The sequence below is a fragment of the Chelatococcus composti genome, assembly GCF_014201415.1.
Classification (GTDB): Bacteria; Pseudomonadota; Alphaproteobacteria; order Rhizobiales; family Beijerinckiaceae; genus Chelatococcus_A; species Chelatococcus_A composti.
Genome location: NZ_JACHEH010000007.1, coordinates 1 through 55,214, shown reverse-complemented (window position 1 = coordinate 55,214; position 55,214 = coordinate 1). Strand labels below are relative to the sequence as shown.

52 protein-coding genes, 2 tRNA genes and 1 pseudogene (1 of these 55 running past the window's edge) are annotated in these 55,214 nt (G+C 68.3%); 33 read left to right on the top strand and 22 right to left on the bottom strand.

The window, feature by feature from the left end:
- Positions 1 to 1,989: the 5' portion of an ABC transporter ATP-binding protein/permease gene (locus HNQ73_RS14830; protein ID WP_183335665.1), read on the bottom strand. The gene continues 738 nt to the left of window position 1, outside the view; 1,989 of the gene's 2,727 nt are visible here — the first part of the coding sequence; the start codon lies at positions 1,987 to 1,989; the stop codon falls past the left edge of the window.
- A 177-nt stretch (positions 1,990 to 2,166) separates the two neighbouring features.
- Here HNQ73_RS14830 and HNQ73_RS14825 point away from each other — a divergent pair, with 177 nt between their 5' ends.
- The 8 genes from HNQ73_RS14825 (at position 2,167) to HNQ73_RS14790 (ending at position 14,049) form a co-directional block, all read left to right on the top strand.
- Complete coding sequence (locus tag HNQ73_RS14825) at positions 2,167 to 3,447, top strand: glycosyltransferase family protein (RefSeq protein ID WP_183335664.1); 1,281 nt, start codon at positions 2,167 to 2,169, stop codon at positions 3,445 to 3,447.
- Between the two features lie 5 nt (positions 3,448 to 3,452).
- Positions 3,453 to 4,769, top strand: coding sequence for a glycosyltransferase family 4 protein (locus HNQ73_RS14820; RefSeq protein WP_183335663.1), 1,317 nt, complete (start codon positions 3,453 to 3,455; stop codon positions 4,767 to 4,769).
- Positions 4,766 to 5,896: a glycosyltransferase family 4 protein gene (locus tag HNQ73_RS14815; RefSeq protein ID WP_244650235.1), complete on the top strand. Its 1,131-nt coding sequence runs from the start codon at positions 4,766 to 4,768 to the stop codon at positions 5,894 to 5,896. The genes HNQ73_RS14820 and HNQ73_RS14815 overlap by 4 nt, the downstream gene beginning before the upstream one ends.
- Positions 5,893 to 7,881, top strand: coding sequence for a glycosyltransferase (locus HNQ73_RS14810; RefSeq protein WP_183335662.1), 1,989 nt, complete (start codon positions 5,893 to 5,895; stop codon positions 7,879 to 7,881). Before HNQ73_RS14815 ends, HNQ73_RS14810 begins: the two co-directional genes overlap by 4 nt.
- A 118-nt stretch (positions 7,882 to 7,999) precedes the next feature.
- The gene (locus HNQ73_RS14805; RefSeq protein ID WP_183335661.1) at positions 8,000 to 9,895 is read left to right on the top strand and encodes an ABC transporter ATP-binding protein; all 1,896 of its coding nucleotides are present in this window, start codon (positions 8,000 to 8,002) and stop codon (positions 9,893 to 9,895) included.
- Positions 9,892 to 11,856, top strand: coding sequence for an ABC transporter substrate-binding protein (locus HNQ73_RS14800; RefSeq protein WP_183335660.1), 1,965 nt, complete (start codon positions 9,892 to 9,894; stop codon positions 11,854 to 11,856). Before HNQ73_RS14805 ends, HNQ73_RS14800 begins: the two co-directional genes overlap by 4 nt.
- Complete coding sequence (locus tag HNQ73_RS14795) at positions 11,853 to 12,869, top strand: ABC transporter permease (RefSeq protein WP_183335659.1); 1,017 nt, start codon at positions 11,853 to 11,855, stop codon at positions 12,867 to 12,869. The genes HNQ73_RS14800 and HNQ73_RS14795 overlap by 4 nt, the downstream gene beginning before the upstream one ends.
- 19 nt (positions 12,870 to 12,888) lie before the next feature.
- Positions 12,889 to 14,049 (top strand): ABC transporter permease, encoded by a 1,161-nt coding sequence (locus HNQ73_RS14790; protein WP_210305320.1) that lies wholly within the window; start codon positions 12,889 to 12,891, stop codon positions 14,047 to 14,049.
- Here HNQ73_RS14790 and ade read toward each other — a convergent pair.
- The 6 genes from ade to lipB all read right to left on the bottom strand — a co-directional run bounded on the left by ade (position 14,040) and on the right by lipB (position 20,651).
- Positions 14,040 to 15,770: an adenine deaminase gene (ade, locus tag HNQ73_RS14785; protein WP_183335657.1), complete on the bottom strand. Its 1,731-nt coding sequence runs from the start codon at positions 15,768 to 15,770 to the stop codon at positions 14,040 to 14,042. The two genes, HNQ73_RS14790 and ade, sit on opposite strands and share 10 nt — an antisense overlap.
- A gap of 153 nt (positions 15,771 to 15,923) precedes the next feature.
- Entirely contained in the window at positions 15,924 to 16,550 is a 627-nt protein-coding gene (locus HNQ73_RS14780) for a PRC-barrel domain-containing protein (RefSeq protein ID WP_183335656.1), read from the bottom strand.
- A gap of 294 nt (positions 16,551 to 16,844) precedes the next feature.
- Positions 16,845 to 17,195, bottom strand: coding sequence for a RidA family protein (locus tag HNQ73_RS14775; RefSeq protein WP_183335655.1), 351 nt, complete (start codon positions 17,193 to 17,195; stop codon positions 16,845 to 16,847).
- A 90-nt stretch (positions 17,196 to 17,285) separates the two neighbouring features.
- Entirely contained in the window at positions 17,286 to 18,044 is a 759-nt protein-coding gene (locus tag HNQ73_RS14770) for an SDR family oxidoreductase (RefSeq protein WP_183335654.1), read from the bottom strand.
- Between the two features lie 191 nt (positions 18,045 to 18,235).
- Positions 18,236 to 19,843: a carboxyl transferase domain-containing protein gene (locus tag HNQ73_RS14765; protein WP_183335653.1), complete on the bottom strand. Its 1,608-nt coding sequence runs from the start codon at positions 19,841 to 19,843 to the stop codon at positions 18,236 to 18,238.
- A 130-nt stretch (positions 19,844 to 19,973) separates the two neighbouring features.
- Positions 19,974 to 20,651, bottom strand: a complete 678-nt coding sequence (gene lipB / locus HNQ73_RS14760; protein ID WP_183335937.1) for a lipoyl(octanoyl) transferase LipB — start codon at positions 20,649 to 20,651, stop codon at positions 19,974 to 19,976.
- A 313-nt stretch (positions 20,652 to 20,964) separates the two neighbouring features.
- On the opposite strand from lipB, the gene HNQ73_RS14755 reads away from it, so the two are divergent.
- The 4 genes from HNQ73_RS14755 (at position 20,965) to HNQ73_RS14740 (ending at position 24,020) form a co-directional block, all read left to right on the top strand.
- A tRNA-Leu gene (locus tag HNQ73_RS14755) sits at positions 20,965 to 21,049 on the top strand.
- A 124-nt stretch (positions 21,050 to 21,173) separates the two neighbouring features.
- Positions 21,174 to 21,668, top strand: a complete 495-nt coding sequence (locus HNQ73_RS14750) for a CAP domain-containing protein (protein WP_183335652.1) — start codon at positions 21,174 to 21,176, stop codon at positions 21,666 to 21,668.
- Positions 21,669 to 21,797: 129 nt separating this feature from the next.
- Complete coding sequence (gene mgtE, locus HNQ73_RS14745; RefSeq protein ID WP_183335935.1) at positions 21,798 to 23,201, top strand: magnesium transporter; 1,404 nt, start codon at positions 21,798 to 21,800, stop codon at positions 23,199 to 23,201.
- A gap of 66 nt (positions 23,202 to 23,267) precedes the next feature.
- Positions 23,268 to 24,020, top strand: coding sequence for a glycoside hydrolase family 25 protein (locus HNQ73_RS14740; protein ID WP_244650233.1), 753 nt, complete (start codon positions 23,268 to 23,270; stop codon positions 24,018 to 24,020).
- Between the two features lie 48 nt (positions 24,021 to 24,068).
- Here the strand turns inward: HNQ73_RS14740 and HNQ73_RS14735 are convergent, their stop codons facing one another.
- Positions 24,069 to 25,190 (bottom strand): GNAT family N-acetyltransferase, encoded by a 1,122-nt coding sequence (locus HNQ73_RS14735; RefSeq protein ID WP_183335650.1) that lies wholly within the window; start codon positions 25,188 to 25,190, stop codon positions 24,069 to 24,071.
- A 147-nt stretch (positions 25,191 to 25,337) separates the two neighbouring features.
- The gene (locus tag HNQ73_RS14730) at positions 25,338 to 26,663 is read right to left on the bottom strand and encodes an oligosaccharide flippase family protein (RefSeq protein WP_183335649.1); all 1,326 of its coding nucleotides are present in this window, start codon (positions 26,661 to 26,663) and stop codon (positions 25,338 to 25,340) included.
- A 238-nt stretch (positions 26,664 to 26,901) separates the two neighbouring features.
- On the opposite strand from HNQ73_RS14730, the gene HNQ73_RS14725 reads away from it, so the two are divergent.
- From HNQ73_RS14725 to HNQ73_RS14705, 5 genes are all read left to right on the top strand, one after another.
- A complete protein-coding gene (locus tag HNQ73_RS14725; RefSeq protein ID WP_183335648.1) occupies positions 26,902 to 28,074 on the top strand; it encodes an isovaleryl-CoA dehydrogenase in 1,173 nt (390 codons plus the stop codon).
- Between the two features lie 303 nt (positions 28,075 to 28,377).
- Positions 28,378 to 29,214 carry an ornithine lipid ester-linked acyl 2-hydroxylase OlsC gene (gene olsC / locus HNQ73_RS14720; protein WP_183335647.1) on the top strand — a complete coding sequence of 279 codons (837 nt, stop codon included), beginning with the start codon at positions 28,378 to 28,380 and terminating at the stop codon, positions 29,212 to 29,214.
- 54 nt (positions 29,215 to 29,268) lie between these two features.
- A complete protein-coding gene (locus HNQ73_RS14715) occupies positions 29,269 to 30,105 on the top strand; it encodes an aldo/keto reductase (protein ID WP_183335646.1) in 837 nt (278 codons plus the stop codon).
- A 247-nt stretch (positions 30,106 to 30,352) separates the two neighbouring features.
- Positions 30,353 to 30,823 carry a lysozyme inhibitor LprI family protein gene (locus HNQ73_RS14710; RefSeq protein WP_183335645.1) on the top strand — a complete coding sequence of 157 codons (471 nt, stop codon included), beginning with the start codon at positions 30,353 to 30,355 and terminating at the stop codon, positions 30,821 to 30,823.
- Positions 30,824 to 30,841: 18 nt separating this feature from the next.
- Entirely contained in the window at positions 30,842 to 31,630 is a 789-nt protein-coding gene (locus HNQ73_RS14705) for a YdcF family protein (RefSeq protein WP_183335644.1), read from the top strand.
- Between the two features lie 6 nt (positions 31,631 to 31,636).
- Here HNQ73_RS14705 and HNQ73_RS14700 read toward each other — a convergent pair whose 3' ends face one another.
- Together HNQ73_RS14700 and HNQ73_RS14695 are read right to left on the bottom strand one after the other, a co-directional pair.
- On the bottom strand, positions 31,637 to 31,912 hold the full coding sequence (locus tag HNQ73_RS14700) for a DUF3253 domain-containing protein (RefSeq protein ID WP_183335643.1): 276 nt from the start codon (positions 31,910 to 31,912) through the stop codon (positions 31,637 to 31,639).
- 32 nt (positions 31,913 to 31,944) lie between these two features.
- Positions 31,945 to 32,643 (bottom strand): DUF599 domain-containing protein, encoded by a 699-nt coding sequence (locus HNQ73_RS14695; protein ID WP_183335642.1) that lies wholly within the window; start codon positions 32,641 to 32,643, stop codon positions 31,945 to 31,947.
- A 145-nt stretch (positions 32,644 to 32,788) separates the two neighbouring features.
- Between HNQ73_RS14695 and HNQ73_RS14690 the strand changes: the two genes are divergently transcribed.
- A complete protein-coding gene (locus HNQ73_RS14690; protein WP_183335641.1) occupies positions 32,789 to 33,229 on the top strand; it encodes a rhodanese-like domain-containing protein in 441 nt (146 codons plus the stop codon).
- Positions 33,230 to 33,262: 33 nt separating this feature from the next.
- Positions 33,263 to 33,604 carry a DUF6665 family protein gene (locus HNQ73_RS14685; RefSeq protein WP_244650231.1) on the top strand — a complete coding sequence of 114 codons (342 nt, stop codon included), beginning with the start codon at positions 33,263 to 33,265 and terminating at the stop codon, positions 33,602 to 33,604.
- 75 nt (positions 33,605 to 33,679) lie between these two features.
- Here the strand turns inward: HNQ73_RS14685 and rpsI are convergent, their stop codons facing one another.
- From rpsI to HNQ73_RS14670, 3 genes are all read right to left on the bottom strand, one after another.
- Positions 33,680 to 34,162, bottom strand: coding sequence for a 30S ribosomal protein S9 (gene rpsI / locus HNQ73_RS14680; protein WP_183335640.1), 483 nt, complete (start codon positions 34,160 to 34,162; stop codon positions 33,680 to 33,682).
- A gap of 2 nt (positions 34,163 to 34,164) precedes the next feature.
- Positions 34,165 to 34,629 (bottom strand): 50S ribosomal protein L13, encoded by a 465-nt coding sequence (gene rplM, locus HNQ73_RS14675; protein WP_183335639.1) that lies wholly within the window; start codon positions 34,627 to 34,629, stop codon positions 34,165 to 34,167.
- Between the two features lie 202 nt (positions 34,630 to 34,831).
- A complete protein-coding gene (locus tag HNQ73_RS14670; RefSeq protein WP_183335638.1) occupies positions 34,832 to 35,275 on the bottom strand; it encodes a PaaI family thioesterase in 444 nt (147 codons plus the stop codon).
- Positions 35,276 to 35,401: 126 nt separating this feature from the next.
- On the opposite strand from HNQ73_RS14670, the gene HNQ73_RS14665 reads away from it, so the two are divergent.
- From HNQ73_RS14665 to HNQ73_RS14645, 5 genes are all read left to right on the top strand, one after another.
- A complete protein-coding gene (locus HNQ73_RS14665) occupies positions 35,402 to 36,217 on the top strand; it encodes an enoyl-CoA hydratase (RefSeq protein ID WP_183335637.1) in 816 nt (271 codons plus the stop codon).
- Positions 36,214 to 36,795 carry a CoA-binding protein gene (locus HNQ73_RS14660; RefSeq protein ID WP_183335636.1) on the top strand — a complete coding sequence of 194 codons (582 nt, stop codon included), beginning with the start codon at positions 36,214 to 36,216 and terminating at the stop codon, positions 36,793 to 36,795. Before HNQ73_RS14665 ends, HNQ73_RS14660 begins: the two co-directional genes overlap by 4 nt.
- Before the next feature lie 221 nt (positions 36,796 to 37,016).
- Positions 37,017 to 37,466, top strand: coding sequence for a DUF1801 domain-containing protein (locus tag HNQ73_RS14655; protein ID WP_183335931.1), 450 nt, complete (start codon positions 37,017 to 37,019; stop codon positions 37,464 to 37,466).
- Between the two features lie 93 nt (positions 37,467 to 37,559).
- Complete coding sequence (locus HNQ73_RS14650) at positions 37,560 to 38,840, top strand: O-acetylhomoserine aminocarboxypropyltransferase (protein ID WP_183335635.1); 1,281 nt, start codon at positions 37,560 to 37,562, stop codon at positions 38,838 to 38,840.
- 24 nt (positions 38,841 to 38,864) lie between these two features.
- Positions 38,865 to 40,154 (top strand): O-acetylhomoserine aminocarboxypropyltransferase/cysteine synthase family protein, encoded by a 1,290-nt coding sequence (locus tag HNQ73_RS14645; RefSeq protein WP_183335634.1) that lies wholly within the window; start codon positions 38,865 to 38,867, stop codon positions 40,152 to 40,154.
- Positions 40,155 to 40,168: 14 nt separating this feature from the next.
- Here the strand turns inward: HNQ73_RS14645 and HNQ73_RS14640 are convergent, their stop codons facing one another.
- Positions 40,169 to 40,318, bottom strand: a complete 150-nt coding sequence (locus HNQ73_RS14640) for a hypothetical protein (RefSeq protein WP_183335633.1) — start codon at positions 40,316 to 40,318, stop codon at positions 40,169 to 40,171.
- Positions 40,319 to 40,584: 266 nt separating this feature from the next.
- Complete coding sequence (locus HNQ73_RS14635) at positions 40,585 to 41,679, bottom strand: COX15/CtaA family protein (RefSeq protein WP_183335632.1); 1,095 nt, start codon at positions 41,677 to 41,679, stop codon at positions 40,585 to 40,587.
- Positions 41,680 to 41,810: 131 nt separating this feature from the next.
- On the opposite strand from HNQ73_RS14635, the gene HNQ73_RS14630 reads away from it, so the two are divergent.
- On the top strand, positions 41,811 to 42,026 hold the full coding sequence (locus HNQ73_RS14630) for a DUF2842 domain-containing protein (RefSeq protein ID WP_183335631.1): 216 nt from the start codon (positions 41,811 to 41,813) through the stop codon (positions 42,024 to 42,026).
- Positions 42,027 to 42,047: 21 nt separating this feature from the next.
- Here HNQ73_RS14630 and HNQ73_RS14625 read toward each other — a convergent pair whose 3' ends face one another.
- Positions 42,048 to 43,103, bottom strand: a complete 1,056-nt coding sequence (locus HNQ73_RS14625) for a polysaccharide deacetylase family protein (RefSeq protein WP_183335630.1) — start codon at positions 43,101 to 43,103, stop codon at positions 42,048 to 42,050.
- Between the two features lie 108 nt (positions 43,104 to 43,211).
- Between HNQ73_RS14625 and HNQ73_RS14620 the strand changes: the two genes are divergently transcribed.
- Positions 43,212 to 44,399, top strand: coding sequence for a GNAT family N-acetyltransferase (locus HNQ73_RS14620; RefSeq protein ID WP_183335629.1), 1,188 nt, complete (start codon positions 43,212 to 43,214; stop codon positions 44,397 to 44,399).
- A gap of 8 nt (positions 44,400 to 44,407) precedes the next feature.
- Here HNQ73_RS14620 and HNQ73_RS14615 read toward each other — a convergent pair whose 3' ends face one another.
- Positions 44,408 to 46,591: a GumC family protein gene (locus HNQ73_RS14615; RefSeq protein ID WP_183335628.1), complete on the bottom strand. Its 2,184-nt coding sequence runs from the start codon at positions 46,589 to 46,591 to the stop codon at positions 44,408 to 44,410.
- Between the two features lie 170 nt (positions 46,592 to 46,761).
- On the opposite strand from HNQ73_RS14615, the gene HNQ73_RS14610 reads away from it, so the two are divergent.
- The 4 genes from HNQ73_RS14610 (at position 46,762) to HNQ73_RS14595 (ending at position 51,385) form a co-directional block, all read left to right on the top strand.
- Positions 46,762 to 47,325 carry a polysaccharide biosynthesis/export family protein gene (locus tag HNQ73_RS14610; RefSeq protein ID WP_183335627.1) on the top strand — a complete coding sequence of 188 codons (564 nt, stop codon included), beginning with the start codon at positions 46,762 to 46,764 and terminating at the stop codon, positions 47,323 to 47,325.
- A gap of 26 nt (positions 47,326 to 47,351) precedes the next feature.
- Complete coding sequence (locus HNQ73_RS14605) at positions 47,352 to 48,479, top strand: glycosyltransferase family 4 protein (protein WP_183335626.1); 1,128 nt, start codon at positions 47,352 to 47,354, stop codon at positions 48,477 to 48,479.
- Between the two features lie 117 nt (positions 48,480 to 48,596).
- The gene (locus HNQ73_RS14600; protein WP_183335625.1) at positions 48,597 to 50,144 is read left to right on the top strand and encodes an undecaprenyl-phosphate glucose phosphotransferase; all 1,548 of its coding nucleotides are present in this window, start codon (positions 48,597 to 48,599) and stop codon (positions 50,142 to 50,144) included.
- Positions 50,141 to 51,385 carry an O-antigen ligase family protein gene (locus tag HNQ73_RS14595; RefSeq protein WP_183335624.1) on the top strand — a complete coding sequence of 415 codons (1,245 nt, stop codon included), beginning with the start codon at positions 50,141 to 50,143 and terminating at the stop codon, positions 51,383 to 51,385. Before HNQ73_RS14600 ends, HNQ73_RS14595 begins: the two co-directional genes overlap by 4 nt.
- A gap of 45 nt (positions 51,386 to 51,430) precedes the next feature.
- Here HNQ73_RS14595 and HNQ73_RS14590 read toward each other — a convergent pair whose 3' ends face one another.
- Complete coding sequence (locus tag HNQ73_RS14590) at positions 51,431 to 51,700, bottom strand: hypothetical protein (protein ID WP_183335623.1); 270 nt, start codon at positions 51,698 to 51,700, stop codon at positions 51,431 to 51,433.
- A 102-nt stretch (positions 51,701 to 51,802) separates the two neighbouring features.
- Positions 51,803 to 53,245, bottom strand: a complete 1,443-nt coding sequence (locus tag HNQ73_RS14585; protein WP_183335622.1) for a phospholipase D-like domain-containing protein — start codon at positions 53,243 to 53,245, stop codon at positions 51,803 to 51,805.
- 157 nt (positions 53,246 to 53,402) lie between these two features.
- Between HNQ73_RS14585 and HNQ73_RS14580 the strand changes: the two genes are divergently transcribed.
- Entirely contained in the window at positions 53,403 to 54,062 is a 660-nt protein-coding gene (locus HNQ73_RS14580) for a BA14K family protein (protein ID WP_246719514.1), read from the top strand.
- Between the two features lie 65 nt (positions 54,063 to 54,127).
- Here the strand turns inward: HNQ73_RS14580 and HNQ73_RS14575 are convergent, their stop codons facing one another.
- Both HNQ73_RS14575 and HNQ73_RS18100 read right to left on the bottom strand, forming a co-directional pair.
- Entirely contained in the window at positions 54,128 to 54,397 is a 270-nt protein-coding gene (locus tag HNQ73_RS14575; protein ID WP_338077645.1) for an RcnB family protein, read from the bottom strand.
- A 42-nt stretch (positions 54,398 to 54,439) separates the two neighbouring features.
- Positions 54,440 to 54,493 (bottom strand): annotated as a pseudogene (locus HNQ73_RS18100) (lipoprotein); the annotation flags it as partial.
- Positions 54,494 to 54,845: 352 nt separating this feature from the next.
- On the opposite strand from HNQ73_RS18100, the gene HNQ73_RS14570 reads away from it, so the two are divergent.
- Both HNQ73_RS14570 and HNQ73_RS14565 read left to right on the top strand, forming a co-directional pair.
- Positions 54,846 to 54,923: transfer RNA gene (locus tag HNQ73_RS14570), tRNA-Pro, on the top strand.
- A gap of 25 nt (positions 54,924 to 54,948) precedes the next feature.
- Positions 54,949 to 55,206 carry a hypothetical protein gene (locus HNQ73_RS14565; protein WP_183335621.1) on the top strand — a complete coding sequence of 86 codons (258 nt, stop codon included), beginning with the start codon at positions 54,949 to 54,951 and terminating at the stop codon, positions 55,204 to 55,206.
- Positions 55,207 to 55,214 lie beyond the last annotated feature (8 nt).

Genomic DNA, 55,214 nt, shown 5'->3' with positions numbered 1-55,214 from the left:
ATCGATGAAGGAGAACTGCTCGAAGAGCGGATGGCCCGGCGGCAGGTCGCGGAAGATCTCCGTCATCGTCTCGGTGATGCGTGCGCCGATGACGACGAGGTCGTCCGTCAGCCCGCCGCGGCTGAGCGCCTTGCGCACCACCGGGTTCACCGCCCGCCCCCGCCCCGTGAAGGCGGGCCCGACAGCGACGCCGAACAACAGGTTCTCGCCGATGCTGGCCTGGGCGTTGTAGCGCGCGGGATCGAAGGGCTCGACGAGGTTCTCGATGCCCTGTTCGGCCAGCATCGTGCGCAGGCGGCGGCGCGCCTCAACGACCTTTCCGGCAAGGTCGGGCATGCGCTGGCTGGACACGCGGCCGAGCAGGCCGAAGCGGTAGACGTCCTCGCGCATGCCGATCCTGCCGAGTGCCGCGAGCAGGACGCCGTCGAGCCCGTCGGCATCCTTCACGCCGAGGCGCTCGTAGTCGATCCACTCGTCATCGAGCCGGTCGACGGGATTGCCCGTGCGCTCGGCCTCCATGCGCCGGCGGCGCGCCTGCGGCCCGTCGTCCGGAATGCGCCGGACGGGCCGGTTGCGCAGGCCGTAGATGAGGTTTTCCCTGAGCGATCCGGGGAAGAGGGCGGGCTCCGACCCTGCATAGGCGAGATAGCGGCCGAGCTGGCTCTCGGGAATGCGTCCGAGATCGCGCCCCGCGATCGTGATGCGCCCGGCATATTCGTCGTGCCGGCGGGCAAGCGCCCGCGCCAGCGTGCTCGGCCCCGGGCCGCCGTTGCCGACAATTGCGAGCCGCACCGGAAACGGCAGCTCGAAGGAAAAATCCTCGACGAGGACGGAGCCGTGCGGGTCGGAGATGCGCAGGCGGTCGACGACGATGGGGCCCGCGAGCGGCCCGTCGTCCGTCTCCGGCGCGGCAAGGACATCGAGCGGGACGAGCTTGTCCGGCAGGAACTGCTGGATGATCTGATCATACTTGATCTGCACGTCGAGGCGCTGCTGGTCCCAGTCGATCAGCTCCTTCAGCGGCGGCGGCAGGTCCCGGTAGGCGCCGATGACGGCGACGAGCTGGCCGATGTCGAGCTGGCCCTTGAGTGCGAGATAGCCGCCGATGGCATAGAAAAGGAAGGGCGTGATCTGCGCGAGAAGGTTGTTGATGAACTTGACCATGAACTTCCACTTGTAGATGCGGAAGCGCAGGTCGAAGAGGTGGTGCAGCCGTTCGCCGATCTCCGCCTTTTCCCAGGCAGTGGCGTCATGGACGTGCACGGCCTCCATGCAATCGACGATCTCGGCGATGCGCCCGGCGAGCTTGCGGGAGGCGATCTGCCGCTCCTTGCCGAGGCGCAGCTGGACGCGCCGCATGCGCGGGATGACGACGAACTGCACCCCCACCACCGCTGCGGCGAGAAGGCCGAGCCACACGTTCTGGATGAGGATGAAGGCCATGGCCGTCGCGGCCTGGGTGCCGAGAAACAGGGGCTGGACAAAGGCATCGCCGATGAAGCCGCCGATGGGCTCGACCTCGTCCTTGATGATGGTCGCCGTCTCGGACGACTTCACGGTGCGCAGCGTCGAGGGGGTGAAGCGCAGCGTCGTCGAGAAGAGGTCGAATCGCAGCCGGCGCAGCATCCGCTCGCCGAGCGCCCCCTTGGCAACGTTGATCACATACTTGAACGCGCCGTTGATGAGGACGAGGGCGAGGAACAGCATCGACAGGCCGAAGAGCAGGCCCAGCTGGTCGACACGGAAGCCCTCGAACAGCTCAACCGCGCCCCCGCCCATGAAGGCGGGCAGGTCGAAGGCGATGATGAAAAACCGGGCTTCAGCGGCACCCTCGGCGAAGGCACCGCCCTGAATCGCGTCGTTGACGATGCGCTTCGGCAGGTCGAGCGACCAGAAATAGAATGGCAAGGAGGCGATCACGACCGCGAAGATCGCGAGCTGTTCGCGCTTGGAAAATCGCCAAATGTAGCGAAACAGGCTCTTGTCCAAGCCTTTCTCCTTGATTCAAGCTGCAGGCGTTGCCACTGTCCGTGACATACGCCCAGGAGGGAGTCTTGCTCGAGGACAGGGATGCGCGCCCGGCTGCATGCTAGAAGAATTAGATAAGGGCGCAAACGACCCTTGCCCCCTAGGCTACACCAACCGCGACTGACCAGGAGGCTGCCGATGAAGGCAGCAGAGATGGGCCCCCTGTTGCTGAACCCCGGGCAAGATGGGTACAGCCCGCATGCCGATCAAGACCAGCATGCGCGTGTCCTCATCTACAGCCACGATACGTTCGGCCTTGGGCATCTGAGGCGTTCGCGCGCCATCGCCAACGCGCTTGTGGCCGAGCGGCCCGGCGTTTCGGTGGTCATCATCTCGGGCTCTCCCGTCATCGGCAATTTCGAGTTCGGCTCGGGGGTCGACTACGTGCGGGTGCCCGGCGTCGTGAAGCAGCCGGACGGGGACTACCGCAGCCTCAATCTCCAGGTGCATCTCGAGGAAGCCATCGGCCTGCGCAGCGCCATCATCGAGCAGACGGCCCGCACCTTCCGGCCGGACCTCGTCATCGTGGACAAGGAGCCGACGGGTTTCCGCGGCGAGATCGTGCCCGCGCTCGAGCGTCTGCAGGGCACGGGGGCGCGCATCGTGCTCGGCGTGCGCGACGTGATGGACGAACCGGCCCTGCTAGTGCCCGAGTGGGAGCGCAAGGGCGCTGCCGAGGTGCTGGAGCGCTACTATGATGAGGTGTGGGTCTACGGCCTGCGCGAGATCTACGAGCCGCTCGCTGCCCTGCCGCTCGGCGAAGACATCACGAGGCGCATCACCTACACCGGCTACCTGCGCCGCAGCCTGCCGCAGGAGCCCGGCCTGACGCGCTATCCCAGGATCACGAAAGGGCCGTTCGTGCTCGTCACCACGGGCGGGGGCGGCGACGGAGACGACCTCATCGACTGGACGATCTCCGCCTACGAGACCTCCAGGCCGCCGGAACTTCCGGCGGTCATCGTCTTCGGCCCCTTTATCAACCGCGACACGCGACGCGGCTTCATGGAACGCATCGCACGCAACCCCAAGCTCGACGCCATTGCATTCGACACCAAGCTTGAAGTGCTGATGAGCCGCGCCACGGCCGTCGTCGCCATGGGCGGCTACAACACGTTCTGCGAGGTGCTGTCGCTCGACAAGCCCACGCTCATCGTGCCGCGCACCAGCCCGCGGCGCGAGCAGTATATCCGCGCCGTGCAGGCCGAGCGGCTCGGACTCGTCAACATGCTTGTGCATGAGAACGGCCGGCGCGACCCCGAGCGGATGGCGCGCGCCATCGACCGGCTGCCGGAACAGAAACGCCCGTCGGAAGTAACCGTGCCAGGCCTCCTCGACGGGCTCGACGTCATCCAGCAGCGCTTTTCCTCGTGGCTCGCGCAGCGCGGCACGGGGGCGATGAGCCAGGCCGCCGAATAAGCGATATGACGAAGCAGGGTTCCCCTCGCGGCGCTTCGCCGCCGTCGCGCGTCGCCATCGTGGTGAAGGGCTACCCGCGCCTGTCCGAGACCTTCATCGCCCAGGAAATTCTCGGGCTGGAGCGCAACGGCCTCGACCTCGCCATCTGGTCCCTGCGCCACCCGACAGAGCGCGTCAGCCACCCCATGCACCGGCAGATCGCGGCGCCCGTCACCTATCTGCCCGAATATCTCTACCAGGAGCCGCTGCGGGTGCTGCGCGGCGCCCTCGCTGCCCTGCGCAATCCGCGGCTCGGCAAGCTCCTGTCGGCCTTTTGGCGCGACCTGAAACGCGATTTCACGCCCAACCGCGGCCGGCGCCTCGGGCAGGCACTGGTCATGGCCCGCGAGCTGCCGCCGGACATCCGCCACCTCCATGTCCACTACCTGCACACGCCCGCCTCGGTCGTGCGCTATACGAGCCTGCTGACGGGTCTCTCCTTCAGCTTCTCGGCCCACGCCAAGGACATCTGGACGACGCCGGAGTGGGAGAAGCGCGAGAAGATCGCCGAGAGCGCCTGGGGCGTCACCTGCACCGAGACGGGGCACCGCCACCTCGCCGCCCTGGCGCCGGACGCCGGGCATGTGCGCCTCGTCTACCACGGGCTTGATCTCTCGCGCTTTCCAGCCCCGCCAAAAGGGCGCCCGCCGCGAGACGGCAGCGATCCTGCCGATCCTGTCCGCATCATCTCCGTGGGACGGGCGGTGGCGAAGAAGGGTTACGACGACCTGCTCAGCGCCCTCGCCGCGCTGCCGGAGGGGCTGCACTGGCGCTTCGCACACATCGGCAGCGGCGAGCTGCTGGCCAGCCTCAAGCAGCAGGCCGCGGCCAAGGGCATCGGCCACAAGGTCATCTTCCTCGGCGCCAAGGCGCAACCGGACGTCATCAGCCTCATGCGCGAGGCGGATATTTTCGTGCTGCCGGCCAAGGAAGCCAAAAGCGGCGACCGTGACGGGCTGCCCAACGTTGTCATGGAGGCGGCGAGCCAGGGCCTCGCCATCATCGCCACCGACTTCTCCGGCATTCCCGAGTTCATCCGCCACGACCGCGAGGGCTGGCTGACGCCGCCGGGTGACTGGGAGAGCCTCGCCAACGCCCTCAACCTGCTCGCCCGAGACCCGCAGGTGCGCCACCGGCTCGGCATGGCCGCCTATGAGCGGTTGCGGAACGACTTCTCCGCCGACGGCGGCATCGCGCGCATCGCAGCGCTCCTGCGCGCCAGCCTCAGCGTGGCGACCGACCAGGGCGCCGCCAAGACCGAGAAGGAGGAGGCACGGCCGTGAGCGGCGGCCCCCTGGCCTTCTACGCACCGCTCAAGGCCCCGGACGACGCGACGCCGTCCGGCGATCGGCGCATGGCTCGGCTGTTCCTCGCGGCGCTGGAACGGGCCGGCTATCGACCGGAAATCGCCAGCAGGATCAGGACGTTCGACGGATCCGGCGACAAAACGATTCAAGCACGGCTGCGCGCCGAGGGAGAGCGCGAGGCGGAAAGGCTCGTAGCAGCCTACGGCGCCCTCGCCCCGGCGCAACGGCCGCGGGCGTGGTTCACCTACCACGTCTACTACAAGGCCCCCGACTGGACGGGGCCGCGCGTCGCCGCAGCGCTCGGCATCCCCTATGTCGTTGCGGAGGGCTCGCGCGCACCCAAACGCGCCGGCGGACCGTGGGCCGTGGGCCACGAGGGCGCCGAGCGGGCGCTGGACGCCGCACGCCTCGTCTTCGTCATGACGCACAACGACCGCCCGGCGCTGGAGGCAGCCCGCCAGCCGGGGCAGGATCTCGTCGATCTTCCACCCTTTCTCGACGTAAGCGGGCGCAAAGGAGGCAATGCTGCGGGCCCGGCGGACAAGGCCGCCCGACCCGCCCGCCTGCTCACCGTGGCAATGATGCGGCCGGGCGACAAGCTGGCCAGCTACCGCCTGCTGGCGGAGGCGCTCGGCAGGCTCGCCGGGCTGCCGTGGCAGCTCACCATCGTCGGCGATGGCCCGGCACGGACCGAGGTCGAGGCGCTGTTCGCTCCCTTCGGCGAGCGGGTGCGCCTTGCCGGGCGCGTGGACGACAGGAACATCCTCTCCCATTTCTATGCCGAGGCCGATCTCTTCGTCTGGCCAGCAGTCAACGAGGCCTATGGCATGGTGTTTCTCGAGGCGCAGGCCGAGGGTTGTCCAGTCGTCGCAGGCGACGAAGGCGGCGTTGCGAGCGTTGTTCGCCACGGGGAGACGGGCGTCCTCACCCCGGCGCGCGACGCGGCGGCCTTCGCGACGGCCATCGTCGGCCTCCTCGGGGATGACGTGCGGCGGCGGCACATGGCAGCCGCGGCAAGCCGCTTCGTCCACGGCGAGCGCTCGCTCGAACGCGCCGCCACCGTCCTCGCAGACGCCCTGTCCGCCATCGGAGTTCGGCCTTGAAGCGTCACATTCTCATCGCCGTCACCCACCTGCTCGGCGCCGGGCATCTCACGCGCATGGCAGCGCTCGCCCGTGGCCTCGCGCGCGCCGGCCATCGCGTCACCCTCGCCTCCGGCGGCATGCCCGCGCCGCTGGTGCGGCTCGACGGCGTGGAGCTGCTGCAACTGCCGCCGCTGCGCTCGAACGGCGTCGACTTCCGCACCCTTCTCGACGCCGACGGCAAGCAGGCCTCGCCCGCACTGCTCCAGGAGCGGGCAGATCTCCTCGCCCGCGCCGTGAGGGAGGGCCGACCCGATGCGGTGATCACCGAGCTTTTTCCCTTCGGCCGCAGGATGTTGGCTGCGGAATTCATCACATTGATTCAAGCCGCCCGCGCGCTGAAGCCTGCCTCGATCCTGCTCGCCTCGGTGCGCGACGTGCTGGTGGCGCCCGCGCGCGCCGAGCGGGTTGCAGAGGCGGAGGCGCGGCTTCTGTCGGCCTATGACGGCATCCTCGTACACGGAGACGAAGCGGTGCTGCCGCTGTCGGCTTCATGGCCGGTGAGCACTGCACTGCAATCGCTCCTCCACTACACCGGTTATGTGGACGAAGGGGCCGACCGCCCGCAGCAGGCCGAGCCGGACGACGCGCCGCGGGGCGACTTCGTCCTCGTCTCAGGCGGCGCCAGCGCAGCCGCCATGCCGCTCTACCGGGCGGCCATCGCGGCTGCCGGTCTCATGCCAGAACGTCCCTTTCACCTGCTCGTCGGCCAGGGAGTGGATGCAGAATTGTTCAACGAGCTCGCGGCGGCCGCCCCGGTCAACTGCACCGTCGAGCGGGCGCGCCCTGACTTCCGGGCCCTGCTCGCGCGCTGCGCCGTCTCGGTAAGCCTCGCGGGCTACAACACCGTGACGGATCTCATCCGCACGCGGGCACGGGCTGTGCTCGTGCCCTTCGAGGAAGGCAACGAGACCGAGCAGCGCCAGCGTGCCGAGCATCTCGCCGCCTCCGGTCTCGCAGAGGTGGTGCCCCAGGCGGCGCTCGACGGCCCGCTGCTGGCCGAGGCCATTGGCCGCGCGTTGTCGCGGCCGCGGCCGGAAGCGTTCGCCGTCGCGCTCGACGGTGTGGAACGGACGACGGCGATCATCGAGGAGCTCTGCGCGCGTCCCCGGCCGGCAGCAGCGCCACTCGCGCCCCTCCGCGCCGGCACCGATGGTGAGGCGCGCGGCTGGGCCGCGCTCGAGGAGGCGCTCGACATGCTCGCCCGCAGCGGCCGGCGGCTCGGCCTGTGGTGGCGCGACGACGACGCGACACATACGACGCCGGCCCTCGACAGGCTGCTCGCACTCTCCGAACGCACCGGCGTGCCGGTGGCGATCGCCGCCATCCCGTCGCGGACGGGTAACGACCTTGCGGTGCGGCTCGCCACAGTGCCGCACGCGCAGGTGCTGGTACACGGCTTCGCCCACGCCAATCACGCCCCGGCTGACGAGAAGAAGGCCGAGTTTGGGCCCCACCGCGACCCGACGGAGCTGACGCGCGACCTGCGCAGCGGCCTGATGCTGGGCCAGGCGCTCTTCGGCGACAAGCTGGTGCCCGCCTTCGTGCCACCCTGGAACCGGTGCACCCCGGATATCGCCCCTGCCCTAGCCCGTGCAGGCTATAGTGGGCTTTCACTCTTCGGCGACCGGACGGCGGCCGACATGGCCGGCCTGCCGCTCGTCAACACCCACGTCGACCCAATCGACTGGCGTGGCACCCGCAGCCTCGTCGATCCGGCTCGCCTGCTCGCAGGGCTCGCACAGGCCATCCTGCGGCGCGTAGGCGGTCTCGCCGACGCGGACGAGCCGATCGGCCTCCTCACCCATCACCTCGTGCACGACGAGGCCGTCTGGCAGTATTGCGAACGGCTCCTCACCGTTCTGGGGAGCAGCGGCGCCCTCACCCCGCTTTCGGCCCGCGAGATCTTCGCCGGCACGCGGGAGGGCCGCGCCCTCCGGCCATGAGTGGCCTGCCGGCACTTTCGTTTGCCATCAGCCGAGGGGTGACCGAAGAAAGTCATTTTAACTTTTGGGCGTAGCGCTTTAGTGTTGGAACTTCCCAGGGGGCATCGGGAGAGTGGCGTTGACGCCGGCACAAGAGCGCGCCAACCACATATTGCTCAGCATCCGCGACCTCGCTGTCGAGTTTGCTGGCGACGGGGGCGGTGTTTTCCGAGCGCTCGGCGGCGTCTCGTTCGACATTCCCTCCGGAAGCACGGTCGCCCTCGTCGGGGAATCGGGCTCGGGCAAGTCGGTCACTGCCCAGGCGATCATGCGCATCCTGCCCAAGAAGGGGCGGATTGCGGCTGGCAGCATCCTCTTTGACGAAGCCGGCGGTGTCCCTGTCGACATCGCGCAGCTTCCCCCCGGCAGCGAGGCGATGCGCGCCCTGCGCGGCGGGCGCATCGCCATGATCTTCCAGGAGCCGATGACATCGCTGTCGCCCCTGCACACGGTGGGTGACCAGGTGACGGAGGCCCTGCAGCTGCACTGCAAGGTCACCCCGCAGGAGGCGCGCGCCGAAGCGGAACGCGTCTTCGCCCGCGTTGGCTTCCCCGATCCCAAGCGCACCTTCGTCACCTACCCCTTCGAGCTGTCCGGCGGCATGCGCCAGCGGGCGATGATCGCCATGGCGCTCATCTGCAAGCCCGCCCTGCTCATCGCCGACGAGCCGACGACGGCGCTCGACGTGACGACCCAGGCGCAGATCCTCGACCTCATCCGTGAGCTGCAGGCCGAGACGGGCATGGCCGTGCTGATGATCACCCACGATCTTGGCGTAGTCGCCAACGTGGCTGACGAGGTGGTGGTCATGTACCGCGGCCGCATCGTCGAATCCGGGCCGCGCGACGAGCTCTTTCGCAACCCGCAGCACCCCTATCTCAAGGCGCTGATGCGCGCGGTGCCACGCTTCAACATGGCGCCCGGCGAGCGGCTGACGCCGCTGCGCGAGGTGGCGAGCGGCGAGATCATCGCCGCCGCAGCCGCTGCCTGCCCCGTGCGCCCGGTGCCGCGGGGGCCGGTGCTCTCGGTCGAGGACGTGTCGAAGACCTACACCATGCGCGCCGGCTGGTTCTCGGGCGAGACGCGCAAGGTGCACGCCGTCAACCGCGTCAGCCTCAAGCTGACGCCCGGCACGACGCTGGGCCTCGTCGGCGAATCCGGCTGCGGCAAGACGACCCTCTCGAAGATGATCATGCGCGCCCTCGCGCCCGACGAGGGGCGCGTCCTCTTCGACGACGGGGACGGCCCGCGCGACGTGCACGCGCTGTCGGGCGACGATCTCTTCGCCTATCGCCGGGCGGTGCAGTTCGTCTTCCAGGATCCGTTCTCCTCGCTCAACCCGCGCATGACGGTGTACGAGATCCTGACCGAGCCGCTCGTCATCCACGGCATCGGCACGCCCGACGAACATTTCGCCAAGGCGAAGATGCTGATCTCGCTCGTGGGCCTGGAAAAGCACCACCTGCGCCGCTATCCGCACTCCTTCTCCGGCGGCCAGCGCCAGCGCCTCGGCATCGCGCGGGCACTGGCGCTGTCGCCGCGCGTGCTGCTGTGCGACGAGCCAGTGTCGGCGCTCGACGTGTCGGTGCAGGCGCAGATCCTCAACCTGCTCAAGGACCTGCAGGCGGCGCTCGGCCTCTCCTACCTCTTCGTCTCGCACAATCTCGCGGTCGTCGACTACATCGCCGACGACATCGCCGTGATGTGCCGCGGCCGCATCGTGGAGCAGGCGCCCAAGCAGCTGCTCTTCAGGCGGCCGCTACATCCCTACACGCAGGCGCTGCTGGCGGCGGTGCCGAGCCCGGACCTCGACCGTCCGCTCGACTTCGCCAAGCTGCGCAGCGACCGCTTCTCCAATCCCGCCGACTGGCCTGTGCCCTACCGGCTGACGGCGGACACCCCCGGCGAGATGGTGGAGGTCGAGCCCGGCCACCTCGTGCGCGTGACCGACGCCGGCGCGAGGATCGCAGCATGACGGCGCGTTGCCTTCCGACCGTCTCCCTGCGCCGTGCGACGGCGGGTCTCCTGTTCTGCCTCGCGGCCCTCGTTGCCGGCCCCGGAGCCGCGGAAGCGATGCCGGCCCTCAAGGAGACACCGTTCTTTGCCGAGGTGGTCGGCAGCGGCCAGCTGCCTCCGATTGCCGAGCGGGTGCCACAGGAGCCGCTGGTGGTCGATCTCGAGGCACACGGCCGCGTCACGGGACGGCAGGGCGGCTCGATCAGGACGCTGGCCGCCAGAGCGCGTGACATCCGCTACCTGTCCGTCATGGCCTATGCCCGGCTCGTCGGCTACGATGAGAACCTCAATCTCGTGCCGGACATCCTTGCCTCCTACGACGTGGAGGAAGGGCGCCGCTTCACGCTGCACCTGCGCAAGGGGCACCGCTGGTCGGACGGGCACCCCTTCACCGCCGAGGACTTCCGCTACTGGTGGGAGGATGTCGCGCTCAACCGCCACCTCATGCCGGCGGGGCCGCCCGATTTCATGCTCGTCGACAACGAGCTGCCGACCTTCGAGGTACTGGACGAGACCACCGTGCGCTATACGTGGTCGAAGCCAAACCCCCTCTTCCTGCCCACGCTGGCCAAGCCGCTCGCCCCGCACATCTACCGGCCGGCGCATTTCCTGAAGCGCTTTCACGCGCGCTACACCGACCCCCAGTCGCTGGCGCAGGCCGCCGCGCGGCAGAAGCTCAAATCCTGGGCCGCGCTGCACAACCGCGTCGACGCGATGCCGGACTTCTCCAACCCCGAGCTGCCGACCCTCGACCCCTGGCGCGTCGTCACCGCAGGCCCGTCGAGCCGCTTCGTCTTCGTTCGCAATCCCTACTACCACCGCATCGACACCGCCGGGCAGCAGCTCCCCTACATCGACAAGGTCTACGTCGACATCGCCTCGAGCGGGCTGCTCGCCGCCAAGGCGAATGCCGGCGAGGCCGACCTCCTGGCGCGCGGCCTGACCATGGCCGACATCCCCGTGCTCAAGCAGGGCGAGAAGGCGAAGGGCTACCGCACCCTGCTGTGGCCCATCGCCCGCGGCTCGGAGGTGACGCTCTATCCCAACCTCACCACGACCGACGCGGAGTGGCGCAAGCTCAACCGCGACGAGCGCTTTCGCCGGGCGCTCTCCCTCGGCATCGACCGACGCACCATCAACAACGCCCTGTTCTTCGGCCTCGGCATGGAGGGCAACAACACCGTCCGCGAGGGCTCGCGCCTGTTTGAGGAGCCGTTCCGGAAGCTCTACGGCACCTATGATCCCGGCGAGGCCAACCGGCTGCTGGACGAGATCGGGCTCGACCGGCGCGACAGCTCCGGCGTGCGGCTGCTGCCGGATGGGCGCCAGCTCGAGATCGTCGTCGAGGTGGAGGGCGACATGACGATGCTCGTCGACACCCTCCAGCTCATCGGCGAGTTCTGGCGCGAGATCGGCATCAAGCTCTTCATCAAGCCGCAGGACAGGACGGTGCTGCGCAACCGCGCCTATTCCGGCCTGCCGGTGATGACTGCCGGCCCAGGCCTCGACAATGCCATCCCCACGGCGGCGATGCCGCCCGGCGAGCTCGCCCCCATCAGCCAGTATCACCTCTCCTGGCCCAAGTGGGGCCAGTATGTGGAAACGCACGGCAAGGTCGGCGAAGCCTGCGACATGGAGAAGCCGAAGGAGCTGCTCGCCCTCTACCGGCAGTGGCTGGGCACGACGGACGAGGCCGAGCAGGAGCGCATCTGGAAGCGAATGCTCATGCTGCACGCCGAGAACCAGTGGACGATCGGCACGGTGGCCGGTGCGCTGCAGCCCATCGTGCTGCGTGACGGCCTCGCCAACTTCCCGGACAAGGCGCTCTACAGCTGGGAGCCGACCGCCCTCCTCGGCATCTACCGCATCGACGAAATGTTCTGGGACCGCGCCGACCGGCGCGTGGCGGCTGCGCAATGATCGGTTTCGTCGCTCGACGGCTCGTCACCATGGCGCTGACGCTCGCCGTCATCAGCCTTCTCGTCTTCCTCATCATCAAGCTGCCACCCGGCGACTTCCTGACCAACCAGATCGCCGAGCTGCGTGCCCAGGGCGACGCAGCGGCAACGGCCAAGGCCGAGTTCCTCATCAAGCAATACGGCCTCGACCGGCCGGTCCTCGAGCAGTACCTCGTCTGGATCGGCGTATGGCCGGGCCCCAACGGCTTCTCCGGCCTGCTGCAGGGCGACTGGGGCTGGTCGTTTGAGTACGACCGGCCGGTCAACGAGGTCGTCGGCGACGCGCTGTGGCTGACGCTGCTCGTCAACCTCACCACGGTCGTCTTCCTGCACGTCGTGGCCATTCCCATCGCCATCTATTCGGCGACGCGCCAATACTCGATCGGTGACTACCTCGCCACCTTCGTCGGCTACATCGGCCTTGCGACGCCCAACTTCCTCCTGGCGCTCGTGTTGCTCTACTACATGAACCACTGGTTCGGCATTTCCATCGGCGGCCTGTTCGATCCCGAATATGCGAACGAGCCGTGGAGCCTCGCCAAGGTGGGCTCCCTGCTGCAGCACCTTATCGTGCCGACCATCGTCATCGGCCTGTCGGGCACGGCGGCGATGATCCGGCGCATGCGCGCCAATCTGCTCGACGAGCTGTCGAAGCAGTACTACGTCACGGCCAAGGCCAAGGGCATGCCGCAGACGCGGGCGCTGCTCAAATATCCGTTCCGCATGGCCCTCAACCCCTTCATCGCCGACATCGGCAACCTGCTGCCCAACCTCGTCTCGGGCTCGGTGCTGGTGTCGCTCGTGCTCAGCCTGCCGACCGTGGGCCCCATCCTCCTTGCGGCTCTCAAGTCGCAGGACCAGTTCCTCGCCGGCTTCATTCTCATGTTCGTCGCGGTGCTCACGGTCGTCGGCATGCTGATCTCCGACCTGCTGCTGGCGTGGCTCGACCCGCGCATCCGGCTGGGGCAACGCTGAGATGACGAACGTGAGCCAGATGCCCTCCCGGCGCCGCAGCGCACACTTCGTCGACAAGGCGCCCTTCGACCCTGGCGCAAGCGAGCCCGGCGGCCGTGAGGACGAGCGCTTCTTCCGCGCCTCCTCGCTCACGCTCATCTGGTGGAAGTTCCGCCGCAACAAACTGGCCGTCGTTTCGGCCTTCATCCTCGTCGTGCTCTATGCGGCCATTCCCTTCGTCGAGGTGATCGCGCCCTACGGGCAGGCCCAGCGCAACGGCGATTTCCTCTACGCGCCTCCGCAGCCAGTGCATCTGTTCCACGAAGGCTCGTTCGTCGGCCCCTTCGTCTATCCCTACAGCTTCCGCTTCAACCTCGAGACCTTCACGCGCGACTACGAGGTCGACACCAGCCGCCCGCAGCCGCTGCGCTTCTTCTGCGCCGGCGAGCCCTATCGTTTCTGGGGGCTGTTCGAGACGCGCTTCCACCTCGTGTGCCCGCCCGAGGGCGGCACGTTCTTCCTGCTCGGCACCGACCGGCTGGGGCGAGACATCTTCTCGCGCATCGTCTACGGGGCGCGTATCTCGCTCACCATCGGCATCGTGGGCATTGCCGTGTCCTTCGCGCTCGGCCTGTTCTTCGGCGGCATCGCCGGCTATCTGGGCGGATGGGTGGACAACGCCATCCAGCGTCTCATCGAGATCCTTCGCTCGCTGCCGGAGCTGCCCCTGTGGCTGGCCCTGTCGGCCGCCCTGCCGCCGAACTGGAGCCCCGTGCTCGTCTTCTTCGGCATCACCATCATCCTCGGCCTGCTCGACTGGCCGGGCCTGGCGCGGGCGGTGCGCTCCAAGCTGCTCGCCCTCCGGGAGGAGGATTTCGTCAAGGCGGCGGAGCTCATGGGCGCCTCGCGGGCGCGCATCATTGGCCGGCACCTCATCCCGAACTTCATGAGCCACCTCATCGCCTCGGCGACGCTGTCGATTCCCTCAATGATCCTCGGCGAGACGGCCCTGTCCTTCCTCGGGCTCGGCCTGAGGCCGCCGATCACGAGCTGGGGCGTGCTGCTCAACGAGGCGCAGAACCTGGCGGCAGTGAACCTCTATCCCTGGCTGCTGTGGCCCATCGCCCCCGTCATCGTCGTCGTCCTCGCCTTCAACTTCATGGGCGACGGGCTACGCGACGCGGCCGATCCCTACCACTGAACCACCGGCTGCTCGACCTGGTGCGCGACGAGTTGCATGCGGTCAACGTCCACGAGGCCGAAGTCGCTGATCTTGAGATGCGGGATCACCGGCAGCGGCAGAAACGCCACCTGCAGGAAGGGCTCGGGCAACGTCACGCCAAGCCCACGGGCCGCCGTGTGCAGCGGGCCGAGGCCGGCATGGACCTCCTCATAGGGCCTGTCGCTCATCAGGCCCGCGACCGGCAGGGGCAGTTCCGCCCGGACCACCCCGCCCTCGACGACGACGAAGCCGCCACCGATGGCGCCGAGGCGGTTGACGGCGAGCGCCATGTCCGCGTCGTCGACTCCGACGACGCAGATATTGTGGCTGTCGTGCCCGACGGACGAGGCGATGGCCCCGCGCTGCATGCCGAAGCCCGAGACGAAGCCGCGCCCGATGTTGTCATTGTGCCCGTGGCGGGCGACGACCGCGACCTTGGCGATATCCGACGCCGGATCGGCGACGAGGGCGCCGTCGCGCGCAGGCACGGGACGGCTCAGCTTTTCCGTGATGATCTTGCCGGGGATGACACCGATGACGGGCTGCTCGCCCGCCGCGCCGGGGATGGCGAAATCAGCTGCCGAGACCTCGCGCGCCTTCATGCTGGCGAGGCCGATGAGCGCCACGGGCTCACGCTGCGCAAACAGATCTGGCCGCAGCAGCCGCCCGCCGACGATGACGTCCGACACCTGGCATTCCTCCAGATGGTCGAGGAGGACGATGTCGGCCCGCTTGCCGGGCGCGATCATGCCGCGGTCGAACAGACCGAACGCGGTTGCAGCCGTCAGCGAGGCGGAGCGATAGGCGGCGAGCGGCGGCGCGCCGAGGGCGATGGCGGTGCGGATGAGGAAGTCGATGTGCCCTTCCTCCGCAATGTCGAGCGGGTTGCGGTCGTCGGTGCAAAAGGCAAGGAAGGGCGAGGTTGTGAGCGTGAGCAGCGGCGCGAGGGCGTGCAGGTCCTTCGACACCGAGCCCTCGCGGATGAGCACCGTCATGCCCTTGCGGATCTTCTCGAGCGCCTCCTCCGCGCTCGTCGCCTCGTGCTCGGTACGGATGCCGGCGGCGCAATAGCCGTTGAGATCCTTGCCCCTCAGCAGCGGGGCGTGGCCGTCGATATGGCTGTTGGCGAAGGCCTGCAGCTTCGCGACGCAGGCGGCATCGAGCGCGAGGACGCCGGGAAAGTTCATGAACTCGGCGAGCCCGATGACCTTGTGATGGGCCAGGTAGGGCAGAAGGTCGTCGGCATCGAGCCTCGCGCCGGACGTCTCGAGCGCCGTCGCCGGCACGCAGCTCGACAGCTGCACGAAGAGGTCCATCACCATGCGCTCGGACGAGGCGAGGAAGAAGTCGAAGGCTGCGGCCCCGAGCACGTTCGCCATCTCGTGCGGATCGCAGATCGCGGTCGTCACGCCATGGGGCAGGACGCAGCGTTCGAACTCCTGCGGCGTCACCAGCGACGATTCGACATGGCAATGGGTGTCGATGAAACCCGGCACAGCGATACGCCCGCCGCCATCGATGGTCTCGCGCCCCTCGTAGCGGTCATACGTGCCAACGATGGTGTCGCCGCATAGCGCGATGTCCGTCGCGACGAGATCGCCCGTCACAAAATCGAGCAGCCGGACGTCGCGCACGACGACATCCGCCGCGGCCGCGCCCCTGCCCTGCGTCACACGCTCGCTCAAGCTCGCCCGCGCCATCGCTCGTCCCCGCCAGCGGCAAGCTGCCCACATCCTAGACGCGATCCTAGACGCGCACCGTCGGGAGGCAAACACCGGACGCGAAAAGGCGGCCCGCCGGGGCGGGCCGCCTGGTGCGGCGCGCGACACGTCACGCGCCCACCTTTGCTACCGTCACTGGTTCGGCGCGGCAGCCGGCGGCGTGGCCGGAGCCGGCGGCGCGGTCTGATCCGCCGGCCGCGTCGAACCCGTACTCATCTTGTCCTGTTCGGAGCGGATGTCGGCGAGCGTCTTGAAGGCCGGGGCCTGCTCAAGCTGCTCGCGGGTGGCCGACAGCGTGATCTTCTCGATCTCGCCTTCGGCGTTCTTCGACACCTGCAGCTCGGAGAACGGGATGGCGACATCCTTCTGGCCGATGCCGAGGAAGCCACCGACGCCGATCACGGCCGCATCGGCCTGGCCTTCCTGGCCGAGCACAACGTCGCTGATCTCGCCGATGGTCTTGTCGTCCATGCCGACCACCGTCTTGCCCATCAGGTTCGAGACCATCCACTGTGATTCGCCTTGGGCGGTCACGAAACCGGCCGGCGCGCCCATGGCCGGGGCCGCGGCCGAGCTGTCGGGAGCCTTCATCTCGGTGGCGCCGGGCGTGCTCGGCACGGCGGGCGCGGCGCCGGGCGCCTGCGGCTGTACAGCCGGCGGGGTCTGCTCGGGGGTCGACGGAGCAGTGGTCTGCGCCATGGCCGGCACGGCCAACAGCAGCGCAGCAGTTGCAACGGTGACACCAAACTTGGTTCGCATGACGGAATCCTCTCTTCTGCTGACCTTCGCGGGACGCGCGGTCCCCTTGCGTCACGCCCCCTTCGGGCGCGCGCTCAGGTCGGCCTGGTTCGCGTGCTTTTCGATCGAACCGTGGATGCAGTTCACGCCTCGCCATCCACGTTCGTCAGACCAACACGCGAAAGGAGCGGATGGTTCCGACAGGCGACGAAAACCTGTCCTTTTCCGGCAGATGCCGCCGCAACGCTGCGCACGGCAAGGAAAAGGGCGCGGCACCGGTGTGCCGCGCCCTTCCCGGTCGGATGGCCGCTGGCGTCAGCGCGCCGCGACGACCATGATCTCGACCTTGTATTCCGGAGCAGCGAGCTTGGCCTCGACGGTGGCGCGGGCCGGCGTGTGGCCCTGCGGCACCCACGCGTCCCACACCTCGTTCATCTTGGCGAAGTCGGCCATGTCCGCCAGCCAGATGTTGGCCTTGAGGATCTTGGTCTTGTCGGTGCCGGCCTTCTTCAGCGTCTCGTCGATCTGGGCGAGGATCTGGCGGGTCTGGCCAGCCGCGTCCTGCGTCGTGTCCTCGGCGACCTCACCGGAGAGGAAGACGAGATTGCCGAAGACCACCGCCTCGCTCATGCGCGGGCCGACGCCGATGCGTTCGATCGAAGACATGTTCACTCCTGAAGCTCAGAGAAGGGATGCAACGGCTTACCCTGCCCCGCCCGCCACGGGAAGCCCCCGGCGGGCACGCCACCATTGCCCTCACCCGCGGCCGACGAAGGGCATCTTCGTCGCCATCACGGTCATGAAGAGCACATTGGCGTCGAGCGGCAGGCTCGCCATGTGCAGCACGGCGTTCGCCACATGGGTCACGTCCATCAGCGGCTCCTTCCTGATGGAGCCGTCCGCCTGCGGCACGCCCTCGGCCATCTTGGCGGCCATGTCGGTCGCCGCATTGCCGATGTCGATCTGCCCGCAGGCGATGTCGTACTTGCGCCCGTCGAGCGAGGTGGAGCGCGTGAGACCCGAGATCGCGTGCTTGGTGGCCGTATAGGGTGCCGAGTTTGGCCGCGGCGCATAGGCCGAGACGGAACCGTTGTTGATGATGCGGCCGCCGCGCGGGTTCTGGTCCTTCATGATCCTGAAGGCTTCCTGCGTGCACAGGAACGGCCCCGTGAGATTGGTGTCGACCACCTTCTGCCACTGCTCGTAGGTGAGCTCCTCGAGCGGCACGCCCGGCGCCGAGACGCCGGCATTGTTGAAGAGCACGTCGAGCCGCCCGAAGCGCTCCTCGCAGGCGGCGAACAGGGCCTTGACCGACTGCGGGTCGGTGACGTCCGTCGGCACGGCGAGCGCCTGGTCGGCCCCGGCGCCGGCGAGGCGAATCGTCTCCTCCAGCGCGTCCTTGCGACGGCCTGCGAGGACGACGTTGTAGCCGTCCTTGAGGAAGGCGATCGCCACCGCCCGTCCGACGCCGGATCCCGCGCCCGTGATGATTGCCACCTTGCCCTTCGATGCCATGCGACGTCTCCCTGTCCCCGGCCGCTCGTGCGGCGCTTGTCGGCTCTGAAACGGTTTAATAGCCGGACAGTAGCGGCTCTCGGCGGCAATGTGGAGGCCGACGGGCGGAATGCCGGGGATGTGGACAGGGAATGCGCGGCCGGCGGCCTGCGAAGGCCCGATGTCGCGGGAGGCGGCCTCGCGCCGGTCCGTCACATCCTGAAGACGCCGAATCTCGTCTCCTCGATCGGCGCGTTGAGGCAGACGGAGAAGGCAAGGCCGAGCACGCGGCGCGTCTCGGAGGGCAGGATGATGCCGTCGTCCCACAGGCGGGCGGTGGCGTAATAGGGGTTGCCCTCCTCCTCGTAGCGCGCGCGGATGGGGGCCTTGAAGGCCTCCTCCTCCTGCGCGCTCCAGGCCTTGCCCTCGGCCTCGAGGTTGTCGCGCCTGATGGTGGCGAGCACGCTCGCCGCCTGCTCGCCGCCCATCACCGAGATGCGGCTGTTCGGCCAGGTGAAGAGGAAGCGCGGCGAATAGGCCCGCCCGCACATGCCGTAGTTGCCGGCACCGAAGGAGCCGCCGACAAGCACCGTGATCTTCGGCACACGGGCGCAGGCGACGGCAGTGACGAGCTTCGCCCCGTCCTTGGCGATGCCGCCGGCCTCGTACTGCCGGCCCACCATGAAACCCGAGATGTTCTGCAGGAAGAGGAGCGGGATGCGCCGCTGGCAGCACAGCTCGATGAAATGCGCGCCCTTGAGCGCCGATTCGGAAAAAAGGATGCCATTGTTGGCGATGATGCCGACGGGGATGCCCCAGATGCGGGCGAAGCCGGTGACGAGCGTGGTACCGTAGAGGCGCTTGAACTCGTCAAACTCAGACCCGTCGACGAGCCGGGCGATCACCTCGCGGATGTCGTACTGCTTCTTGAGGTCGGTGGGCACGAGGCCCTCCAGCTCGGCCGGGTCGTAGAGGGGCTCGACCGGCGTGGTCAGGGCGATGTCGCTTTTCTTGACGGTGTTGAGGTTGGCGACGATCCGCCGGGCGAGCGCGAGGGCATGCACGTCGTCCACCGCGTAATGGTCGGCGACGCCCGACTGGCGGGCATGCACGTCCGCGCCGCCGAGATCCTCCGCCGAGACGACCTCGCCCGTGGCCGCCTTCACCAACGGCGGACCGCCGAGGAAGATGGTGCCCTGCCGGCGCACGATGATGGTCTCGTCCGACATGGCCGGCACATAGGCGCCGCCGGCCGTGCATGATCCCATGACCACGGCGATCTGCGGAATGCCGAGGGAGGACAGGGTCGCCTGGTTATAGAAGATGCGGCCGAAGTGATCCCTGTCGGGGAAGACCTCGGTCTGGTGCGGCAGGTTGGCCCCGCCCGAATCGACGAGGTAGATGCACGGCAGCCTGTTATCGCGCGCGATCTCCTGCGCGCGCAGGTGCTTCTTCACCGTCATCGGGTAGTAGGTGCCGCCCTTGATGGTCGAATCGTTGCACACGATCATGACCTCGCGGCCCTCGACGCGGCCGATGCCGGCGATCAGCCCGGCACCGTGGATCGCTTCGCCGTACATGCCGAAGGCCGCGAGCGGCGCGATCTCGAGAAACGGCGAGCCCGGATCGATGAGGCGCATGACGCGTTCGCGCGGCAGCAGCTTGCCGCGGGCCAGGTGTCTCTCCCGCGCGCGGGGCGGGCCGCCTTGCGCCACCTCGGCCCGCCGCGCCTCGAGTTCCGCCCTGAGCTCGGCCCAGGCGGCGGCGTTGGCGCGGAAATCGGCGGATGACGAATCGATCGCGCTCTCGATGGCCGGCACGCGTCCCTCCCCAAGGCTTGCCCCGCACGGCGGGTCGTCGGCCGGACTATGGCGCCCTGCCCGCCGTCCGGCAACGTGCGCCGATGCCAAGGCGCGTTTGGAGAGGGCCGTCGCTGCCCCGGCGGCGCGCTCAGGCCGGCACAGAAACGGTGGGGCCGAAGATGTCCTCGAAGCGCGCCCTCAGCGTGGCATCGATCTCCGGCATGGTAACTGGAATGCCAAGGTCAACGAGGCTGGTGACGCCGTGCTCGCGCACGCCGCAGGGCACGATACCGGAGAAGTGCGAAAGGTCCGGCTCCACGTTGAGGCTGATGCCGTGGAAAGTGACCCACCGGCGCACGCGGATGCCGATGGCGGCGATCTTGTCCTCCGCTGCCGGCCCCTTCTCGGGCCGGCGCACCCAGACGCCGACGCGGTCCTCCCGCCGCTCGCCGCGCACGTTGAAGCTGTCGAGCGTGGCGATGAGCCAGGCCTCGAGCGCAGCGACGAAGGCCCTCAGGTCCTGCGTGCGCCGCGACAGGTCCAGCATGACATAGGCCACCCGCTGGCCCGGCCCGTGATAGGTGAACTGGCCGCCGCGACCGGAGCGGAAGACGGGAAAGCGGCCCGGATCGACGAGATCGGCATCGTTGGCCGAGGTGCCGGCCGTGTAGAGCGGCGGATGCTCCAGCAGCCAGACGCATTCGGCCGCCTCGCCCGCCGCAATCGCCGCGACGCGGGCCTCCATGGCGGCCACCGCCTCCTCGTAGCCCACATAGCCCTCGCTGATGCGCCACTCGACGGGCGGCGCGCCCGCCTGCGGCAGCATCACGCCACTCAACTCGTCTCTCGCCCTCAGCACCGCACCGCCATCCTGTCCCGTGACACGCCGACGCATCCCGCGCGGCCCGCCGCAGAAAGTGGGGCGCCTTCCCGCATTCGACAAGTTCGAAAGTCGCAGCGCAGCCCCCGCAGCGGCGGCGCAAGCCGTGGCAGCCCCCGGAAAACGCCGGCGCAGGGTCTTTTTTCATGCCCGCGGCGTGGGGGTTTTGCACAGGCCGCAAGGGGGCTCTTGTGGAGCCGACTCCGATCTGTTACATCCCAGCCCGCTTCCGGAAACGGACGTTTCCAACGAAGCGGTTGCGGTCGTGGCGGAACTGGTAGACGCGCTACCTTGAGGTGGTAGTTCCGAGAGGAGTGGAGGTTCGAGTCCTCTCGACCGCACCATGAATTCGAGCCGACGGCTCCAGACGGCGGTCCCGCGAGGGATCGCCGCTTTGTTTTCGCCCGGCCTTACTTCTGCCGGGTGCGCCATCGAGAAGCGTTGTTCCCTCAGCTGTCAATGACGCTCATGAAGGCTCCCGTTCTCGTCGTTTCGCTCGCCCTGGCGCTCGCGGCCTGCACCACGGCGGGCTCCAAACGCCAGACCGTCGATTCCGTATCGTCGCAGGCCGCGCCGGCCGCGGCCGCTGCCGTCTCGCGCTTCCGTGCGGCGAACGGGCTCGGTCCGGTGACGCCGGACGAGGCGCTCAATGCGGCAGCGCGGCAACAGGCCCGCGCCATGGCGGAGAAGAACCTGCTCTCGCACGACGCCGCCGGCTCGTTCTGGAACCGCATGAACGCCACCGGGCGGCGCTTCACGCACGGGGCGGAAAACATCGCCATGGGGCAGCGCTCGCTGGAGGAGGTGGTGGAGGACTGGCGTCGCTCGCCGGAGCACCGCCGCAACATGCTCCAGTCCCCCGCCTCCCACATCGGCTTCGCCCACGCCCGGGCGGGCGGACGCAACTACTGGGTGCTCGTCATCGGAGGCACCGCCCCGCGCGGGCCGCAGCCCGGCATGTGAGGCGATTCGCCCGCGGGTCGGGCGCGAAGGCCGTCCGCGTGCAACAAAGCCGGCCGTGGGCGGTTGTCTTCCTCAAACAGCCCCCCTAGAAGGGCGTCGAACTCCACACACATCAGCGGGCGGATGAGCATGGTGAACGTCGAGCATGAGACGGCGCCCGAGGCGCTCGCGTTCCGGGACGAAGAAGGCAACGTCAACCCGTCCTTTCTGGAGAGTGCGTCCAGGGCCATCGCCGAGGGTGATGCCGAGGGTCTGCGGCGCCTCGTCGACCCGCTGCACGAGGCCGACCTCGGCGCCCTCATCGAGGCGCTCGACCACGACGACCGCACGCGCCTGCTCGCGCTGCTGGGCAGCGATTTCGACTTCGCCGCGCTCACCGAGGTCGACGACACGATCCGCAAGGAGCTGCTCGAGAGCATCCCGAACGCCAACATCGCCGAGGGCGTGCGCGAGCTCGATGTCGACGACGCTGTCTACATCCTCGAAGACCTCGACGAGGACGACAAGGCCGAGGTGCTCGAGCAGCTGCCGCCGCCCGAGCGCGTGGCCCTGCAGCGCTCGCTGGACTATCCGGAGGATTCGGCCGGCCGGCGCATGCAGACGGAGTTCATCGCCGTCCCGCCGTTCTGGACCGTCGGGCAGACCATCGACTACATGCGCGAGACGGAGGATCTGCCCGACACCTTCTACGAGATCTTCGTCGTTGACCCGACCTTCCAGCTGATCGGCACGGTGCCGCTCGACCGCCTGTTGCGCACCAAGCGCCCGGCGAAGATCAGCGATATCATGAGCGAGGACCAGCACCTCATCCAGGCCACGGACGACCAGGAGAAGGCGGCGCGGCTCTTCCAGCGCTACAACCTCGTCTCGTGCGCCGTCGTCGACGAGTCGAAGCGCCTCGTGGGCGTGATGATGATCGACGACATCGTCGACGTCATCGAGGAGGAGGCCGACGAGGACCTCAAGGCCCTCGGCGGCGTCAAGGGCGACGAGGAGCTGTCGGACACCGTCTGGCACACGGTGCGCAGCCGCTTTCCCTGGCTCTTCGCCAATCTCGTCACGGCCATCGTGGCGGCCAACGTCATCCACCTGTTCGAGGGCTCTATCCAGCAGATGGTGGTGCTGGCCGTGCTCATGCCCATCGTTGCCTCGATCGGCGGCAATGCCGGCACGCAGACCATGACGGTGACGGTGCGCGCGCTTGCCACGCAGGAGCTGCGCCGCTCGAACACCTGGCGCATCATCCGCCGCGAGGTCGCCGTCGGCGTCTGCAACGGCATCGGCTTCGCCATCATCCTCGGCTCGGTGGCGGTGTTGTGGTTCGGCATCCGAGACCTCGGCTTCGTCATCGGTCTCGCCATGCTCACCGTCCTGTCGGTGGCGGCGCTGGGCGGCATCCTCATCCCGCTGACGCTGCACAGGCTCGGGGTCGATCCCGCCGTCTCCTCCGGCCCCTTCGTGACGACGACCACGGACGTGATCGGCTTCTTCGCCTTTCTCGGGATTGCGACGCTCTGGTTCGGGCTGTCGTAAAGGGTTCGTCAACACATTGAAACGAATCGTCGCGGCATGTTTCTCTCAAAGAGCGCACGCCGCCCGATGCTCCGTCGCCTTGTCGTCACCTCCCTCGCCGCCCTCGCCCTGGTGGCCTGCTCCTCGATGGATTCGTTCTATCCGGAGAAGGGCGATCGAAAGCCGCATCCGGGGGTCGCCAAGGCGCACCGCTATCCCATCCACGGCATAGACGTCTCCCGCTGGCAGGGCGACATCGACTGGACGGCCGTGCGCCGCGCCGGCACGCAGTTCGTCTTCATCAAGGCGACCGAGGGCGGCGACCACATCGACCCCAATTTCTACAAGAACTGGGAGGGCGCGCGTGCTGCCGGCATCCCGCGCGGTGCGTATCACTTCGTCTACTGGTGCCGCCCCGCGCACGAGCAGGCCGAGTGGTTCCGCCAGCACATCCCCAACGACCCGGATGCGCTGCCGCCAGTCCTCGACGTGGAATGGAACGGCCATTCCAGGACCTGCCCGCAGAAGGTGCCGCGCGAGGTAGCGCTCGAGAAGATCCGCCTGATGCTGGCCGAGCTCGAGGCGCACACGGGCAAGCGGCCGATCATCTATACCGACATCACCTTCCATCAGGAGGTGCTGGAGAACGAGCTGCCCGGATACCACTTCTGGGTGCGCTCCGTCGCCGCCGAGCCGGAGGAGCGCTACAACAACCGGCGCTGGACCTTCTGGCAGTTCACCACCACGGGCCGCGTGCCGGGCGTCAAGGGCGACGTCGACCGCAACGCCTTTTTCGGTACGGCCGACATGTGGGAAAAGTTCAAGAAGGGCCAGCTCTGAGCGGCCCCGGTCGCAGCGGGTGGCCAGCACCGCCGGCCCGCTCTCGCCTTACCTGAGGCGCGCGATCAGCTCCTTCGCCTGCTCGCGCAGGCGGCGCGTCTGGCGGATGGTGAGAAGCATTGCCTCGAAGTACCAGCGCGGCGTGCTCGCCGTCGTGGCGAGGAACAGGGCTCCGACCTCCTGCTCCTCCAGCCAGTAGGCCGCCAGCGGATGGTTCGGCTGCGCGCAGGAATCGAGCCGCTTGTAGACCTTCCCGTCGAGCGTGCGACGCAGGAGATAGAGATCGAGCAGCGTGCCGGGGCTCGCCTGCGAGAAGTGCTCGTCATAGGCGCTCTTGGCGGCGAAGACGACGCCGTCGCGCACGAGGTTGACGTTGACCGCCACGGCCCGGCCGGACACGGCCAGGATGTCGAAGGTCACCCCGTCGGCGACGCGCTGGGGGCCGAACAGATGCCCGCCGAAATTCCGGGTGGTCTCGCTCTTGGCGAGGGCCGTGCCCGCCGCCCCCTTCCAGCCCGCGGCCTCGATGGCGAGGAAATCCGCATAGGCGCGCGCGGCCTCGGGCCCCGGCCCCTCGACGGTGTGGTAGGTCACGTCGCCGTGCGTCGCCAGAAGCTGCTCGGCGCGGCGCAGGTTGCGCCGGCGCTTGGACGAATAGCGCGCCACATAGGCGTCATACGACAGGTCGCTCTCGACGGCCGGACGCGCATATCCGCCAAGCCATGTGTGTCTGATGCCCTGCCGTGCCATGACGTTCTCGAGCGCGATCGACGCGCCGCGCCCGCGCGGCATACGCGGACACTTGAGGACTGCGCCCCCCCGGCACAGCCGGCCGAGGTCGCGCAGGAAGGCCTCCCACACGCCCTCCGGATCGCTCGCGCAGATCAGGGGCGCGGACGTGGATGAGAACATGCGGCTGACGTAGAGGCTCGGCAGCGGCCAGAGGAGTCCGTGTCTCAGATCCCCGAACTGCAGCGGAAAGAGGCCGGCGAGCTCGCGCGGTCCGCCCTGCTCGCGCCAGACGGCGACGACCCAGATGGTGCCCTTCTCGATGAACCGCGCAGCAGCGGACAGCGCATCCGGCTCGAAGAACGGGTTGGGCTCGACGGCAGACCTGGCCAGTCGCTCCCAGGCCTCACGCTGGGGCAGCAGGTCCGCCACCGTCGTCATCTCGCTCCGATACGCGGCACCGGAAGAGTGTGTCTTTTCCTGAACTTCGCTCCTCACAGCCGCGGCTCCCTCCCGCTTCAAGCTTACCCCGTATTGTCCCCGTTCCGATTTTTCTCGCGCGCAGCATTCAATGGCCGCATCGTTCGATCAAGGCGACGCTGCGTCCTGCGGTTGCGGCCTTCCGCCGCCCATGCCCCCGCTGCGCAGGTGGCTGCCGAGGAGCAGCCATGCACCCGTGCCGAGGATGACAGTCGTCGCCGCCATCGCCGCGAGCGAGGCGAGCCCCGCCCCGACGATGCCGAGCACCGGCACAAGCAGGAGCCCCGTCGCGACATTGACGAGGAGCCCCGCAAGCTGGCTCATGAAGGTCCAGCGCTCGCGCCCCAGCACGTTGAGCAGGTCGTCTGCCGGCCCGACGGCAGCACGGAGCACCTGGGCGGCGATGAGCAGCGGCAGCACCGTCGTGCCCGCGATGAAGGCCTGTCCGAACAGGCCGAGCACGAAGCCGCCGAGCAGCCACAACGCGACGCCGCCGACGAGCACCGGCACCAGCGTGACAACCACCGCCTGGGCGGCGCGGCGCGCAAGCGCCCGGCGGTCGCCGCTCGCTGCCATGGCGGCGAAGCGGTAGCCCATGGCGGCGCTGACGGAATATTCGACGAAGCCCAGCACCGAGGCGACGCGCGTCGCGGCGAAGTAGATGCCGACCGCCGCCGGCGGCAGAAAGGCGCTGAGCACGATCGTGTCGCCATAGGTGCGCAGCAGCCGCGCCCCGTCGGCGAGAAACAGAAGCCCGCCCGAACGCAGCCACAGCGGCAGCACGCGGCGCAGGCTCCTCTTGGGCGTATCGGCCGCGGGCATCCGGCGCATGATGAGCACGTGCTGGACCGTTGCAGCAATGACGAGAGCGGCAAAGCTCGCGACCATGGCCGTCACGGCCGTCCCCGGCCAGCCAAGGCTGTAGGCGCCGGCGACGAAACCGAGGACGAGCAGTTGGCGCAGGATGTAGGGCGGGATGAAGGCGAGGCTCAGCCACCCGCGCGAGCGCGCCATGCCTTCGAGCAGGTCGGCATAGGCGAAGACGGGCACGCAGGCGGCAGCGATGAGGAAAGGTGCGATGGCGCCCGCCCAGCCTCCCGCCAGAAGCGTGGCGGCGGCGCCCCCGAGCGCGAGAACGCCCGAGACGAGGGCGACGACGCGCCGGCCAACTGTGAGGAAGGCATCGTGCAGGGCCAGGTCGCCCTTCTGCAGGTAGCGCGGCAGGAAGCGCACCACCGTCTGGCTGAAGCCGAAGCAGCCGGCGAAACCGCCGATCGTCACCCACAGCCATGCCAGGGCGAAGACGCCGTACTCGGTCGCGCCAAGGACGCGCGCCAGCGCGAATTGCACGACGTAGCCGATGCCGGCGGAGGCGACACGGATGGTGAGCGTGGTGGCCGCCGACAGCACCTGGCGCGAAGCGAGCTTTTTCACCGCGCGGCGCCAACCCGCGGGTGCCTCTTCCAGATGCTGCGGCGACGGTTGCAAGGGCTCTCCAAGGCAATCGGACAATGGAACAGGCGGGGACGCTAGCAACCCGCGCTTAATGACGGGCTAATGGGTGTGCGCGTGGCCGAGGCGCCGGCTTGGCATCGGCGCACGGCCGCGCGCGCTGACAGTCTTCCGCCCAAGCGCGTATAACGAACCACAAGACAAGAGGAGGAACCCCGCCATGCCCAGCAACCGTCCGCAGGACTTCAACTTCGACCTCGGCGAGACGGCCGATGCCATCCGCGAGACGGTACGCGCCTTCGCGCAGGACAAGATCGCCCCGCGCGCCGACGAGATCGACCGCACCAACACCTTCCCGCGCGACCTGTGGCCGCAGATGGGCGCCCTGGGCCTGCACGGCATCACGGTGGAGGAGGAGTTTGGCGGCGCCGGCCTTGGCTATCTGGAGCATTGCGTGGCGATGGAGGAAATCTCGCGCGCCTCCGCCTCGGTCGGTCTCAGCTACGGCGCCCATTCCAACCTGTGCATCAACCAGATCCGTCGCAACGGTACGGCGGAGCAGAAGCGCCGCTACCTGCCCAAGCTCATCTCGGGCGAACATGTCGGCGCGCTGGCGATGTCGGAGCCGGGAGCGGGCTCTGACGTCGTCTCGATGAAGACGCGGGCGCAGAAGCGCGGCGACCGCTACGTGCTGAACGGCAGCAAGATGTGGATCACCAACGGTCCCGTGGCCGAGACGCTGGTGGTCTACGCCAAGACCGACCCCGATGCCGGCCCGCGCGGCATCACCGCCTTCATCGTCGAGAAGGGCATGAAGGGCTTTTCCACCGCCCAGAAGCTCGACAAGCTTGGCATGCGCGGCTCGGACACGTGCGAGCTCGTCTTCGAGGACTGCGAGGTGCCGGAGGAGAACGTCCTCGGCACTGTCGGCAAGGGCGTCAATGTGCTGATGTCGGGCCTCGACTACGAGCGCGTGGTGCTGGCCGCCGGACCGCTCGGCATTATGCAGGCCTGCCTCGATGTGGTGATTCCCTATGTGCACGAGCGCAAGCAGTTCGGCCAGCCGATCGGCACCTTCCAGCTTGTGCAGGGCAAGCTCGCCGACATGTACGTGACGATGAACGCCTGCAAAGCCTATGTCTATGCCGTGGCGAAGGCCTGCGACCGGGGCGAGACGACGCGCGAGGATGCGGCCGGCGCCATCCTCTACGCCGCCGAGAAGGCGACGCAGTGCGCCCTCGATGCCATCCAGCTCCTCGGCGGCAACGGCTACATCAATGACTATCCGACGGGCCGCCTGCTGCGCGATGCCAAGCTCTACGAGATCGGCGCCGGCACCAGCGAGATCCGCCGTATGCTCATCGGCCGCGAGCTCTTTGAGAAGACGAGCTAGCTGGCGGCGCGCGCGGACAGCGAGCGGCGCGAGGCCTCGCGCCGCTCGCTGTCCGTCATAAAATCGCCATCGCAGGCGCCCGAACTGCTCCGGTCGCATGCTGCGGCATGGACCGTCCCGGCCGTTTCGAACACGTCCAATCTGCTGCCGGTCCACTTCTATTGCATGCAGTCGGCAGTAGAATGGCACACGGGCCGTTGCGGCCGGCGGCGGCTGTCATTAGCTATCTGCAGCTGACTACGGTTGCGTGCGATCCAGACCGCAAGACCCATTGCGCGGGGCACGAGGAGCGGGAGCAGAACCTTGAAGCACGAAGCCCACACCACGACGGCCACGACCGATGGCGCGACGCAGACCTTCAGCACCGAGGGCATTGCCCCGATGGAGCGGCCGAGCCTCATCACGCGCGTGCTGATGGGCATTGTCGCCTGGGCCGAGAAGCTGAACCTCAAGTACTCCAAGGTTGGGAATCCGCCGGTTTACGACAACGCCACCTTCCCCTGGGTGGCCGAGATCGAGCGCGAGTGGCATCTCATTCGCGCCGAACTGGACAAGGTGCTGCAGCGCCAGGAGGAGCTGCCCTCCTTCCACGAGATCTCCACCGACGTGCAGACCATCAGCAAGGATACGCGGTGGAAGACCTTCTTCCTCGCCGGCTATGGCCTTACCTCCGAGCAGAACATCAAGCAGTGCCCGGAGACCTGGCGCATCGTGCAGAAGATCCCGGGCCTCAAGACGGCAATGTTCTCCATCTTCGAGCCAGGCAAGCACCTGCCGCCGCACCGCGGCCCTTACAACGGCGTGCTGCGCCTGCATCTCGGCCTCATCGTGCCGGAGCCGCGCGACAAGCTCGGCATCCGCGTCGACAAGCAGATTTGCCACTGGGAGGAGGGCAAGGCGCTCGTCTTTGATGACGCCTACAACCACGAGGCCTGGAACCACACGGACAAGACGCGCGTCGTGCTCTTCGTGGATTTCGTCAAGCCGCTGCGCTTCCCGGCCAACCTCATCAACTGGCTGCTGCTGAATATCGCCGTCTTCACGCCCTTCATCCGCGAGGGCCTCGACAACCACAAGGAGTGGGAGAAGCGCTTCTATGCCCAGGCCGAAGCGCTGCGCAACAGCAGGGCCGCCAGCTGACGCACGCCTGCGGCCAGGCTCGCAACCAACTTCCGAACGAACGAGGACACCTGCATGACCGCTCCGCTCGTCGAAGCAAACGGTGCCGCCATACCCGCTCTCGGGCTCGGCACGTGGGAAGCAACGGACGATTCCTGCATCGCCGCCGTCCAGTGGGCCATCGAGGCGGGCTATCGTCACATTGACACCGCCGCCCGCTACGGCAACGAGGAGGCGGTGGGCCAGGGCATCCGTGCCTCCGGCATCCGCCGTGACGAACTCTTCGTGACGACGAAGGTCTGGTACGAGGATCTGTCCGAGAGCAACGTGCTGCGCTCGGCCGAGGCGAGCCTGCGTCGCCTCGGCCTCGACAATGTCGACCTGCTGCTCATCCACTGGCCGAACGCCAACATCCCGCTGAAGGAAACCATCAAGGCCCTCGGCCGGGCGAAGCGCGACGGCCTCACACGCCACATCGGTGTCTCCAACTTCCCCGTCGCGCTGCTGGACGAGGCGGTGGCGCGCTCCGACGAGCCGCTGGTGGCCAACCAGTGCGAATATCACCCCTATCTCGACCAGTCGAAGGTGCTCGAGGCGTGCCGCCGCCACGGCCTCGCCTTCACCTCCTACTGCCCGCTTGGGCGCGGCCAGCTGCTCAGCGAGCGCACGGTGCTCGAAATTGCCGAGCGGCACGGCAAGACTCCCGCCCAGGTGGTGCTGCGCTGGCACGTGCAGCAGCCGGGTGTGGTCGCCATTCCGAAGTCAACCAACCGCGAGCGCATCGCCGAGAACATCGCCATCTTCGACTTCACGCTCGACGAGGACGAGATGGCGCGCATCCATGCCCTCGCGCGCCCCGACGGGCGGATGATCGACCCCTCCTGGGCTCCCGCCTGGGACAAGGCCGCGTGAGAGGGAACGCGCGTTTGCCGTTCCCTTGCCACGCTGGTCACTGTCGGGGCGGCTGGGAGGGGCCGTGATCTTGGCGACGACACAAGACCCGACTGGCACCGCGAGCCTCGTAAACAGGGCTGCCGGGTGCCGCTTCCGGCCAGAGGGTCGCTCTTGCGGTGCCTTCGGTGTGCGCTGGAACCGTCCGATGCCGTTGCCCCTTCGCTCAAAGCCGTGCCCTGCCCTGCTCCGGCTGGCCTGCCTGCTAATGTCCCTCATCACCGCGCTGACGGCCACCCCGCCGGCGACATGGGCCGCAACTGCCGAGACTGTCTCCGCCGCGGATCGGGACGCGATGGCGAAATGCCTCGGCGAAAGCGACCGTGCGCCGTCGGCGTGCATCGGCTCCATCGCGCTCGTCTGTGCGCGGCTCGACGGCGGCGACCGCCGCGAGGCCGAGATCGCGTGCTCGCGGCGCGAGGTGGCCGTCTGGCGCGAACGCATGGCCGAGGCCATCGCTGCCCTCGACGAGAAGCTCGACGAAGCGGCGCGCGCCCGTTTCACCGCCGTGCAGCAGGCGTGGGAGCACTATGCGCAGCTCAACTGCCGCTTCATCTCGCAGGCATTTCCGGACTCTCCGCGCGCGGCAATGTTCGAGGCGGGCTGCGAGCTGAGGGAAGTGGCCGAACGCACGATCCATGTGGAGCGGCTGTTGCGGCGGCTGAACTCGGGGCGTTGAGCAGGAACACGGGCGGCGATGTTCTTCTATCTCTCGAAAATCTTCTGGTTCTTTGCCACACCGAGCAACCTGCTGGCGGTGATCTCGCTCGCGGGGCTGGCGCTCCTGGTCTCGGGCCGGCACCGCCTCGGCCGCGCCATCGCCGCCGTCGGCATCCTCGGGATCCTGATCGTCGGCACCACGCCGCTCTCCCGCTTCTCGATGCGGCTGCTCGAGGACCGCTTTGCGCCCGTGCAGAGTCTTGATGACGGGTCCATCGCCGGTGTCATCGTGCTCGGCGGCGCCGTGGGCATGAAGCACGGCCAGGTCAAGTTCACCGATGCGGCCGCGCGCATGACGGCGGCGATGGAGCTCGCGCGCCGCCTGCCGGAGGCCCGCATCGTCTTCACCGGCGGCTCCGCCAGCCTCATGGACGAGGGATACACCGAGGCTGACGTGGCGCGGGCGCTGTTCACCTCGGTCGGCATGCGGGAGGAGAACGTCCTTTACGAGGACCGCTCCCGCAACACGCGGGAAAACGCGCTCTTTACCCGCGACCTGGTCGAGCCGCAGCCGGGCGAACGCTGGCTGCTCGTGACCTCGGCCTATCATATGCCGCGGGCCGTCGGCTGTTTCGAAGCCGTGGGCTTCAACGTCGTGCCCTACCCCGTGGACTTTCATGCCGATGGCAAGGCGAGCGACTTCTTTCGCCCCTTCTTCGCCGTCTCGGAGGGGCTGCGCCTTGCGGACCTCTCCACCAAGGAATGGATCGGCCTTCTCGCCTACCGCCTGATGGGCTACACGCAGCGGCTGCTGCCGGGCGCCTGAGCAGCCTCACTCCACATGCGGCAGGCCGATCCGGTAGATGCCGCGGAAGTCGTCGGGGTCGACCGGCTTGCCCTTGCGGTAGATGACGAGCCGCCCCTCGTGCGCGAGCGCGACGGCAATGCGCCGGATGGGCTGCATCAGCGGGCCCCAGGCATCCGGATGCGAACCCGCGTAGGCGCGAGCCACCTCGGTCGGGTCCAGCGTCTTTCCGGGCCCGCATCGGGCGGCGAGCGAGAGCATGAGGGCGGCGATCTGGTCGTCGCGGGTCGCGTCGGCTGTCATGCGTCCCTGCCTGCCCCTTCCTGCCGGGCGCGTCAATCGCGATGCTGCACATCGAGGGCCGCCCGCGCCTCGGACGCGAACTGGCGCCGCGCCATCACGAAAAGCACCGCGGCCGTCGTGAGGAAAAAGAGATAGGGGCTCAGGAACCAGCCGAGATAGGCGAGCGCGAAGAAGAAGGCGCGCTGGCCGCGGTTGAAGTGCCGCCCGGCGACCACCGCCATCTGCCCTGCCCGCGCCGCGGCCGCCCGCGCCTGGGCATCCGGCGCGTGGCCCTTCTCCACCATGGGCGTCGCGCCGATGAGGATGGCTGCGTAGTTGAACAGGCGGTAGGACCAGGAAAACTTGAAGAAGGCATAGCCGAAGATGGCGACGAGGCCGATGACCTTCAGCTCCCAGGCGAAACGCGTCGTCTCGATGCCGAGCGGCAGGTCGGCCACAAGGTTGAGCACCTCGTCCGTCGAGCGCAGCAGGGCGAGCGCGCCGCCGATGACGATGAGCGAGGTGGAGGCGAAGAAGGCGGTGCCGTTCTGCAGCGTCGCCATGATGGTCGTGTCGATGATGCGCAACTCGCGCTCGAGCATCCGCGCCATCCAGACGTGGCGATAGTTGTTCATCATCACGTTGAGACTCTGGTCGGCCCAGCGCGAGTGCTCAACGAGGATCTTGTAGCCGATCCAGGCCGCCAGGAAGAAGCCGAGGGCGATATAATCCGCCAGACTGAAAACCTCCACGCGTGCCCCCACATGATAACGACCAACCATGCTCATCGTGCCCGAGGGCTGGTGTGGGAACAATCGGTGCCGCGCACTCTCCCCAAGGAAGAGGCTGTCGCGCTAGCATGGCCGCGCCGGGCCCGGGCAAGGGAGGAACGAGACGATGCCGCAGAACATCACCACGGGTTACAAGCAGCTGCTCGCCGAGGCCGAGCGCACGATCGAAACCCTCGACGCGCCGGCTGCCATCGCCCTCCACGGTCGCGACGACGTAGTCTTCGTCGATCTGCGCGACCCGCGCGAGCTGGAGCGCGAGGGCACCATTCCGGGCGCCTTCCATTGCCCGCGCGGCATGCTGGAGTTCTGGATCGACCCGGAAAGCCCCTATCACAAGTCCGTCTTCTCGCAGGACAAGCGCTTCGTCTTCTTCTGCGCCGGCGGGTGGCGCTCGGCCCTCGGCGCGGCGACGGCTGCGCGGATGGGGCTGAAGCCCGTCGCCCATGTCGGCGGTGGCTTCGCCGCCTGGCGTGAGGCCGGCGGACCGACCGTGCGTGTCGAGCCGCGGGAGAAGCGGCCGGTCGCCGCAGGCGACGCCGCAAAGTGATCCGCCGATGAAGCTGTCCGGCCCGCTGCTCCCATGAGCCTGCGTCCCCCTCGCCTCTCCTCGCGCAACGACCCCGCCGGCATGGCCTATGACGCCCTGCAGCACGAGATGCTGCAGGAGAGCGCCTCGGCCCTCGGCCGGCTGGGACGGGCACTGGAGACAGCCCTCGCCGCCATCGAGGCCTTCGATGCGGGAAAAAACGTCGGCGCAGACCGCAAGCTGCTGGTACGGCAGGCCGGCACGGCGCTGTGGCACCTCGTGATCCAGCGCGAGGCCTGCGGCTTGCGCTGTGGCGCCCAGCTCTACCGCGACTACCGGGTGCCGCAGGAGGTGGTCAACGCCATGGGGATGGGGCCGCCGGCGAAGAGGCGATAGGATTCGCGCAGCCGGGCGCCAAAACAAAAGGGCGGCCCGGAGGCCGCCCTTTTGCCTGAAAGGCGGGATGCGTGATCAGCGCTTGGAGAACTGGAAGGAACGGCGGGCCTTGGCGCGGCCGTACTTCTTGCGCTCGACAACGCGGCTGTCGCGGGTGAGGAAGCCCTGCTTCTTCAGGATGCCGCGCAGCTCCGGCTCGTAGTAGGTCAGCGCCTTGGCGAGGCCGTGGCGCACCGCGCCGGCCTGGCCCGAGAGGCCGCCGCCGCTGACGTTGACCATGACGTCATACTGGCCGACGCGCTGCGTCAGCACCAGCGGCTGCTGCAGGATCATGCGCAGCACCGGACGGGCGAAGTACACATCAAGGTCGCGACCGTTGATGACGATCTTGCCCGAGCCGGGCTTGATCCACACGCGGGCGATGGCGTCCTTGCGCTTGCCGGTTGCGTAGGCGCGGCCGAGGCTGTCGAGCTTCTGCACGTGCACGGGCGCCTCGGGCGCGGCCTGCGGGGCGACCGCCTGGCCGAGATCGGAAAGGCTCTGGAGGGTCTCGGCCATGATCAGGCGCTCCTCACGTTCTTCGAATTGAGCGCGGCGACATTCAGCACCTCAGGCTGCTGGGCCTCGTGCGGGTGCTCCGAGCCGCGGTAGACGCGCAGGTTGCCGAGCTGCTTGCGGCCGAGCGGGCCGCGCGGGAGCATGCGCTCCACCGCCTTCTCGACGACGCGCTCGGGGAAGCGGCCCTCGAGGATGAACTTGGCGGTACGCGCCTTGATGCCACCCGGATAGCCGGTGTGGTGGTAGTACACCTTCTGCTCACGCTTGCGGCCGGTGAACACCACCTTGTCCGCGTTGATCACGATGACGTTGTCACCGCAGTCGACGTGAGGCGTGTAGGTGGGCTTGTGCTTGCCACGCAGGCGCATGGCCACGATCGAGGCGAGGCGGCCGACGACGAGGCCCTTCGCATCGATGAGCACCCACTTCTTCTCGACGTCGGCCGGCTTTGCCGAATAGGTCTTCATGGGTCTCTTCCGAGATGAAGCGGAGACCTTGCGGCCCCGCGGGAACACTGCAACGGCGCCGCACAGGGCAGCGCCGCTCAAGGTGGGCGTGCTCTACATGAGGCGCGCGCCTTCGTCAAGCGCATCCGCGCGAAGAAGGCACAAACAAATCAAGAAAAAACAATGACTTATCAATAGCGGTATCATGATACCGCACTTTTCTTCACCGCGGCGGGATGGAATAGGTTCCGGTGGCGTGGGCGACGGGCTCCCCCTCACCGTCCGAGAAGATCGTGACCTCCCCCACGGCCAGGCGCTTGCCGAGCTTGAGCAGGCGGCACTCGGCCAGCAGATCGCGCGGCGCCGGCTTGCGCAGGAAGTTGAAGGAGAGGTTCGTGGTCACGGCAAGGCCGACGGGACCGATGGCGCCGAGGATGGCGACGTAGAGCGCAAGGTCGGCCAGGGTCATGATGGTCGGCCCTGACACCGTGCCGCCCGGGCGGATGTGGCGCTCGTCGCAGGCGCAGCGCAGGCGCGCCGACATCGGCCCCACCGCCTCGATGCTGTAGACGCGCCCGCCGGCGTGGATCTGGGGAAATTCCCTGTCGAGGAACGCCTCCAGCTCGGCCACGCTCATCACCGGCTGCAGATCTGCCCATGCCGCCATGCGCGCATCCCCCCTTCCCGTTTCCTGGATCTCCTCCATATTGCTCACGTTGCAGCATGCCGTGACGCCGCGACAATGGGCAGATCGGCAAACCGGCCTTCGGCGCCCGCGCCTGGCGAGGATTGCATGACGAGCGAGACGACCACCGAGAGCCCCGTGCTCCTTGTTGAGGAGCCGGAAGAGGGCATCGCGCTCCTCACGCTCAACCGGCCGAAGGCGCGCAACAGCCTGAGCGAAGCCCTGATGGCGGCCATCAGCAATGCGCTGGACGGCATCGTCGGCAGGCAGGACGTGCGTGCCGTCGTGATCGCCGCGGCCGGCCCGGTCTTCTCTGCCGGGCACGATCTCAAGGAGATGACCGCGCACCGCGCGGACCCGGACCGGGGACGCGCCTACTTCACCGAGGTGCTCGCCACCTGCTCGGCCATGATGGAACGCATCGTGCGCCTGCCGCAGCCGGTGATCGCCGCCGTCGAGGGCGTCGCCACTGCGGCCGGCTGCCAGCTCGTGGCGAGCTGCGACCTCGCGGTTGCTGGGGCTGCGGCGCGCTTCTGCACGCCGGGCGTGCACATCGGCCTCTTCTGCTCGACGCCGATGGTGGCTCTGTCGCGAAACCTCTCGCGCAAGCATGCCATGGAGATGCTGCTGACGGGCGAGATGGTCGGCGCGGAGGACGCGGCGCGCTTCGGCCTCGTCAACCGCGTGGTCCCGGAGGGCGAGGCGCTTGCGGCGGCGCTCGCCCTGGCGCGGACGATAGCCGCCAAGTCGCCGCTGACGCTCAGGATCGGCAAGCGCGCCTTCTACGAGCAGCTCGAGATGGGGTTGACCGAGGCCTACAGGTACGCGAGCGCCGTGATGGTGGAGAACATGCTGGCGCGCGATGCCGAGGAGGGCATCGGCGCCTTCATCGAGAAACGCGAACCGAACTGGCAGGGCCGATGATCCCCAACGCCCCCTCTTCCGCCCAGGCCGCGGCGACCGGACCGGTGGACCACAACAACTACCCGGATGCCTATATCCGCGACATCCTGAAGAGCGTGAAGACCATCGCGCTCGTCGGCGCCTCGGCCAATCCCGCCCGGCCGAGCTACATCGTCATGAAGTATCTCCTCGAGCGCGGCTACGACGTCATTCCCGTCAATCCTGGCCTCGCCGGCCAGACCCTGCTCGGCAAGACTGTCTATGGCCGGCTCGCGGACATTCCCCACCCGGTCGACATGGTGGAGATCTTCCGCAATTCCGAGGCCGCCGGCCCGGTGACGGACGAGGCCCTCGCCCTCTCGCCGCTGCCCAGGGTCATCTGGATGCAGCTTTCCGTGCGCAACGACGAGGCGGCGGCGCGGGCCGAGGCGCGGGGCGTCAAGGTGGTGATGAACCGCTGCCCGAAGATCGAATACGGCCGCCTGTCCGGCGAGATCGGCTGGCAGGGCATCAACTCGCGCATCATCTCGGCCAGGAAGCCGGCGATGGCCGACAGGGGCTTCCAGAAGCGCACAATCTTCAAGCCGGGCGAGAGCTGAGCCGTTCGTTCCATCGAACAGCAGATTGGCATCGTTCGTCCGGCGCTCTCTTGCCGGGCCGATCTTCGCCGCTATCATCAGACTGCCCAAGCTTGGCGCCAGGATTGCAAGAGCGCGAGGGTTTCTTCGCGCCAGCCGCATCCATGCCTCCCCCGCAGTTCGGGCGCATCCATGTCGCGCATGGCACGCGAGACCGCCGCACATCCGCAACAGGTGAACGGATGACGAAACCCTCGACAGACAAGGCGAAGCAGGAAGTGGCACGCCCTGGCGGGGTCGTCCTCCTCGCGGGCGGCAATCCGCAGATCCCGAAGGGCCATGGCGATGCGCCCGTCCAGGCCTACATATCGGCCATGCCGGGCTGGAAGCAGGCCCTCGGCCGCCGTCTTGACACGCTCGTCACGGAGTCGGTTCCCGGCATCACAAAGGCCGTGAAGTGGAACTCGCCCTTCTACGGCATTGAGGGACAAGGCTGGTTCCTGAGCTTTCGCTGCTTCACGAAATACGTGAAAGTGACATTTTTCCGCGGCGCCGCGCTCGCTCCGCTCCCGCCCGGCCCGTCGAAGCACGAAAACGTTCGCTATCTCGATATCCGGGAAGGCGAACTCGACGAAGAACAGTTCGTGGACTGGGTACTGCAGGCCAGCCGCCTGCCCGGCGCGCACATCTGAGCCCCTGACACGCCCTTCCGTCGTTGACGGCAACGGGCGCGTTCGTTATTACGAACGAACGCCTTTTATAGCGAATGCCGGAGGAGATGTTCCATGGCCGACCGTGTGCCCGGGTTCAATACGCTTGCCATCCACGCCGGTGCCCAGCCCGATCCGGCAACGGGCGCGCGCGCGACGCCGATCTACCAGACGACGTCCTTCGTCTTCGACGATGTCGACCACGCCGCCTCGCTCTTCGGCCTGCAGGCCTTCGGCAACATCTACACGCGCATAGGCAACCCCACCTGCGCCGTGCTCGAGGAGCGCGTGGCGGCGCTCGAGGGCGGCACGGCGGCCCTCGCCGTCGCCTCCGGCCATGCGGCCGAGTTCCTCACCTTCCACGCCCTGCTGCAACCGGGCGACGAGTTCATCGCCTCGAAGAAGCTCTACGGCGGCTCGATCAACCAGTTCAATCATTCCTACAAGAGCTTCGGCTGGAACGTTGTGTGGGCCGATCCCGACGACCTGTCGTCGTTCGAGAAGGCGCTGACGCCGAAGACCAAGGCGATCTTCGTGGAGTCGATCGCCAATCCGGGCGGCGTCATCGTCGATATCGCCGCCATCTCGGCCATCGCCAAGCGGGCCAACATCCCGCTCATCGTCGACAACACGATGGCGACGCCCTACCTGTGGCGCCCGATCGAGCACGGGGCCGACATCGTCATCCACTCGGCCACCAAGTTCCTCGGCGGCCACGGCAACTCCATCGGCGGCATCATCGTTGACGCCGGCACCTTCAACTGGGTCGGCGACGAGCGCTATCCGCTGCTGTCGAAGCCGCGGCCGGAATACGGCGGCATGGTGCTGGGCGAGACCTTCGGCAACTTCGCCTTCGCCATCGCCACGCGCGTGCTCGGCCTGCGCGACCTCGGCCCGGCCCTGTCGCCCTTCAACGCCTTCCTTATCCTGACCGGAATCGAGACGTTGCCCCTGCGCATGCAGCGCGTCTCCGACTCGGCGCTCGTCGTGGCCAAGCACCTCGCCTCGCATCCGGCCGTGGCGTGGGTCAGCTATCCCGGCCTCGAGGGCGACCGCTACCACTCGCTCGCCAAGCGCTACTGCCCGAAGGGTGCCGGCGCGGTCTTCACCTTCGGCCTCAAGGGCGGCTACGAGGCCGGCGTCAAGCTCGTCTCGAAGCTGCAGCTCTTCTCCCACCTTGCCAACATCGGCGACACGCGCTCGCTCGTCATCCACCCGGCCTCGACCACCCATCGCCAGCTCACCGACGAGCAGAAGGTGGCGGCCGGCGCCGGGCCGGACGTGGTGCGCCTCTCCATCGGCCTCGAGGACCCGGCGGACCTCATAGCCGATCTCGACCAGGCCCTTGCGGCCTGAGACCGCCGTCGCGGAGCGTGAACCATGAGCGAGTGTAGGAAGACGGGCTTTGCCACACGGGCCGTGCATGCGGGCGCGGCCCCGGACCCGGCGACGGGCGCCCGTACCACGCCGATCTATCTGACGAACGGCTTCGTCTTTGACGACCCCGACGAGGCGGCCGATATCTTCGCCCTGCGCAAGACGGGCTTCTCCTACTCGCGCGGCAGCAACCCGACGACAGCCGCCCTGGAGCGGCGTGTCGCGGATCTGGAAGGCGGCACCATGGCCGTCGCCATCGGCTCTGGCCAGGCGGCGCTGCTCGTCATCCTGCTCACGCTCATGGAAAGTGGCGACGAATATGTCGCCGCCAGCCGCCTCTTCGGCGGCTCGCTCGGTCTCATGCGGCGCCTCGAGCAGCGCCACGGCCTCAAGGCCCGCTTCGTCGACCCGACCGATGTCGGGAGCATCGCCGCGGCCGTGACGGAGAAGACCAAGGCCATCGTCGTCGAATCCATCGTCAATCCCTGCGGCAGCGTGGTGGATCTCGAGGCGATCTCTGCCATCGCGAAGCGCCACAAGGTGCCACTCGTCGTCGACAACACGCTGGCGAGCCCCTACCTCATCCGCCCGTTCGAGCACGGGGCCGACATCGTCTTCCATTCAACGTCGAAGTTCCTCGGCGGCCACGGCCAGGTCATCGGCGGCATCATCGTCGACGGCGGCAGCTTCGACTGGACGGGCGATGCGCGCTACCCGCTCGTCTCGGCCCCCTGGGGGGACTATGAGAACATCGTGCTGGCGCAAGCATTCCCGAAGAGCGCCTTTGCGGTGGCGGCCCGGCTCTACGGCCTGCGCGACCTCGGCCCGGGCATCTCGCCGGCCAATGCCTTCCTGACGCTGACGGGCATCGAGACGTTGCCCCTGCGGATGGCGCGCCACTGCGCCAACGCCAGGGCCGTGGCGCAGCATCTCGCCGCCCACTCGGGCGTGGAATGGGTGAGCTATCCCTCCATTGAGGGCCACCCCGGCAAGGTGCTGGCCGACCGTTATTGTCCGGAGGGGGCCGGCTCGGTCTTCACGGTGGCGCTCAAGGGCGGGGACGAGGTGGCAACGCGCTTCATCGCCTCGCTCAAGCTCTTCTCGCACATCGCCAATATCGGCGAGACGCGCTCCCTCGCCATCCACCCGGCGACGACGACGCACCGCAACATGCCGCCTGAGGACCGCGCCAGGGCGGGCGTCGCCGGCAACGTGGTGCGGCTTTCAATCGGGCTCGAGGACGTGGCCGATCTCATCGCCGACATCGACCAGGCGCTGGCGGCGGCGGCGTAAGCCGCCCCTGCCCTTCAGCAGTGATAGCCAAAATCGATGGGCCGCGTGCGGCGGCCCGTCCCCGGCACGGACACGAGGGCCGGACGCGGCTGGAAGATGCCGAGTGCCGAGGCGATCTGCCGGCCCGTGCGCCGGCGCGCAGCATCTTCCGCAAGCTCCGCCATGCAGATGCATGAAGCAGCGATCCCAGGCCACCAACCTGCGTGGAAGATCGTCACCATGCCTGCCATCGCCGTGCCCTCCATCAGCTCCGGCCGCTGCCTGCCGAACCGAACCTTAACGCAGCTTAAGCCTGAGCGCGACAGCCGGTCGCGGATGTGCGCCGGCGCACGACTCATCCGTTTGGACTAGCGCGCGCTGCGTCGGCCGGCAGCTAACGGAGCGAAGCTTGCGCCAGGCCTGCCGGCCCAGCGGGAGAGGGAAAGGTATGTCAGGCCCTGGCCGGTGCCGCCAGCGGCGCCGGGGCACGCAGCCGGCGCCGGTGATGGACGCAGGCACCCAGCAGCAGGACAGCGACGCCCTGGTGCAGCAGGGCCGCCTCCAGCGGCACGACGAGCAACAAGGTGGTGATGCCGATGGCCGCCTGGACGAGAACGAGCGCCGCAAGCAGCCCGGCCCGGTGCGCGGTGGCGCTGCCCGGCATGCTGCGCATGGCATCGACCGCGTGCAGGACGGCGAGCAGCAGGAGCACATAGGCCCCGAGCCGGTGGTTGAACTGCACCAGGGCGATGCTCTCGACGAAATTCTCGGCCCACGGCGTGATGGGAAAGAGCGTCTGCGCGGAGGGCACGAGGCGCCCGTCCATAAGCGGCCATGTGTTGTAGGAGAGCCCTGCGTCGAGCCCGGCGACGATGGCGCCGAGCGCGATCTGCACCATCGTGACAACGATCAGCAGCGAGGCGGTGGCCCTGATGCGCGCCGGCGCATTCTCGGCCGTGAAGCGGCCGAGCCCTGTGGCCACCCAGACGAGCGCGCTGAAGATGCCGCAGGCGATGAGCATGTGCAGCATGAGCTTGACCGGGGCGACCGCCGTCATGCCCGGCTTGAGTCCGGAGGCGACCATGATCCAGCCGACGGTGGCCTGCAGTCCCCCTGCGGCGCCGATGGCGACGATGGTGAAGAACAGGCGCCCGCGCACCTGCCCGCGCCAGGCGAAATAGATGAGCGGCAGGAAGAAGGCGAGCCCAATGAAGCGGCCGAGCTGGCGGTGCCCCCACTCCCACAGGTAGATCGACTTGAACTCGTCGAGGGTCATGCCCTTGTTGACGAGCTCATACTGCGGAATCTGGCGGTAGAGATCGAACTCCCGCTGCCATGCCTCCTCGCTCATCGGCAGGAGTGCGCCCGTGACCGGCTTCCACTCGGTGATCGACAGCCCGGAATCCGTGAGGCGCGTCGCGCCACCGACGAGGATCATGGTGAGCACGAGACCTGCCAGAAGCCACAGCCATGCCCGGACCGGCGCCGTACGGCGCGGCTCCTCCCGATCGTCCTGGGAAACGGCAACGGAAACGGCACTGTTCATGGCGGACGAACTGACCTTGCTGCGGCGGCAGGGCCCCTTGCGGCCCCGATCGATCCGGGAGACATAGGACTTTCGAGGCGGCGGCACAACGAGCCGCACCGCCGCACCCGGGAACACCATCAGGAGCCCACATGCAACGGCGTACACGCAAGCTCGTCGGCACCATCGCCATGCTGGTCTTCGTCTGCGTCTATGCCCTCGTCGTCATGGCGCTCGCGCAGGCCGGACTGCCCGAGATGCCGAAAAGCGTCGAGCTGCTGTTCTACGCCGCCGTCGGCATCGGCTGGGTCATCCCGCTGATGCCGCTCGTGTGGTGGATGGAGCGGAAGGACAAAAGCGAGGCCTGAGAATCCCTTGCGCCGGGTTGTTCAGCCGACGTTGAGCCTGCGTCCCCGGTTCCACAGCAGGAAGGGCACCCCCGACAGCAGTGCCCGCGCCGCTGTCTTCGTCTGGTAGAGACCATTGAGCGACACCCGGGGCAGCGCCGTGAGATGCCTGGCGTGTTCGGGGAAGAGATGGCCCGGGCGCGTCGTGACGGCGGTTGCGAAGCCGGCCTCGCGGGCGATGGCGAACTCCCGCGGTCCGGCGGATGTCGGATCGCCGACGGGATAGGCGAAATGCCGCACCGGGCGGCCGATGCGCTCGGCGATGATGGCCCGCGAACGCTCGATCTCCTCTCTCGCGCGCGTCGCGTCGTGCTTCGCCAGCATGGGATGGGTCAGGGTATGGGCGCCGATGGTCACGCCCGGCACGCGCGCCAGTGCCGCGATCTCATCCCAGTCGAGGCAGAGCTCCTCGACGAGGGCGCGAGAGTTGACGCCCGCCTGCCCGGCAAGGCTGGCGATGACGGAGAGCAGCCGCTCCTCCGGCCCGCTCCGCAGTGCCCAGTAGAGCCCGTCGAAGGCCGCCTGCTTCTCGGCATCTGTCCGGGCCGGATGGGAGAAGGCGAAGCCGCCCTCCATCACTGCCACCTGATCGAGCCGGCGGACGGCCTCCTCGAGCTCCAGCCACCACAGGCGCGCCGTACGGTCAGCGAAGCCGGTGGTGACGAAGACCGTCCAGGGCGCGCCGTGCCTTTCGAGGACGGGCTGCGCATGGACGACATTGTCGCGGTAGCCGTCGTCGAAGGTCAGCGCCAGGAACGGCGCCGTGTCGGGGCGCGGGTCCGCCAGCCGCTGCGGCACCTCGTCGAGCGGCACGAAGACGAAGCCCAGCTCCGCGGCAAGTGTCAGCACCTCGTCGAGGAAGGCGGGCGTCACTTCCAGCAGCGCGTTGGGCGCGAAGCCGCGGCCGGCATCCGGGCGCACATGGTGCAGCATCAGGATCGCCCCCCTGCCCCGCGCCACCCCGGCCAGCCAGCGGTCCGCCCGCGTCAGGCCGATGGCCTGCATTCCGGCGCGGATGATTGTATTGCGTAGATTCATGCTTCCTTGGCCGTTTCCTTGCTATGAGGAGCGCGGCACTGCCCACGCACCGGCGTGGATGCGGAAGGCCGCGCCATATTGGAACAGGTACTTGCAGGAATGGGTGCGATGACGACCCCTCTCGGCGCCCTGGACGATGCCCCGGCGGCAGCGCAGGACGCAAGCCTCGACCTCGAGGTGGACATCCTCGACGATCAGGCGGCCATCGCCGCGTGCTGGCGCAACTTCCAGCGCGAGGCGCTCATGACGCCCTATCAGTCCCATGGCTGGGTCAGCGCCTATGACCATTGCTGGCGGGAAGGGAGACGTCCGAAACGCCGGCTGCTGCGCGTGCGCGACGCGGCCGGGGCCGTGCGGGCGCTGCTGCCGCTTGACGTCTTCCACCGCCGGGGGGTGACGGTGGCGACCATGCCGGGCGCCAGCCACGCCAACTTCCACATGCCGCTGCTGGCCCGCGGGGCGGCGCCGTCCGCGGCCGAATGGGCGGAGGCCCTGCAGCAGGCCGGCGAGAAGGCGGGCATCGACCTGTTCTTCTTCCGCCACCAGCCGACGACCTGGCAGGGGCACGAGAATGCCCTCGCCACCGTCATGTCGCAGCCGAGCCCGAGCCACGGCTACCAGCTCACCATCGACTTTCCGGGTGCCGAGGCGCGCACCCGCATCCTCAGTACCAAGCGCCGCCGTGTCCTGAAATCGAAGGAACGGGCCCTGTCGGAGCGCGGGGCGCTCGTGCCCCGCCTCATGGAGAGTGAGGAGGACGTGCGGCGCGCGCTCGCCGCCTTCCTCGCACAGAAGGCCGAGCGCTTCGCCGCGCAGAAGATCGCCAACCCCTTCGCCGACCCTGGCATCCAAGCCTTTCTGCTGGCCGCCTGCCTGCCGCAGACCGATGGCAGCCCGCCTCCCCTGCGGCTCTACGCCCTGTTCGTCGGTGACGAGATCGTCGCGACGCGGGCCGGGACTGTGTGGGGCACGCACATCAGCATCATGTTCCATTCCTTCGACCAGCGGCCCGAGATCGCGCGCTCGAGCCCGGCCGAGGTGCTGCTCGTCTACATGATCGAGACGCTGGCGGCAGAAGGCTTCACCCATTTCGACCTCGGCGTCGGCGACCAGCCCTACAAGCGCGTCTACTGCAAGGAGGTGATGGACCTGCGCCACGGCATCGTGCCGGTGTCACCGAAGGGCAAGCTTCTGGCCCTGCCGCTCAGGGCGGCTGTCTGGGCCAAGCGCCGCGTCAAGCAGTCGCAGCGGCTGTCGGCACTCTATCAGCGGCTGAAGCCCACCCCCGCAGCCTGATGGCCGTGTCAGGCTGCGGCGCGTGTGCCGTCGGCCTGCGGCACGACGACAATGATGTCGCGCGCCTTTGCCCGGGCGAGGCGCCCGTACGCTGCGCGCGTCGTCTCCGCCTGCTCCGCTTCCTGCGAGACAAGTACCGCATGGTCCACATACGGCAGGACATGCGGCGCCAGCGCCTCGAGGCCGGCCGCATCGACGATGAGAATCACCCACTCGTAGGTCTGGTCGAGGGCGAGCAGCGGCAGCTCCAGCGCGCCGGGCCGGGCATCGAGCGTGGCGGCGAGATCGGCGCCGGCCGAGACATGATGCAGCCGGGTGCCGGGATCGCGCCCGATGACATCGGTAAAGGAAGCCGTGCCCGACGCCAGCTCGGCGAGGCCCGGACGCCCGGCATCGCGCTTCGCCCCGCCGGCCGTCATGTCGAGAAGGATGGTGCGTTCGGTATTGACCCGGTCGTCGGCCAGGGCGCGCGCGAGCCTCACAGCGCCGGCCTCGGCCGCAGCCTCGGTCACGAGCACGCGGCGGCCGCGCCCCTGGCCCGGACGATCGCCGAGCCGCGCTAGCAGCGGCGCCAGCGCGCCGGCCTGCACCGCGGCGCCGACATCCCCGTCTTCGCGCAGCTGCCGCGGCGACGGCTGCTCCTGCGCCGGGCCGTCAGCCGCAGCGACCGCCTCGCCCTGGACCGGCGCCTGCGCGGGAGCAGCGAGGGCCGGCTCGGCCACCGGGGCGGCTCCGGGCTCCGGCACCACCTCGGCCGGGACCTGGGCGAGCGACGGCGCCACCGGGACGAAGGCCCGTCCCGACAACAGCTCCAGCGCGATGACCAATGTCGTGGCGAGCGAGAACGCCGCCAGTGTGACGATGGCGATGATCGGCACCTTCTTGGGAAAGCTCGGCGTGCCCGGCACCACGGCGCGCGAGACGATGCGCGCATCGGCCGGGCTCGCGCTCTCCACCTCCCGCGCCTGCGCCTCGCGGTAGCGGGTCAGATAGGTCTCGAGCTGCTCGCGCTGGGTGCGCGCCTCGCGCTCCAGCGCCCGCAGCTCCACCTCGTATTCCTTGGCCTTGGCGGCCACGGCGCTCTGGGCGTCGAACGCCTTCTGCAGGCTGTCGACACGCGCAGCGGCGAGCTTCGCCTCGTTCTCCAGCGAGCGCACGGTGCGCTGCGCCTCCTGCCGGATCTGGTTCTCGAGGTCCGCGATCTGGGCATTTAGCTGCTTGATGCGCGGATGGGCCGGCAGCAGCGTGCGTTCCTCGAGCGCGAGCTGCGCGCGCAGCGCGATGCGCTGCTCCAGCAGGCGGCGGATGAACTCGTTGTTGGCGACATCGGGAATGTCGAAGACCCGGCCTGAGGCGATGAGATCGCGGATGAGCCGCGCCTTCGCCTCCGCGTCCGCCTGGGCCGAGCGGGCGGCCGAGAGCTGGGCGGAGAGTTCCGCCAGCTGCTGGGAGGGCAGCGTCACCTCGCCGGAACTGCCGCTCATGAGGCCGTGGCGGGCGCGGAAGTCCTCCACCTTCGCCTCGGCCTCGGCAACCTGCTTGCGTAGCGGCTCGATGGTCTCGGCCAGCCACTGGGAGGCGGCCTGCGTCGCGCTCTGCTTCACGGAACGCTGAAAGTCGAGATAGGATTCGGCGATGGTGTTCGCCGCGCGGGCCGCAAGGTCCGGATCCGCCGACGAGAACTCGATGGCGACGACGCGCGAGCGCGGCAGCGGGAAGACATTGAGGCGCTCGTAATAGGTGGGGAGCACCCTCTCCTCGGGCGGACGCTCCTTGCGGGCCCCGCCGAGACCGAGCCACTGCATGATGCGCTGCCTGAGGCCGAGCACCCGCGCGTCGGGGTCGAACTCGGGGTTGCCGACGAGGCCGAGCTTGCGGATGACGTCGCGCGCCAGGTCGCGCGACATGATGACCTGCACCTCGCTCTGCACCGCCTCCTCGTCGAACTGGGAACCGGTATCCGCCCCGCCTTCGGGGCGCGTGTAGAAGGTATCGCCGCTGACGAGCAGGACGCTCGTCTCGGCCGTATAGCGCGGCGTGACGAGATTGACGATCAGGAACGCCCCGACGAAGGCAAGAAGTGTCGGCAGGGCAATCCACATCCGCCGCCGCACGAGTGCGCGCCAGAGTGCTCCCAGATCGAGCTCGTCCCCGCCGGCCGGCTGCACTCCGGCCGCGACTTCCTTCGACATCGGCGCCTCAAATTCCGAAAAACAACGCCTTATCCTTGCACGGGAGGCGTTGCCGGCAGGTTAAACCAGCCGGCCGGATGGTAGGGCCCTGCCGCGGGCGCAAAAATCAACTTTTGTTAACCATAGCGGCGTTAGATGCCTTTCGTCCTGATGTTTCCGATGACGGTCACATGTCCCGCTTTCCGGCCATCGCCCTCGCCCTCCTGTGTGCCACGCTCGGCGCCTGCGCCCAGACGGCGCGTGAACCGATCACGGTGGAGGCCGTGCCACGCCCGCAGGCCTACACCCTCGACAGCGGCGACCGCCTGCGCGTCATCGTCTTTGGCCAGGACAGCCTGTCCAACATCTATACCGTCGACGCCTCGGGCAAGATTGCCATGCCGCTCGTCGGCATCATCTCGGCGCGCGGCCTGACGACGCAGCAGCTTGCCAAGGCCATCGAGCGCAAGCTTGCCGCCGGCTACGTGCGCGAGCCGTCCGTGAGCGTGGACGTGGAGACCTATCGGCCGTTCTTCATCCTCGGCGAGGTACGCAATCCCGGCCAGTACCCCTTCGTCGCCGGCATGACGGTGCAGACCGCGGTGGCCATCGCCGGCGGCTTCACGCCGCGCGCCGTGCAGGACGAGGCTCTGGTCACGCGCCAGACGCCGGGCAAGGCCGTCACCGGCCCGCTGCCCGTCACCTATCCCGTCAAGCCCGGCGACACCATCGTCATCAAGGAGCGGTGGTTCTGAGCGGCCGCCAGCCTGGACGAAGCGCCATGCCCTCACCCGTGCCCCTGCGCATCCTGCACGTCCTGCGTGCGCCCGTCGGCGGCCTGTTCCGCCATGTCGTGGATCTTGCGCGCGGGCAGGTGGAGCTCGGGCACGAGGTGGGCATCGTCTGCGACGCCACCACCGGCGGCGAGCGGGCGGAAGCGGCCCTCGCCGCCCTGCGCGGCGACCTCGTCCTCGGCGTGACGCGCCTGCCGATGGCCCGCCTGCCGGGCGCCGGCGATATCGCGAGCGCCGTGCGCGTGCGCGCACTTGTCTCCCGCCTCGGCCCCGACGTGGTGCATGGCCACGGCGCCAAGGGCGGGCTCTATGCCCGGCTCTGCGCCCGTGCGGACGGACGCCGGCCGGCGCGCATCTACACGCCGCACGGCGGCAGCTTCCACTACCCGCCAGGCACGATGCAGCACCGGCTCTACATGACCGCCGAGCGCATCCTCGCCCGCCGCACAGACTTCTTCCTGTTCGAAAGCGCCTATATCGCCCGGCTCGCCACGAGCGCGCTCGGCTCCCTCATGACGCGCTCCGCCATCGTCTACAACGGCCTGCACGAGGCCGAGTTCAACGAGGTGTCGCGCTCCGGCACACATGATGTGCTCTATATCGGCGAGCTGCGCCACCTGAAGGGTATCGACACGCTCATCGACGCGCTGGCATTGCTGCGCGACGAAGGTCGCCCACTCACCGCCGTCTTCGTCGGCGCCGGCCCCGACGAGGAGGCCATCCGCGCCCATGCCGCGCGGCGCGGGCTGGACAAAGCGGTGACTTTCCGCCAGCCCATGCCGATCCGCGAGGCCATGGCGCTGGCACGGGTGATGGTCGTGCCGTCGCGGGCAGAGTCCCTGCCCTATGTGGTGCTGGAGGCCGCCGCCGCCGCGATGCCGCTCGTCGCCACCGCCGTCGGCGGCATTCCCGAGATCTTCGGGCCGCAGGCGAGCCGCCTCGTCCCGCCCGATGCGCCCGAAGCCCTGGCCGGCGCCCTGCGCCGCCGCCTCGACATGCCCGAGGCCGAGGCGCACGCCGAGGATGCCGCGCTGCGCGCCTTCGTGCGCGAGCGCTTCTCTTTGCCGCAGATGATCGCCTCGGTGCTCGAAGCTTATCGCACCGCTCTGCGTTAATACATTCGCCAAATCGTCGTGCTAGGCCATGGGCACAGGAGCGGCTCGTCCGCGCCTGGCATGTGCCTTGCGCTTGCCACGACAAGCTCCCTGTCCTTGTCCCGCTGAAGATCAAGCATGTCCAGTTTCGATATTCGCGATCTGCTCGAGAAAACCGCGGCGACCGAACCGGCTCAGCCCGCACCTGCTTCCGCGGACGACAAGGGACCACGCCTGTCGCTGCTCGCCGAGCAAATGGCCTCGGTGCCGGTGCCGCCCACCTATTCGCCGGTGATCATCACGGGCGCGGCCCGCCTCGCCGACGCAGCGGCGGTCCTCGCCACAGGCTTCGCCGCCCTGGCGATCTACATCGCGCCCAACCACGGCTATCCGCTCTCCTATCTTCTCCTCCTGCCCGTTTTCGCCGTGGCGACGGTGGCGGCGATGCAGATGGCGGGCCTGTACCAGATCGGAGCAATGCGTTCCGTCCTGACACAGGCCTTCCGGGTGCTGGTGGGCTGGAGCGTCATCTTTCTCCTCGCGCTCGCCGTCCTCTTCTTCACCAAGACGAGCGCGACCTACTCGCGCGTCTGGCTGCTCGGCTGGTATGTGTCGGGCCTCGCCGGGCTCTATCTCGTGCGGCTTGTCTTCGGCATCATCGTGACGCGCCTGACGCGTGCCGGCCGGCTCGACCGGCGCACCGTGATCGTCGGTGGTGGCGAGGCGGCCGAGCGGCTCATCGAGGCCCTGGTGGCGCAGCGCGACACGGGCGTGCGCATCTGCGGCTTCTTTGACGACCGCAACGACGAACGTTCGCCGAATGTCCTGGCGGGCTACCCGAAACTCGGCACGGTGGACGACCTCGTCACCTTCGCCCGGCGCACGCGGGTGGACCTCATCATCTTCACCCTGCCGATCACGGCCGAGGCCCGCATCCTGCAGATGCTGCGCAAGCTTTGGGTGCTGCCGACCGACATCCGGCTCGCGGCCCACATGAGCCAACTGCGGCTGCGTCCGCGGGCCTATTCCTACATCGGCACGGTGCCGGTGCTCGACGTCTTCGACAAGCCGATCGCCGACTGGGACCTGGTGATCAAGTGGCTCTTCGACAAGATCGTCGGTTCCATCCTGCTCGTGCTGCTGTCGCCGATCATGCTGCTGACGGCGATTGCCGTGAAGCTCGACTCCCCCGGGCCGGTGCTCTTCCGCCAGAAGCGGTACGGCTTCAACAACGAGCTCATCGAGGTGTTCAAGTTCCGCTCGATGTACGTGGACCAGAGCGATCCCACGGCCTCGCGCCTCGTCACCAAGGGCGATCCGCGCGTCACGCGTGTTGGCCGCTTCATCCGCAAGACCTCGCTCGACGAGCTGCCGCAGCTCTTGAATGTCGTCTTCAAGGGCAACCTCTCGCTCGTGGGCCCGCGGCCGCACGCGCTGCATGCCAAGGCCGAGAACCGGCTCTACGACAAGGTCGTCGACGGCTATTTCGCCCGCCACAAGGTCAAGCCCGGCATCACCGGCTGGGCGCAGATCAACGGCTGGCGCGGCGAGACCGACACGGAGGAGAAGATCCAGCGCCGCGTCGAGCACGACCTCTACTACATCGAGAACTGGTCGGTGCTCTTCGATATCGTGATCCTTCTGAAGACGCCTCTGGCGCTGCTCAAGTCGGAGAACGCCTATTGACGGCCGCGGGTGACGCCACAGCCGCCGGCGCGACCGGCCTGCGCATCCCTGCGCGCCGGGTGGAGCGCGCGCTGCTGTGGCTGCTCGCCTTCTCGGGCGCCCTCGCCCTTATCGAACCCTCGCCCTACGAGGGGATGTTCGTCGTCACCCTGGCCGGCTTCATCGCCACCGGGGGCATCCGCCTGCCGCGCCTCGTGGCGCTGCTCGCCGTGCTGCTGCTCGCCTTCAACCTGGGCGGCGTCTTCTCGCTCATTCCGTATCTCGACCGGCCCAAGTCGGTCACCTTCGTCGCCATCTCCATCTATCTGATGGTGACGGCGATCTTCTACGCGACCGTGCCGGCGCAGGATGGCGAGGCGCGGCTCGATGCCCTCCGCCGCGGCTTCGTCGCCTCTGCCTGGGTGGCGGCCGCCGCGGGCATCGCCGGCTACTTCAACATCGCCGGCCTCGGCTCCATCTTTTCGCTCTACGGCCGCGCCTCCGGCACCTTCAAGGATCCGAACGTCCTCGGCCCCTACCTGACACTCGCCGTCGCCTTCATGGTGCAGGACATCATGGCGGGCCGCGGCCGGCTCATCGTCAGCCTTCTCAAGCTGTCAGTGCCACTGCTCGCCCTGCTTCTGACGCTGTCGCGCGGGGCGTGGATCAACGGCGTGGGCAGCGTCGGCCTGCTCGTGCTGCTCACCTATCTCACGAGCCGCAGCAGCCGCCAGCGCGCGCGGCTCGCCGGCCAGGTGGCGATGCTCGCGGCGGGAGTCGTCGTCGTGCTGCTCGTCGCCCTCTCCAGCGGCGAGATCGGCGAGCTCGTCGCCCAGCGCGCCGGCCTTCAATCCTACGACACCGGCCCCACGGGCCGCTTCGGCGGGCAGATCCGCAGCATCCCGCGGCTGCTCGAGCTGCCCAACGGCTTCGGCCCGCTGCGTTTCTCCTCGGAGATGTACGGCATCGCCCCACACAACGTCTTTCTCAACGCCTTCGCCTCCTACGGCTGGCTCGGCGGCATCTCCTACCTGGTGCTGATTCTGACCTCCTTCGTCGTCGGCTGGCGCACGGTGCTGCGGCACTGGCCCCTCCAGTACCATTTCCTGCCCGTGTGGAGCGTGTTCTTCATCACCGCGCTGCAGGGTGTTCAGATCGACAGCGACCACTGGCGCCACTTCTATCTGCTGCTGGGTCTGGTCTGGGGCATCGCCGCCACCGTTCCGCGCGATGAACGGGCACGGCGCGCCTTCGCACCCTGATTCAAGGATTGCCGGCAACCTGCTGAAGCTGCAGCACAGACCGCCTTACGGGCGGCCGAGCGGATCGGCCTCCTCGCACCGGCCCTGGAAGGCGCGCATGATGGCGCAGGCGATGGCCTTGGCGGTGGGGAAGCCGATCTCCTCGTCGATCTCCTGGATGATGCCGACGAGCTGCGCCTCGCAGGGCTGCAGGGCGGCAAGGCGCAGGGCTTCGGTGATCACGTGGCGGTGCAGGACGGCGGCGTGACCCCAGGCGGCATCATCCGCCTCCCTCAGCGCCTCATAGGCTGTCCGGGCGGCTTCGCGCATCATCATGGCTTCTCTCCCCTTTCTTGCAGCCGGCGTCGGCGCCGGCCGTGGGAGAAGCATGCGTCGGGTGTCCCCCGGACGATGTGCGCTGGCACGCGCTGCGCGCGTTCACAGGTAGGGAGAGGCGAGCCACACCACGCGGTTGCGCAGCCGCTCGACGAGCGGGCGGGCGGCGAGGCTCTGCAGCGTCTCGGGCACCGCGTTGGCCATGCGCTCGCTGATGTGCGCTTCGATCCAGCTCGCCAGCTTCGGATCATGCACCTCCACGTCGAGCTCGAAGTTGAGCCTGAGGCTGCGTGGATCGAGGTTGGAGGAGCCGATGTAGCTCCACACGCCGTCGACCGTCATGAGCTTGGAATGGTCGAAGACACCGCGGGCGCGCCAGACGCGGCAGCCGCGGCGGATGACCTGGTCGAGCTGCGCCGTCATGGCGTAGTCCACCAGGCGCAGGTTGTTGGTGTCGGGAATGACGATATCCACCTCGATGCCACGCCGCGCCGCGACACCGAAGGCGCCGACGAGCTGCTGATCGGGCAGGAAATAGGGCGAGCAGATCATGACGCGGCGCTCGGCGGCAGCGAGTGCGCCCATGATCATCGTGTGATTCGATTCCAGCGTATGGTCCGGCCCCGAGGGAATGGCCCGCGCCGCCACATCCGCATCGGCCACAGGCGATGCCCGGCCGAACCAGATGGGCCCGTCGAGCAGCTCCCGCGTCACGAAATGCCAGTCCTCCGCGAAGACGGTGAGCAGGTGCTCCACCACCGGACCCTCGAAGCGGAAGTGCGTGTCCCGCGCCGTATGTTCGCCCATGGCGGAGGACAGGAAATGCTCACGGATGTTCATGCCACCGGTGAACCCGATCCTGCCGTCGACCACCAGGATCTTGCGGTGACTGCGCAGGTTGGCATAGGGCAGCTTGAGGCCCATGACGATGTTGCCCATGAAGAGCGCCGAGGGGATGCCCCGCTGGCGCAGCAGGAACGGCAGCGGCGGCTTGGAATAGCGCGCCCCCACAGCGTCGATGAGCACGCGCACGGCAACGCCGCGCGCCTGGGCCTCTGCCAGAGCCTCGACGAAGGCGAGGCCGGCCGTGTCATGGTCGAAGATGTAGCTCGCCAGCGCGATCGACTTCTTGGCGCTTCTGATCGCCTCGATCATCGCCGGATAGGCGGCGTCGCCGCCGACGAGCGGCGTGACCCGGTTGCCGAAGGTGAGCGGGAACTGGGAGACGTTGTCACCAAGCCGGGCGAGCGAAGCGAGCGGCAGGCGCGCCAGCGTGGCGCTGTCGCTGTCCTCGTTGTCCGCCGCCCGCCCGCGGCGCGTGCGCGCACGCTTGCGCATGACAGACGACCGGCGCACGCGGTTGACGCCGGCGACGAGATAGAGCGCGGCGCCGAAGATCGGCGACAGCATGGCGACGCCCGCCCAGCCGATCGCCGCCCGCACCTCATCCTTCGTCATCGCGGCGTGCACAGCGGCCGCGAGGCCGGCGATGGTGCTCAGAACGAAGAAGAGATGGGGCCAGTAGTCGGTCAGAAACGCCTGCATGAATCATTCCTAGAAGATTCAGCCTCCGGCCGGAAAGGCCGAAGCCGCTGAGGCGCTGAAGGTCGCGAAGGCCGGCGATGCGCTTCCGCGCACCGTCCGGAAGAGGGTCGCGCAGACGTGATGGCTCCTTCCCCCTGCCGCCACAGTTGTTTCTATCATGAAGATGCGGCGTCTCGAGAACATGGCCGGAGCAATCGTCATCGAAGGCCACAGACTGCCGGCCGCACGCCGGCGCCACCGCCGCAAGGAGGAGCCCATTATGCCCATCTGCAAGACAATTGCCGTAACGGCCATCGCGGCGCTGCTCGCGCTCCCGGCGATGCCGGCAGGCGCGCAAATCGTCCGCATGGATGCGCCGCCCGCCGTGATGCTGACCGAGCAGGCCCAGTGGCGCCGCCCGGGCGGCCGGCAGGTCCGCCCCGGCAATCCCTGGGTGCGCCACTGGCGCGGCGGGCCGGTGCGCGTGCGCCCGGTTGCTCCCGTGGCCAGGGTCGGCGGCTACTACGGCCCGCGGCGCTACGGTTACGGCCGGCCTTACTACGGACGCCGATACTACGCCCGCCCCTACTATGGCCGCCCGTACTACCGCGGCTACTATCGCCCCTATTACGGCTATTACGACTACGACCCCGGTGCCGCGATCGCGGCAGGCATCGTGGGCCTCGCGGCCGGAGCAATCGCCAGCAGCGCCATGGCGCCGCCGCCGCGCCGGCGCAGCGCCTCGTGGATCGCCTACTGCTCGCGCAAGTACAAGTCGTTCAACCCGCGCACGGGCACCTATCTCGGCTACGACGGGCGCCGCCACATCTGCCGCTAGCAGGGGCAGCTCCAACGAAAAAGGCCGCCCCGGGCGGGGGCGGCCTTGGCGTGCGCGCGGGGCGCTTACTGCATCATGAGGATCGAGGCGATGATCCCCGTGGCGGCGTTGACAAGAAGGAAGCGACCATCGACCTCGACCCAGCGGTGACCGCGCGGCGGCGCGTGCAGGTGGTAGCGGCGATAGTCGCGCGCGTGGACCTCGCGATAGCGGTTCTTCTTCCAGTCGAACCGCTGGCCCTTCGCCCAGCGCGGCTTGGCGTGGCGCTGGGGCTCGGCATGCCGCGGGGGTTGGCCCTTTCGGTCGATCCGCATATCGCGATGTTCGATGCGCACGTCGGGGCCGCGGTGTGACGGGCCGGGCTGGGCAACAGCCACACCCGAGACGAGAACGGCGGCGGAAACGATGGCGAGAGTGATCTTTTTCATGAACGATCTCCTGTTCTCGCCTTCTTGTTTAAGAGCAGTGTTCTGAACGACTCCTGAACGACGGAATTACTTTTTCGTAATGTCTAGATGAACCTTCTGCATCGCGGATGAACCTGCCACAGGCCCGGCCTCCGGCCCGCGGCCGCCGCGAGAGGCCGCGCGTCGGTTTCGGCAGTCTGCCGGCCGCGATGCCGGGCTGGATATCCACAGACTGCAGAAAACGAGGTGGAGCCGTGCTTTCCGGGCCTTTGCGTTCTCGCCTGCACCGTTCGAGCCCCTGGCGCGGCCTGCTACCAGCACTCCGGGCTTGCATTCCCCCGACGAAACACCTAGAGAAACAGCGCCCTTTGGGTGTCGGAGCGTAGCGCAGCCCGGTTAGCGCACTAGTCTGGGGGACTAGGGGTCGTGGGTTCAAATCCCGCCGCTCCGACCATTCAAGCTCTTGAGATATGCAAGCCATGACCGGCGCCGATGCGGCGCCGTTCGCATGTCTGCCCTTCCGAAAAACCGGCGCGAGCCCCAGGATGGAGAGCCGGGCTGAAGCAGCACCGGCCGCCGGCGGAGGTGATCGGGCGGCACGTGTGCCCATCGAGCTTTTGAACCGCTACGACCGGGCCAAGGCGTTTGAAGATGATGTCCCGAGAGGTGGTGTAGCTTATGCGATCGCCGTGCCTTCCGAACTGTGCCGGATCAGCTTGCCGCAGCGGGCAGGCTGATGAGCGGA

What these genes read in the sequence shown, in the direction of transcription:
- HNQ73_RS14825 (WP_183335664.1), top strand. Translation starts at nt 2,167, where the DNA reads ATGAAGGCAGCAGAGATGGGCCCCCTGTTGCTGAACCCCGGGCAAGAT.
- HNQ73_RS14820 (WP_183335663.1), top strand. Translation starts at nt 3,453, where the DNA reads ATGACGAAGCAGGGTTCCCCTCGCGGCGCTTCGCCGCCGTCGCGCGTC.
- HNQ73_RS14800 (WP_183335660.1), top strand. Translation starts at nt 9,892, where the DNA reads ATGACGGCGCGTTGCCTTCCGACCGTCTCCCTGCGCCGTGCGACGGCG.
- HNQ73_RS14795 (WP_183335659.1), top strand. Translation starts at nt 11,853, where the DNA reads ATGATCGGTTTCGTCGCTCGACGGCTCGTCACCATGGCGCTGACGCTC.
- HNQ73_RS14790 (WP_210305320.1), top strand. Translation starts at nt 12,889, where the DNA reads ATGCCCTCCCGGCGCCGCAGCGCACACTTCGTCGACAAGGCGCCCTTC.
- ade (WP_183335657.1), bottom strand. Translation starts at nt 15,770, where the DNA reads ATGGCGCGGGCGAGCTTGAGCGAGCGTGTGACGCAGGGCAGGGGCGCG.
- HNQ73_RS14780 (WP_183335656.1), bottom strand. Translation starts at nt 16,550, where the DNA reads ATGCGAACCAAGTTTGGTGTCACCGTTGCAACTGCTGCGCTGCTGTTG.
- HNQ73_RS14775 (WP_183335655.1), bottom strand. Translation starts at nt 17,195, where the DNA reads ATGTCTTCGATCGAACGCATCGGCGTCGGCCCGCGCATGAGCGAGGCG.
- HNQ73_RS14770 (WP_183335654.1), bottom strand. Translation starts at nt 18,044, where the DNA reads ATGGCATCGAAGGGCAAGGTGGCAATCATCACGGGCGCGGGATCCGGC.
- lipB (WP_183335937.1), bottom strand. Translation starts at nt 20,651, where the DNA reads ATGCTGCCGCAGGCGGGCGCGCCGCCCGTCGAGTGGCGCATCAGCGAG.
- HNQ73_RS14750 (WP_183335652.1), top strand. Translation starts at nt 21,174, where the DNA reads ATGAAGGCTCCCGTTCTCGTCGTTTCGCTCGCCCTGGCGCTCGCGGCC.
- mgtE (WP_183335935.1), top strand. Translation starts at nt 21,798, where the DNA reads ATGGTGAACGTCGAGCATGAGACGGCGCCCGAGGCGCTCGCGTTCCGG.
- HNQ73_RS14740 (WP_244650233.1), top strand. Translation starts at nt 23,268, where the DNA reads ATGCTCCGTCGCCTTGTCGTCACCTCCCTCGCCGCCCTCGCCCTGGTG.
- HNQ73_RS14735 (WP_183335650.1), bottom strand. Translation starts at nt 25,190, where the DNA reads ATGACGACGGTGGCGGACCTGCTGCCCCAGCGTGAGGCCTGGGAGCGA.
- HNQ73_RS14725 (WP_183335648.1), top strand. Translation starts at nt 26,902, where the DNA reads ATGCCCAGCAACCGTCCGCAGGACTTCAACTTCGACCTCGGCGAGACG.
- HNQ73_RS14715 (WP_183335646.1), top strand. Translation starts at nt 29,269, where the DNA reads ATGACCGCTCCGCTCGTCGAAGCAAACGGTGCCGCCATACCCGCTCTC.
- HNQ73_RS14710 (WP_183335645.1), top strand. Translation starts at nt 30,353, where the DNA reads ATGTCCCTCATCACCGCGCTGACGGCCACCCCGCCGGCGACATGGGCC.
- HNQ73_RS14705 (WP_183335644.1), top strand. Translation starts at nt 30,842, where the DNA reads ATGTTCTTCTATCTCTCGAAAATCTTCTGGTTCTTTGCCACACCGAGC.
- HNQ73_RS14700 (WP_183335643.1), bottom strand. Translation starts at nt 31,912, where the DNA reads ATGACAGCCGACGCGACCCGCGACGACCAGATCGCCGCCCTCATGCTC.
- HNQ73_RS14690 (WP_183335641.1), top strand. Translation starts at nt 32,789, where the DNA reads ATGCCGCAGAACATCACCACGGGTTACAAGCAGCTGCTCGCCGAGGCC.
- HNQ73_RS14685 (WP_244650231.1), top strand. Translation starts at nt 33,263, where the DNA reads ATGAGCCTGCGTCCCCCTCGCCTCTCCTCGCGCAACGACCCCGCCGGC.
- rpsI (WP_183335640.1), bottom strand. Translation starts at nt 34,162, where the DNA reads ATGGCCGAGACCCTCCAGAGCCTTTCCGATCTCGGCCAGGCGGTCGCC.
- rplM (WP_183335639.1), bottom strand. Translation starts at nt 34,629, where the DNA reads ATGAAGACCTATTCGGCAAAGCCGGCCGACGTCGAGAAGAAGTGGGTG.
- HNQ73_RS14670 (WP_183335638.1), bottom strand. Translation starts at nt 35,275, where the DNA reads ATGGCGGCATGGGCAGATCTGCAGCCGGTGATGAGCGTGGCCGAGCTG.
- HNQ73_RS14665 (WP_183335637.1), top strand. Translation starts at nt 35,402, where the DNA reads ATGACGAGCGAGACGACCACCGAGAGCCCCGTGCTCCTTGTTGAGGAG.
- HNQ73_RS14660 (WP_183335636.1), top strand. Translation starts at nt 36,214, where the DNA reads ATGATCCCCAACGCCCCCTCTTCCGCCCAGGCCGCGGCGACCGGACCG.
- HNQ73_RS14655 (WP_183335931.1), top strand. Translation starts at nt 37,017, where the DNA reads ATGACGAAACCCTCGACAGACAAGGCGAAGCAGGAAGTGGCACGCCCT.
- HNQ73_RS14650 (WP_183335635.1), top strand. Translation starts at nt 37,560, where the DNA reads ATGGCCGACCGTGTGCCCGGGTTCAATACGCTTGCCATCCACGCCGGT.
- HNQ73_RS14645 (WP_183335634.1), top strand. Translation starts at nt 38,865, where the DNA reads ATGAGCGAGTGTAGGAAGACGGGCTTTGCCACACGGGCCGTGCATGCG.
- HNQ73_RS14640 (WP_183335633.1), bottom strand. Translation starts at nt 40,318, where the DNA reads ATGGCGGAGCTTGCGGAAGATGCTGCGCGCCGGCGCACGGGCCGGCAG.
- HNQ73_RS14635 (WP_183335632.1), bottom strand. Translation starts at nt 41,679, where the DNA reads ATGAACAGTGCCGTTTCCGTTGCCGTTTCCCAGGACGATCGGGAGGAG.
- HNQ73_RS14630 (WP_183335631.1), top strand. Translation starts at nt 41,811, where the DNA reads ATGCAACGGCGTACACGCAAGCTCGTCGGCACCATCGCCATGCTGGTC.
- HNQ73_RS14625 (WP_183335630.1), bottom strand. Translation starts at nt 43,103, where the DNA reads ATGAATCTACGCAATACAATCATCCGCGCCGGAATGCAGGCCATCGGC.
- HNQ73_RS14620 (WP_183335629.1), top strand. Translation starts at nt 43,212, where the DNA reads ATGACGACCCCTCTCGGCGCCCTGGACGATGCCCCGGCGGCAGCGCAG.
- HNQ73_RS14615 (WP_183335628.1), bottom strand. Translation starts at nt 46,591, where the DNA reads ATGTCGAAGGAAGTCGCGGCCGGAGTGCAGCCGGCCGGCGGGGACGAG.
- HNQ73_RS14610 (WP_183335627.1), top strand. Translation starts at nt 46,762, where the DNA reads ATGTCCCGCTTTCCGGCCATCGCCCTCGCCCTCCTGTGTGCCACGCTC.
- HNQ73_RS14605 (WP_183335626.1), top strand. Translation starts at nt 47,352, where the DNA reads ATGCCCTCACCCGTGCCCCTGCGCATCCTGCACGTCCTGCGTGCGCCC.
- HNQ73_RS14600 (WP_183335625.1), top strand. Translation starts at nt 48,597, where the DNA reads ATGTCCAGTTTCGATATTCGCGATCTGCTCGAGAAAACCGCGGCGACC.
- HNQ73_RS14590 (WP_183335623.1), bottom strand. Translation starts at nt 51,700, where the DNA reads ATGATGATGCGCGAAGCCGCCCGGACAGCCTATGAGGCGCTGAGGGAG.
- HNQ73_RS14585 (WP_183335622.1), bottom strand. Translation starts at nt 53,245, where the DNA reads ATGCAGGCGTTTCTGACCGACTACTGGCCCCATCTCTTCTTCGTTCTG.
- HNQ73_RS14580 (WP_246719514.1), top strand. Translation starts at nt 53,403, where the DNA reads ATGAAGATGCGGCGTCTCGAGAACATGGCCGGAGCAATCGTCATCGAA.
- HNQ73_RS14565 (WP_183335621.1), top strand. Translation starts at nt 54,949, where the DNA reads ATGACCGGCGCCGATGCGGCGCCGTTCGCATGTCTGCCCTTCCGAAAA.